The 53694-nt window shown below is 69.1% G+C and carries 61 protein-coding genes, 1 tRNA gene and 2 pseudogenes (2 of these 64 only partly in view); 36 read left to right on the top strand and 28 right to left on the bottom strand.

From position 1 onward, the window contains the following. From NKJ07_RS16475 to NKJ07_RS16440, 8 genes are all read left to right on the top strand, one after another. Positions 1-438 carry the 3' portion of an LOG family protein gene (locus tag NKJ07_RS16475; protein ID WP_318567876.1) on the top strand. It extends 144 nt beyond the left edge of the window, so the window shows 438 of its 582 coding nt (coding positions 145-582); its start codon lies off the left edge, out of view; its stop codon occupies positions 436-438. Positions 439-1308: 870 nt separating this feature from the next. Continuing rightward, positions 1309-1461, top strand: a complete 153-nt coding sequence (locus tag NKJ07_RS16470) for a 50S ribosomal protein L39e (protein ID WP_103427295.1) — start codon at positions 1309-1311, stop codon at positions 1459-1461. A 7-nt stretch (positions 1462-1468) separates the two neighbouring features. Then, positions 1469-1747, top strand: coding sequence for a 50S ribosomal protein L31e (locus NKJ07_RS16465; RefSeq protein ID WP_318567875.1), 279 nt, complete (start codon positions 1469-1471; stop codon positions 1745-1747). A gap of 3 nt (positions 1748-1750) precedes the next feature. Further along, positions 1751-2416, top strand: a complete 666-nt coding sequence (locus NKJ07_RS16460; protein WP_318567874.1) for a translation initiation factor IF-6 — start codon at positions 1751-1753, stop codon at positions 2414-2416. A gap of 112 nt (positions 2417-2528) precedes the next feature. Next, positions 2529-2705 (top strand): 50S ribosomal protein L18Ae, encoded by a 177-nt coding sequence (rpl18a, locus tag NKJ07_RS16455; protein WP_318567873.1) that lies wholly within the window; start codon positions 2529-2531, stop codon positions 2703-2705. Beyond that, entirely contained in the window at positions 2705-3175 is a 471-nt protein-coding gene (gene pfdA / locus NKJ07_RS16450) for a prefoldin subunit alpha (RefSeq protein WP_318570479.1), read from the top strand. Before rpl18a ends, pfdA begins: the two co-directional genes overlap by 1 nt. Before the next feature lie 6 nt (positions 3176-3181). Beyond that, a complete protein-coding gene (ftsY, locus tag NKJ07_RS16445) occupies positions 3182-4570 on the top strand; it encodes a signal recognition particle-docking protein FtsY (protein WP_318567872.1) in 1389 nt (462 codons plus the stop codon). A 42-nt stretch (positions 4571-4612) separates the two neighbouring features. Then, on the top strand, positions 4613-5194 hold the full coding sequence (locus NKJ07_RS16440) for a hypothetical protein (RefSeq protein ID WP_318567871.1): 582 nt from the start codon (positions 4613-4615) through the stop codon (positions 5192-5194). 9 nt (positions 5195-5203) lie between these two features. Here NKJ07_RS16440 and NKJ07_RS16435 read toward each other — a convergent pair whose 3' ends face one another. Further along, entirely contained in the window at positions 5204-5626 is a 423-nt protein-coding gene (locus tag NKJ07_RS16435; protein WP_318567870.1) for a DoxX family protein, read from the bottom strand. Between the two features lie 193 nt (positions 5627-5819). Here NKJ07_RS16435 and NKJ07_RS16430 point away from each other — a divergent pair, with 193 nt between their 5' ends. The 9 genes from NKJ07_RS16430 to NKJ07_RS16390 all read left to right on the top strand — a co-directional run bounded on the left by NKJ07_RS16430 (position 5820) and on the right by NKJ07_RS16390 (position 12261). After that, on the top strand, positions 5820-7217 hold the full coding sequence (locus NKJ07_RS16430) for a signal recognition particle protein Srp54 (RefSeq protein ID WP_318567869.1): 1398 nt from the start codon (positions 5820-5822) through the stop codon (positions 7215-7217). 101 nt (positions 7218-7318) lie between these two features. Beyond that, entirely contained in the window at positions 7319-7696 is a 378-nt protein-coding gene (locus NKJ07_RS16425; RefSeq protein WP_318567868.1) for a thermonuclease family protein, read from the top strand. 87 nt (positions 7697-7783) lie between these two features. After that, complete coding sequence (locus NKJ07_RS16420) at positions 7784-8290, top strand: hypothetical protein (RefSeq protein WP_318567867.1); 507 nt, start codon at positions 7784-7786, stop codon at positions 8288-8290. A gap of 64 nt (positions 8291-8354) precedes the next feature. Continuing rightward, positions 8355-8936, top strand: a complete 582-nt coding sequence (locus NKJ07_RS16415) for a magnesium transporter (RefSeq protein WP_318567866.1) — start codon at positions 8355-8357, stop codon at positions 8934-8936. Beyond that, on the top strand, positions 8936-9496 hold the full coding sequence (locus NKJ07_RS16410; protein WP_318567865.1) for a magnesium transporter: 561 nt from the start codon (positions 8936-8938) through the stop codon (positions 9494-9496). The genes NKJ07_RS16415 and NKJ07_RS16410 overlap by 1 nt, the downstream gene beginning before the upstream one ends. A gap of 197 nt (positions 9497-9693) precedes the next feature. Beyond that, positions 9694-9963 carry a hypothetical protein gene (locus tag NKJ07_RS16405; protein WP_318567864.1) on the top strand — a complete coding sequence of 90 codons (270 nt, stop codon included), beginning with the start codon at positions 9694-9696 and terminating at the stop codon, positions 9961-9963. Positions 9964-10047: 84 nt separating this feature from the next. Beyond that, positions 10048-11040, top strand: coding sequence for a nucleoside recognition protein (locus NKJ07_RS16400; RefSeq protein WP_318567863.1), 993 nt, complete (start codon positions 10048-10050; stop codon positions 11038-11040). Positions 11041-11419: 379 nt separating this feature from the next. Beyond that, positions 11420-11626 carry a hypothetical protein gene (locus tag NKJ07_RS16395; RefSeq protein WP_318567862.1) on the top strand — a complete coding sequence of 69 codons (207 nt, stop codon included), beginning with the start codon at positions 11420-11422 and terminating at the stop codon, positions 11624-11626. Between the two features lie 119 nt (positions 11627-11745). Then, positions 11746-12261, top strand: a complete 516-nt coding sequence (locus tag NKJ07_RS16390; protein ID WP_318567861.1) for a gamma carbonic anhydrase family protein — start codon at positions 11746-11748, stop codon at positions 12259-12261. Between the two features lie 57 nt (positions 12262-12318). Here NKJ07_RS16390 and NKJ07_RS16385 read toward each other — a convergent pair whose 3' ends face one another. Both NKJ07_RS16385 and NKJ07_RS16380 read right to left on the bottom strand, forming a co-directional pair. After that, positions 12319-12741 carry an RNA-binding domain-containing protein gene (locus NKJ07_RS16385; protein ID WP_318567860.1) on the bottom strand — a complete coding sequence of 141 codons (423 nt, stop codon included), beginning with the start codon at positions 12739-12741 and terminating at the stop codon, positions 12319-12321. Continuing rightward, the gene (locus NKJ07_RS16380; RefSeq protein ID WP_318567859.1) at positions 12738-13331 is read right to left on the bottom strand and encodes an AAA family ATPase; all 594 of its coding nucleotides are present in this window, start codon (positions 13329-13331) and stop codon (positions 12738-12740) included. Before NKJ07_RS16380 ends, NKJ07_RS16385 begins: the two co-directional genes overlap by 4 nt. 200 nt (positions 13332-13531) lie before the next feature. On the opposite strand from NKJ07_RS16380, the gene NKJ07_RS16375 reads away from it, so the two are divergent. Together NKJ07_RS16375 and NKJ07_RS16370 are read left to right on the top strand one after the other, a co-directional pair. Next, the gene (locus tag NKJ07_RS16375) at positions 13532-13912 is read left to right on the top strand and encodes a YccF domain-containing protein (protein ID WP_318567858.1); all 381 of its coding nucleotides are present in this window, start codon (positions 13532-13534) and stop codon (positions 13910-13912) included. Between the two features lie 242 nt (positions 13913-14154). Beyond that, positions 14155-14229: transfer RNA gene (locus tag NKJ07_RS16370), tRNA-Arg, on the top strand. A gap of 154 nt (positions 14230-14383) precedes the next feature. Here the strand turns inward: NKJ07_RS16370 and NKJ07_RS16365 are convergent. The 7 genes from NKJ07_RS16365 to NKJ07_RS16335 form a co-directional block, all read right to left on the bottom strand. Continuing rightward, positions 14384-16288, bottom strand: a complete 1905-nt coding sequence (locus tag NKJ07_RS16365; RefSeq protein ID WP_318567857.1) for a PAS domain S-box protein — start codon at positions 16286-16288, stop codon at positions 14384-14386. A gap of 366 nt (positions 16289-16654) precedes the next feature. Next, entirely contained in the window at positions 16655-18310 is a 1656-nt protein-coding gene (gene thsA, locus NKJ07_RS16360) for a thermosome subunit alpha (protein WP_318570478.1), read from the bottom strand. Positions 18311-18640: 330 nt separating this feature from the next. Further along, positions 18641-19177, bottom strand: a complete 537-nt coding sequence (locus NKJ07_RS16355) for a KH domain-containing protein (RefSeq protein WP_318567856.1) — start codon at positions 19175-19177, stop codon at positions 18641-18643. A gap of 92 nt (positions 19178-19269) precedes the next feature. Then, entirely contained in the window at positions 19270-21225 is a 1956-nt protein-coding gene (locus NKJ07_RS16350) for an ester cyclase (RefSeq protein WP_318567855.1), read from the bottom strand. A gap of 121 nt (positions 21226-21346) precedes the next feature. Continuing rightward, the gene (gene rio1 / locus NKJ07_RS16345; RefSeq protein WP_318567854.1) at positions 21347-22201 is read right to left on the bottom strand and encodes a serine/threonine-protein kinase Rio1; all 855 of its coding nucleotides are present in this window, start codon (positions 22199-22201) and stop codon (positions 21347-21349) included. Positions 22202-22598: 397 nt separating this feature from the next. Continuing rightward, positions 22599-22889, bottom strand: a complete 291-nt coding sequence (gene eif1A / locus NKJ07_RS16340) for a translation initiation factor eIF-1A (RefSeq protein WP_318567853.1) — start codon at positions 22887-22889, stop codon at positions 22599-22601. A 158-nt stretch (positions 22890-23047) separates the two neighbouring features. Further along, positions 23048-24028 carry a tyrosine--tRNA ligase gene (locus NKJ07_RS16335; protein ID WP_318567852.1) on the bottom strand — a complete coding sequence of 327 codons (981 nt, stop codon included), beginning with the start codon at positions 24026-24028 and terminating at the stop codon, positions 23048-23050. 125 nt (positions 24029-24153) lie between these two features. Here NKJ07_RS16335 and NKJ07_RS16330 point away from each other — a divergent pair, with 125 nt between their 5' ends. Next, positions 24154-24456 (top strand): PLDc N-terminal domain-containing protein, encoded by a 303-nt coding sequence (locus NKJ07_RS16330; protein WP_318567851.1) that lies wholly within the window; start codon positions 24154-24156, stop codon positions 24454-24456. Positions 24457-24515: 59 nt separating this feature from the next. On the opposite strand, the gene NKJ07_RS16325 is transcribed toward NKJ07_RS16330, so the two are convergent. Then, on the bottom strand, positions 24516-26495 hold the full coding sequence (locus NKJ07_RS16325) for a DUF460 domain-containing protein (protein ID WP_318567850.1): 1980 nt from the start codon (positions 26493-26495) through the stop codon (positions 24516-24518). Between the two features lie 127 nt (positions 26496-26622). Here NKJ07_RS16325 and NKJ07_RS16320 point away from each other — a divergent pair, with 127 nt between their 5' ends. Continuing rightward, the gene (locus tag NKJ07_RS16320) at positions 26623-26943 is read left to right on the top strand and encodes a winged helix-turn-helix transcriptional regulator (protein ID WP_318567849.1); all 321 of its coding nucleotides are present in this window, start codon (positions 26623-26625) and stop codon (positions 26941-26943) included. A gap of 15 nt (positions 26944-26958) precedes the next feature. Here the strand turns inward: NKJ07_RS16320 and NKJ07_RS16315 are convergent, their stop codons facing one another. Both NKJ07_RS16315 and rnz read right to left on the bottom strand, forming a co-directional pair. After that, the gene (locus NKJ07_RS16315) at positions 26959-27846 is read right to left on the bottom strand and encodes a PhzF family phenazine biosynthesis protein (protein ID WP_318567848.1); all 888 of its coding nucleotides are present in this window, start codon (positions 27844-27846) and stop codon (positions 26959-26961) included. Positions 27847-27895: 49 nt separating this feature from the next. After that, positions 27896-28816, bottom strand: a complete 921-nt coding sequence (gene rnz / locus NKJ07_RS16310; RefSeq protein WP_318570477.1) for a ribonuclease Z — start codon at positions 28814-28816, stop codon at positions 27896-27898. A 156-nt stretch (positions 28817-28972) separates the two neighbouring features. On the opposite strand from rnz, the gene NKJ07_RS16305 reads away from it, so the two are divergent. The 3 genes from NKJ07_RS16305 to NKJ07_RS16295 are packed head-to-tail and all read left to right on the top strand — an operon-like array spanning position 28973 to position 31036. Further along, on the top strand, positions 28973-29374 hold the full coding sequence (locus NKJ07_RS16305; RefSeq protein WP_318567847.1) for an SHOCT domain-containing protein: 402 nt from the start codon (positions 28973-28975) through the stop codon (positions 29372-29374). Positions 29375-29426: 52 nt separating this feature from the next. Continuing rightward, a complete protein-coding gene (locus NKJ07_RS16300) occupies positions 29427-30434 on the top strand; it encodes an AAA family ATPase (protein ID WP_318567846.1) in 1008 nt (335 codons plus the stop codon). After that, complete coding sequence (locus NKJ07_RS16295) at positions 30431-31036, top strand: protein sorting system archaetidylserine decarboxylase (protein WP_318567845.1); 606 nt, start codon at positions 30431-30433, stop codon at positions 31034-31036. Before NKJ07_RS16300 ends, NKJ07_RS16295 begins: the two co-directional genes overlap by 4 nt. A gap of 53 nt (positions 31037-31089) precedes the next feature. On the opposite strand, the gene NKJ07_RS16290 is transcribed toward NKJ07_RS16295, so the two are convergent. Continuing rightward, positions 31090-31458, bottom strand: coding sequence for a DUF7473 family protein (locus NKJ07_RS16290; RefSeq protein WP_318567844.1), 369 nt, complete (start codon positions 31456-31458; stop codon positions 31090-31092). Between the two features lie 129 nt (positions 31459-31587). Further along, complete coding sequence (locus NKJ07_RS16285) at positions 31588-32151, bottom strand: TATA-box-binding protein (RefSeq protein ID WP_318567843.1); 564 nt, start codon at positions 32149-32151, stop codon at positions 31588-31590. A 109-nt stretch (positions 32152-32260) separates the two neighbouring features. Between NKJ07_RS16285 and NKJ07_RS16280 the strand changes: the two genes are divergently transcribed. Together NKJ07_RS16280 and NKJ07_RS16275 are read left to right on the top strand one after the other, a co-directional pair. Continuing rightward, complete coding sequence (locus NKJ07_RS16280) at positions 32261-33301, top strand: methyltransferase domain-containing protein (protein ID WP_425504676.1); 1041 nt, start codon at positions 32261-32263, stop codon at positions 33299-33301. Between the two features lie 93 nt (positions 33302-33394). Further along, positions 33395-34369, top strand: coding sequence for a CPBP family intramembrane glutamic endopeptidase (locus tag NKJ07_RS16275; protein ID WP_318567842.1), 975 nt, complete (start codon positions 33395-33397; stop codon positions 34367-34369). 11 nt (positions 34370-34380) lie between these two features. Here NKJ07_RS16275 and hisG read toward each other — a convergent pair whose 3' ends face one another. Beyond that, on the bottom strand, positions 34381-35226 hold the full coding sequence (gene hisG, locus NKJ07_RS16270; protein ID WP_318567841.1) for an ATP phosphoribosyltransferase: 846 nt from the start codon (positions 35224-35226) through the stop codon (positions 34381-34383). A gap of 301 nt (positions 35227-35527) precedes the next feature. Here hisG and NKJ07_RS16265 point away from each other — a divergent pair, with 301 nt between their 5' ends. After that, positions 35528-36826 carry an amidohydrolase gene (locus NKJ07_RS16265; protein ID WP_318567840.1) on the top strand — a complete coding sequence of 433 codons (1299 nt, stop codon included), beginning with the start codon at positions 35528-35530 and terminating at the stop codon, positions 36824-36826. A gap of 51 nt (positions 36827-36877) precedes the next feature. Here NKJ07_RS16265 and NKJ07_RS16260 read toward each other — a convergent pair whose 3' ends face one another. From NKJ07_RS16260 to NKJ07_RS16250, 3 genes are all read right to left on the bottom strand, one after another. Next, positions 36878-37291 carry a hypothetical protein gene (locus tag NKJ07_RS16260; RefSeq protein ID WP_318567839.1) on the bottom strand — a complete coding sequence of 138 codons (414 nt, stop codon included), beginning with the start codon at positions 37289-37291 and terminating at the stop codon, positions 36878-36880. Positions 37292-37500: 209 nt separating this feature from the next. Further along, positions 37501-38838, bottom strand: coding sequence for an ADP-dependent glucokinase/phosphofructokinase (locus NKJ07_RS16255; protein ID WP_318567838.1), 1338 nt, complete (start codon positions 38836-38838; stop codon positions 37501-37503). A 64-nt stretch (positions 38839-38902) separates the two neighbouring features. After that, positions 38903-39769, bottom strand: a complete 867-nt coding sequence (locus tag NKJ07_RS16250) for a type IV pilin domain-containing protein (protein ID WP_318567837.1) — start codon at positions 39767-39769, stop codon at positions 38903-38905. Between the two features lie 106 nt (positions 39770-39875). On the opposite strand from NKJ07_RS16250, the gene NKJ07_RS16245 reads away from it, so the two are divergent. Then, complete coding sequence (locus NKJ07_RS16245) at positions 39876-41156, top strand: adenosylhomocysteinase (RefSeq protein ID WP_318567836.1); 1281 nt, start codon at positions 39876-39878, stop codon at positions 41154-41156. Between the two features lie 426 nt (positions 41157-41582). Continuing rightward, positions 41583-42005 (top strand): Holliday junction resolvase Hjc, encoded by a 423-nt coding sequence (hjc, locus tag NKJ07_RS16240; protein WP_318567835.1) that lies wholly within the window; start codon positions 41583-41585, stop codon positions 42003-42005. Between the two features lie 7 nt (positions 42006-42012). On the opposite strand, the pseudogene NKJ07_RS24325 reads toward hjc, so the two are convergent. Then, positions 42013-42911 (bottom strand): annotated as a pseudogene (locus tag NKJ07_RS24325) (alpha/beta fold hydrolase). A 124-nt stretch (positions 42912-43035) separates the two neighbouring features. Beyond that, the gene (locus NKJ07_RS16225; RefSeq protein ID WP_318567832.1) at positions 43036-43725 is read right to left on the bottom strand and encodes an SWIM zinc finger family protein; all 690 of its coding nucleotides are present in this window, start codon (positions 43723-43725) and stop codon (positions 43036-43038) included. 167 nt (positions 43726-43892) lie between these two features. Here NKJ07_RS16225 and NKJ07_RS16220 point away from each other — a divergent pair, with 167 nt between their 5' ends. Then, positions 43893-44090 carry a DUF7472 family protein gene (locus tag NKJ07_RS16220; RefSeq protein ID WP_318567831.1) on the top strand — a complete coding sequence of 66 codons (198 nt, stop codon included), beginning with the start codon at positions 43893-43895 and terminating at the stop codon, positions 44088-44090. 104 nt (positions 44091-44194) lie between these two features. Here the strand turns inward: NKJ07_RS16220 and NKJ07_RS16215 are convergent, their stop codons facing one another. Beyond that, the gene (locus NKJ07_RS16215) at positions 44195-45253 is read right to left on the bottom strand and encodes a DNA primase large subunit PriL (protein ID WP_318567830.1); all 1059 of its coding nucleotides are present in this window, start codon (positions 45251-45253) and stop codon (positions 44195-44197) included. 364 nt (positions 45254-45617) lie between these two features. On the opposite strand from NKJ07_RS16215, the gene NKJ07_RS16210 reads away from it, so the two are divergent. From NKJ07_RS16210 to NKJ07_RS16195, 4 genes and pseudogenes are all read left to right on the top strand, one after another. Continuing rightward, complete coding sequence (locus NKJ07_RS16210; RefSeq protein WP_318567829.1) at positions 45618-46202, top strand: DUF7474 family protein; 585 nt, start codon at positions 45618-45620, stop codon at positions 46200-46202. Between the two features lie 52 nt (positions 46203-46254). Next, positions 46255-47589, top strand: a complete 1335-nt coding sequence (locus tag NKJ07_RS16205; RefSeq protein ID WP_318567828.1) for an MFS transporter — start codon at positions 46255-46257, stop codon at positions 47587-47589. A gap of 231 nt (positions 47590-47820) precedes the next feature. Continuing rightward, positions 47821-48342: pseudogene (locus NKJ07_RS16200) on the top strand (histidine kinase N-terminal 7TM domain-containing protein); the annotation flags it as partial. Positions 48343-48487: 145 nt separating this feature from the next. After that, complete coding sequence (locus NKJ07_RS16195; protein ID WP_318567827.1) at positions 48488-49252, top strand: sensor histidine kinase; 765 nt, start codon at positions 48488-48490, stop codon at positions 49250-49252. Positions 49253-49264: 12 nt separating this feature from the next. Here NKJ07_RS16195 and NKJ07_RS16190 read toward each other — a convergent pair whose 3' ends face one another. The 3 genes from NKJ07_RS16190 to NKJ07_RS16180 all read right to left on the bottom strand — a co-directional run bounded on the left by NKJ07_RS16190 (position 49265) and on the right by NKJ07_RS16180 (position 50917). Beyond that, the gene (locus NKJ07_RS16190; RefSeq protein WP_318567826.1) at positions 49265-49825 is read right to left on the bottom strand and encodes a PIN domain-containing protein; all 561 of its coding nucleotides are present in this window, start codon (positions 49823-49825) and stop codon (positions 49265-49267) included. Next, on the bottom strand, positions 49822-50043 hold the full coding sequence (locus tag NKJ07_RS16185; RefSeq protein WP_318567825.1) for a DUF7317 family protein: 222 nt from the start codon (positions 50041-50043) through the stop codon (positions 49822-49824). Before NKJ07_RS16185 ends, NKJ07_RS16190 begins: the two co-directional genes overlap by 4 nt. Positions 50044-50161: 118 nt before the next feature. After that, positions 50162-50917 carry a DNA polymerase sliding clamp gene (locus NKJ07_RS16180; RefSeq protein ID WP_318567824.1) on the bottom strand — a complete coding sequence of 252 codons (756 nt, stop codon included), beginning with the start codon at positions 50915-50917 and terminating at the stop codon, positions 50162-50164. A 148-nt stretch (positions 50918-51065) separates the two neighbouring features. Between NKJ07_RS16180 and NKJ07_RS16175 the strand changes: the two genes are divergently transcribed. Beyond that, positions 51066-51596, top strand: a complete 531-nt coding sequence (locus NKJ07_RS16175; RefSeq protein ID WP_318567823.1) for a DUF4188 domain-containing protein — start codon at positions 51066-51068, stop codon at positions 51594-51596. Between the two features lie 4 nt (positions 51597-51600). Here the strand turns inward: NKJ07_RS16175 and NKJ07_RS16170 are convergent, their stop codons facing one another. The 3 genes from NKJ07_RS16170 to NKJ07_RS16160 form a co-directional block, all read right to left on the bottom strand. After that, complete coding sequence (locus tag NKJ07_RS16170; protein WP_318567822.1) at positions 51601-51810, bottom strand: hypothetical protein; 210 nt, start codon at positions 51808-51810, stop codon at positions 51601-51603. 97 nt (positions 51811-51907) lie between these two features. Continuing rightward, on the bottom strand, positions 51908-52546 hold the full coding sequence (locus NKJ07_RS16165; protein WP_318567821.1) for a helix-turn-helix domain-containing protein: 639 nt from the start codon (positions 52544-52546) through the stop codon (positions 51908-51910). A 141-nt stretch (positions 52547-52687) separates the two neighbouring features. After that, a complete protein-coding gene (locus NKJ07_RS16160) occupies positions 52688-53146 on the bottom strand; it encodes a hypothetical protein (protein WP_318567820.1) in 459 nt (152 codons plus the stop codon). A 237-nt stretch (positions 53147-53383) separates the two neighbouring features. On the opposite strand from NKJ07_RS16160, the gene NKJ07_RS16155 reads away from it, so the two are divergent. Beyond that, positions 53384-53694, top strand: the start of a protein-coding gene (locus tag NKJ07_RS16155; RefSeq protein WP_318567819.1) for a 23S rRNA (uridine(2552)-2'-O)-methyltransferase. The gene runs 469 nt beyond the window's last position; the window shows 311 of its 780 coding nt (coding positions 1-311); its start codon is at positions 53384-53386; the stop codon falls past the right edge of the window.

The following is a 53694-nucleotide window of genomic DNA, read 5'->3' as shown; positions in this document are numbered from 1 at the left end:
GTTGCCGACAGCGCGCTCACTGCCGGCGGCGAGGTGTTCGGCGTCATCCCCGAGGCGCTCTTCGAGCGCGAGGTCGCCCACGAGGAACTGACCGAACTCGCGGTCGTCGACTCGATGCACACCCGCAAGCGTCGGATGGCCGAGCTCGCCGACGGCTTCGTCGCCCTCCCTGGTGGGTTCGGAACGCTCGAGGAACTCGTCGAGATGTTGACCTGGGCACAGCTGGGATTTCACACCGATCCCTGCGGGCTGTTGAACGTCGCCGGCTACTACGACGGTCTCGTCTCCTTCTTCGACGTGCAGGTCGAGGCCGGCTTCGTCGAACCCGCACACAGAGAGCTCCTCACGGTCACCGACGACCCGGCCGAGCTCCTCGCGCGCTTCGAGGCGTACGACTCCCCCGTGAGCGAACGGGTCGTCGACGAGTCGGAGATCTGATCAGGGGCGGTCGGGTCCCCACCGAGCGGTCAGGACGGGAACACCGCACGTGCTCCTCGCAGAGGCGGAGCGTCGACACTGGGACAGAAAGTGAGTCAGAGGGGAACAGAGGCCCCGGCCCAGATGGCGACGGTCCACACCGGCGTCGCGAGCGGCGCGTTCGCGACGCTCGCCCCTTCATCGCCGACCCGTCGCGGACTCTCCGCGTGGAACCGCCTCGACCGTCATTTCGTATCGCAGGATACGATTTATCGTCGCAGGTCGCCGCGGACGAGCCACACCGTCGAACGCCGCGGTTACGGCGGTTTGGAGGCTCGTATTCCCCGCTGTGACACGATCAGGCCGACAGTCGCGTTTTGACGGTCGCGGGTGGCGACAGGTCGTAACGACCGCAACCGGGCCGTGCTGAAGACGGTCGAACACTCCTTCCCGTGCTCGACGGCGAGCAACGCCTCGTTCGGTGGGAAACAGTCGACAGCGAACCGTCTCGCGGTGGTCCCGTCGGCCCCAGACTGGTGTGAGATCGGGTGTCGGACGAAAGCGCAGGTGGGCCGCGCGCGCCCAGCGTGGAGCGCCGCGGCCAGATGCCGGTTCGAAGACGCCCTCGATCGAGGGTCGCCGACCGTGCGGGCGGTCAGAGCTTCGCGTTCCGGAGGAGCGAGCGGCCGCCGTCGTGACCGTGGAAGGTCCGTCCAGTCGGTCGATTCGGTCTCCTGCCGTGGCCGGTCGTACACCGCATGCGACGATACGAAACGAGTCGGGTCGAGAGCGGTGCGTCGCTCGGGGAGCGCTCGAACCGAAGAGTGGGGCCGGTGGGGCGAGGTGCGAAAGAACAAGATTTTATGCGGCGCTGAAGAAGTACCCGTCACTATGGGTAAGAAGTCGAAGGCCAAGAAGAAGCGGCTGGCCAAACTCGAACGGCAGAACAGCCGGGTTCCCGCGTGGGTCATGATGAAGACGGACATGGAAGTCCAGCGCAACCCCAAGCGACGCAACTGGCGGCGCAGCGACACGGACGAGTGAGTAAGCGATGAGCACCAACGACTTCGAAGAACGTGTCGTCACCGTTCCGTTGCGCGCGGTCAAGGCCGCACCGGATCACGAACAGGCCGGCAAGGCAATGACGCTCATCCGCGAGCATCTCGCGAAGCACTTCAAGGTCGACGAAAGCGACGTCCGACTGGACCCGTCGCTCAACGAGACCGTGTGGGCACGTGGGCAGAAGAGCCCACCGAGCAAGCTCCGCGTTCGCGCCGCGCGGTTCGTCGAAGACGGCGAGCCGATCGTCGAGGCCGAACCGGCGCGATAACGCGTGCTCCGCGCTTCCTTCGCCGGCTCGTCGTACGTCGGTGTCTTCGCACGCGCGAGCGACGACTGTCTTCTCGTCCGACCGGACGCCGACGCGGATCTCGTTGCCACCATGGGCGAAGAGCTGGGCGTCCCGACCCTCGCGACGACCGTCGGGGGCTCCGGCACCGTCGGGGCGCTCGCCGTCGGCAACGAGAACGGGATCCTCGTCACGAGCCGATCGACGGAGCGCGAGCGCGAGGCGATCGCCGACACCGCCAACCGCCCGGTGTACGAACTCCCCGGCCGGATCAACGCCGCCGGCAACGTCGTGCTCACGAACGATTACGGCGCGTACGTCCACCCCGACCTCTCCGGCGAGGCCGTCGCGGTCGTCGAGGAGGCGCTGGCGGTCCCCGTCGAACGCGGCGATCTCGCCGACGTTCGGACCGTGGGGACGGCGGCCGTCGCCAACAACCGCGGCGTGCTCTGTCACCCGAAGTCGAGAGAGCCGGAGCTCGAAGCGCTCGAAGCACACCTCGACGTGCGTGCCGACATCGGCACCGTGAACTACGGCGCACCGCTCGTCGGCTCCGGACTCGTCGCCAACGACGCCGGCTACGTCGTCGGCGAGGACACGACCGGGCCCGAGCTCGGCCGGATCGAGGACGCCCTCGGCTACATCGACTGACCCGCGACCCGTCGCGTTCCCGGACGAGATCCGTCGCGCTCGTCGGTCGGTCTCGGTCCCCCGGCGGGGCCGAGTAGGAAGACTCTTCCCGCTCCTTCTCCCAGGCGTAGACATGAGCCAGTTTACGGTGAGCGGCCGCTTCCAGACGCGGCACGGCTTCCAGGAGTTCACGAAGGCCATCGCGGCTCCGAACGAGTCGGTCGCTCGCGAGCACGTCCTCTCACAGCTCGGCAGCGAGCACAATCTCAAACGCGCACGGATCGAGCTCGGGGAGGTGACCGCCGCATGATGGGTGGCGGCGGCAACCAGCAGCTCCAGCAGCTCTCGCAGGAACTCCAGGCGATCCAGGGCGAGATCGACGAGCTCGAAGCCGAAGTCGAGGCGTACCAGAACGAGCAGGAGGAGATCGACGAGGCCGTCGACGCCATCGAGACGCTCGAGACCGGGTCGACGGTGCAGGTGCCGCTCGGCGGCGGGGCGTACGTTCGCGCCGAGATTCAGGACATCGACGAGATCATCGTCGAGCTCGGCGGCAACTACGCCGCGGAGCAGGAACAGGACGCCGCCGCGGAGGCGCTCGAACACAAGCGGGACGCGATCGACGACCGCATCGCCGGGGTCCGCGAGGAAATCGACGAGCTCGAAGCGGAGAGTTCCGAACTCGAACAGCAGGCCCAGCAGATGCAACAGCAGATGCAGCAGCAACAGATGCAGCAGATGCAGCAGATGCAGGCGCAGTCAGAGGGCGACGACGAGTAACCGCCGATGTTCGACGGCCTGAAGGACAAGCTGAACAGCTTCAGAAAAGACGTCGAAGAGACGGCCGAGGAGAAAGCCGAGGAGAAGGCCGACTCCGAGTCCGAGAGTTCGGCCGATGCCGAGGCGGAAGCCGGAGTCGACACCGCGGCCGACACGCCGACCGGGACGACCGCCGGCGGCGAGACACCGGCGTCACAGCCCGAGACGGAGCCGGGGACCGACGCCGCCGCATCGACCGAGCCGACCGAGTCGGACGGGACGGGCGACGACGCGACCGTCGACGCGGAGGAGACGGAGTCGGGCACCGAACCCGGCGCCGAGAGCGACAGCGGCCGAGAGCCGGTGACGGCGGAGACGGAGGCGGAGTCCGACGACGGGGTCGACTCGTCGGACGTCGGTTCCGGGGCGACCGACGTCCCGGACGACGTCGACCTCTCCGACGAGACCCTCGCCGCCGAGGGTGTCGAGTCGGCCGTCGAGGCGGCCGCCGGGAGCGAGCAGCAGAGCGCCAGCACGTTCCAGCGGGCGAAGGCGTTCGCGACCGGGCGGATCATCATCGAGGAGGAGGACCTCGAAGAGCCGCTCTGGCAGCTCGAGATGGCGCTTTTGGAGTCGGACGTGGAGATGAACGTCGCCGAGGCGATTTTGGAGACGATCCGCGAGAAGATGATCGGGGAGTCGCGAAAACAGGTCGACACCACCGCGGAACTCGTCTCCGAGGCGCTGTCGGACGCGCTGTTAGAGGTCATCTCCGTCGGCCAGTTCGACTTCGACGAGCGCGTTCAGGAAGCCGACAAGCCCGTCACCCTGATCTTCACCGGCGTCAACGGCGTCGGCAAGACGACGTCGATCGCGAAACTCGCGCGCTACTTCGAGGCGCGCGGGCTGTCGACGGTGTTGGCGAACGGCGACACCTACCGGGCGGGCGCGAACGAGCAGATCCAGCGCCACGCCGACAACCTCGGAAAGAAGCTCATCAGCCACGACCAGGGCGGCGACCCCGCCGCCGTGATCTACGACGCCGTCGAGTACGCCGAGGCCCACGGGATCGACGTGGTCCTCGGCGACACGGCCGGGCGGCTCCACACCTCGAACGACCTGATGGCCCAGCTGGAGAAGATCGACCGCGTCGTCGACCCGGACATGACGCTGTTCGTCGACGAGGCCGTCGCCGGCCAGGACGCCGTCCAGCGGGCGAAGAAGTTCGACGAGGCCGCCGAGATCGACGGGGCGATCCTCACGAAGGCCGACGCCGACTCCCAGGGCGGCGCGGCCATCTCCATCGCGTACGTCACCGGCAAGCCGATCCTCTTTCTCGGCGTCGGCCAGGGGTACGACGACCTCACCCGGTTCGACCCCGAGGAACTCGTCGCCAGCCTCCTCGGCGACGAGTAGGCAGGCCGGCTGTTTTTCCCGCTCCGACGCCTCGCTTCGGGCATGAGTACCATCGTCGGGCTTCGCTGTCGGGACGGCGTCGTCCTCGCGGGCGACCGTGTGCTCGTCCGCGGCGGCCGCGTCGAGAGCCGTAACCGCCGGCACGTCTTCGATTTCGGGTTCGACCCCGACGACGCCGGAACGGCCGCCGTCGGCTCCGACGTCGATCGCTTCGCCGACCGCTTGGAGAGCGAACTCCGGTCGTACCGGCTCGAACGCGGCCCGGTCTCCATCGCGGTCCTCGAACGGGTCGGGAGCGAGGTCGCGAGCGAGACCGGGATCGAAGCGATCGTCGCGGCCCGCGAGGACGAGGCGGAGAACGGGGACCGGGCGGCGGTTCGGGCGATCTACGCCGACGGGTCGACGCTCTCGGACCCCCCGATGGCCCTCGGGAGCGGGACGTCGCTCGCGCTGGGACAGCTGGAGGCCGCCGACCTCGACTCGCTGTCGGTGGCGGGGGCCGAGGTGTTCGTCCGCGAACTGTTCGGGAACGTGGCCGAGCGCGACCCCGGCACCGGCGACGAGGTCGACGTCTGGACCGCCGTCGATCCGGGGACGGCGAGCGGGGACGCGGTCGACGGCTGACCGGGCCAGTCAGTCCGTGTCGTCCGTCGGGCGGGTGTACCACCACGCCCAGCCGACGAGCACGACCTGCAACGGGAGCCGTGCCCACGTCGCGGCGTCCGACGGGCGGCTGGCCCACGCCGGGACCCCCTCGAGCACCACGTCGTGTGTCGCCATGTAGACGTTCGCCGGGAAGATCGCGACGAGGAGGAAAACGAGTCCCCACGCGGCGAGGCGGCGCGTTCGAGGGAGCAACACGGCGACGCCGAGGACGATCTCCGCGACGCCCGAGAGGTAGACGAGCGCGAGGGGGCGTGGGAGCACCGGCGGCACGATCTGCGCGTAGACGCCGGGAACGACGAAGTGCATCACGCCCGCGACGACGTAGAGTACACCCATCACGAAGAGAAGCGGCCGCTTGAGTCGGGCGAGCACGCTGTCGGTGTCGCGCATGTCGGTTCAGGCTCGGGCCGGGTTCGAGATGAGTGTTGGCCTCGGGGGGCGTGGATCCACCGGCCGCGGCAACTCGGCCCCGTTCACCTGCTCGTCGTTGCGAACCGAGTCCGCCCCCTTCGACTCGTGTCTTCGACCCGTCCACGACGAACAAAGCCTTTACCCGGTCCGTCACCTACTCGCACGCAATACAATGGTACTCGACAATCTCGGGAGTTCCCTCAGGGGCTCGTTGGACAAGCTCCAGGGGAAGTCCCGTCTCGACGAGGACGACGTCCAAGAGATCGTCAAGGAGATCCAGCGCTCGCTCCTCTCCGCCGACGTCGACGTGAGCCTCGTGATGGAGCTGTCGGACGCCATCAAGTCCCGCGCGCTCGACGAGGAGCCGCCGGCCGGAACGAGCGCCCGAGATCACGTCCTGAAGATCGTCTACGAGGAACTCGTCGACCTCATCGGCGAGTCGACGGAGATCCCGCTCGAACCGCAGACCATCATGCTCGCCGGCCTCCAGGGGTCGGGGAAAACCACCACTGCGGCCAAGATGGCGTGGTGGTTCTCGAAGAAGGGGCTTCGTCCCGCCGTGATCCAGACGGACACGTTCCGCCCCGGCGCGTACGACCAGGCCAAACAGATGTGCGAACGGGCCGAAGTCGACTTCTACGGGGATCCGGGCTGTGACGACCCCGTCCGGATCGCCGAGGAAGGGCTAGAGGCGACCGAGGACGCCGACGTCCACATCGTCGACACCGCCGGGCGGCACGCGCTCGAGGCCGACCTCATCGACGAGATCGAGGAGATCGAGTCCGTCGTCGATCCAGATCTGAACCTCCTCGTCCTCGACGCCGCGATCGGGCAGGGGGCGAAAGAGCAAGCGAAGGAGTTCGACGGCTCGATCGGCATCGGCGGTGTCGTCATCACGAAGCTCGACGGCACGGCCAAAGGCGGCGGCGCGCTCACCGCGGTGAACGAGACCGGTTCCTCGATCTCCTTCCTGGGAACGGGCGAGACCGTCCAGGACATCGAGCGGTTCGAGCCCAACGGCTTCATCTCCCGCCTCCTGGGCATGGGCGACCTCAAACAGCTCTCCGAGCGCGTCGAGCGAGCGATGGCCGAGACGGGGGGTGAGGACGACGACTGGGACCCCGAGGACATCATGAAGGGGTCGTTCACCCTGAAGGACATGCAAAAGCAGATGGAGGCGATGAACAAGATGGGCCCGCTCGACCAGGTGATGGATATGATCCCCGGGCTGGGCGGCGGTCTCAAGGACCAACTGCCCGACGACGCGATGGACGTCACCCAGGATAGAATGCGGAAGTTCGAGGTCATCATGGACTCGATGACCGACGCCGAGATGGAGAACCCCCGTTCCGTCGGCGCACAACAGGTCCGCCGCGTCGCCCGCGGCTCCGGCACCGACGAGGAGACCGTACAGGAATTGCTCCAGCAGCACAAGATGATGGAGCGGACCCTCAAGCAGTTCCAGGGGATGGGCGACGGCGACATGCAGCGGATGATGAAGAAGCTCCAGAAACAGGGCGGCGGTGGCGGGATGGGCGGCATGGGCGGAATGGGTCCGTTCGGCGACTGATCGACCCCGGCCGTCCGACTCGACGGCCGACTCGGCATCGACGATCGATCCGGTACCGGTCCGAGGCGCACGGTTATTATGTTGGCTGAGTAACCCTTCTCATGGATATCTGGCAGTATCGTGCCCGCGTGGAGCGCGTCGTCGACGGCGATACCCTCGACCTCGGAATCGATCTGGGGTTCGGCGTGAGCCTCACGGGTGACGAGGCACGGGTTCGGCTCCGTGGCGTCGACACGGCGGAGACGTTCGGGGTTCCGAAGGACAGCGAGGAGTACGCGGCCGGCCAGCGACAGAAAGCGTTCGTCGAGGAGTGGGTCGACGAGACGGACGAGCGGGAGTGGCCGGTGTTCGTCGAGACGGCGAAGGACGACCAGCGAGGGAAGTACGGCCGGTGGCTCGCTGTCGTCCAGCGGCGGACCGACGGAGCGGTTCTCAACGACGACCTCGTCGCGGCGTTCGGCGACGAGGTCCGCTCGTGAGCCGCGCCGTTCGGGGTGCTTCGTGCGGGTCGGAGCGGTTCGAGTCCCGCCGAGAAAGCTTATACTCGCTGGAGAGTACTCTATCGCATGCGATTCCCCGAGCTCCAGGCGCGGGACCTCGACGGTCGATCGGTGACGTTGCCGACCGACACCGGGGACGACCCGACGCTCCTGCTCGTCCGCTTTACCCCACGGCTCGCCGGCGACGCCGAGACGTGGGTCCCGCTCGCGGCCGACCTCGCCGACGCCGTCCCCAACTTCTGGTGTTACGACCTCCTCGTCCTTCCGGAACTGCCGGAGGCCGTCCAGTCGTTACTGGCCGACGAACTCCGGATCACCGGTGACCGTGGGACCGACGCTGGCGGGGACGACGGCGTCGACAGCCGGTCGCTCACCGCCCACACCGATCTCTCGACGTTCCGGCGGGCGCTGGTGCTCGACGGGCTCGACCGGGTGTACGCCCTGTTGCTCTCCGAGGGCCGGGTTCGGTGGCGGGCGTTCGGGCCGCTCACCACGTCGCTCGAACGGAGCCTCAGAGCGGCCGTCGACCGCCACGCCGGCGGGGAGCGGGCCGACGACCTCGTCGTCTCCTGACCCCGCCGTCGGTCGGCGGGGCGTTGCGCCCTACTTTTAATCCAGGGGGCCGTCCGTCGGCACGATGACCGTCCGTGAGGTCGCCGCGGAGGCGTACCGCGACGCGCTCCCTGCGCTCGTGGCCAGCCTCGCCGGCGGCCTCCTCGCCGGCGTCGTGCTCGGTGGGATGCGCCCGGAACTCCGCGCCGTCCCCGGCCTCCTCGTGTTGATCCCGGCGCTTTTGGCGACCCGCGGCAACGTCTACGGCTCGCTCGGCGCGCGGATCGCGACCGCGCTCCACCAGGGCCTCGTCGAACCGCGGCTCTCGGCGGCCGACCGGCGGCTGGGGGCGGCGGCCGCGGCCGCGATCTCGAACGGCCTCCTCGCATCGACGTTCGCCTCCGTCGTCGTCTTCGCGCTCCTCACGGGAATCGGTGAGCCGGTCGCGCCCCTCCCGACCCTCGTGGGCGTCGCGCTCGTCGCCGGCGTCCTCTCGGGCGTCGTCCTGACCGTCGTGGTGGTGACCGTCGTCTTCGCGGGCTACCGCCGCGGGCGCGACCCCGACACGCTCGTCGGTCCGATCGTCACCACGACCGGCGACGTGTTCGGCGTGCTCTTTCTCCTCCTGGCCGTGCGGCTCGTCCTCGCGCTCGGAGGGGGTGGCTGATGCCCACCGAGTGGACCGTCCGGGCGATCACCCGCGCGATGCTGCCCGTCCTCCTCGTGTTGACCCTGGTCGAGATCGGCTCGGGGCTCGTGCTCGGGAGCTTCGAGTCGTCGCTCCTGCGGTTTCCGACTCTCCTGGTCCTGGTGCCCGTCACTATCGGCACCGCGGGCAACCTCGGGAGCATCCTCGCCGCCCGGCTCTCGACCGCCTTCCACCTCGGGACGCTGTCGTTCGATCCGGGGGACGAAGCGCTGGTGGGCAACGCCGTCGCCACGCTGGCCCTGTCGATCACCGTCTTCCCCGTCATCGGCGCGGGGGCGTGGACGCTCTCGACGCTCCTCGGCACGGCCCGACTGCCGCTGTCGACGGTGCTCGCCGTAAGCGTCACGAGCGGGGTCGCGCTCGCGGTGCTCGCGGTCGTCGTGACGCTCGTGGCGACGTACGCCGCCTACCGCTTCAGCCTCGACCCCGACGACGTCGTCATCCCCGTGGTGACGAACGCCTCGGACGTGCTGGGCGTGCTGGTACTGTTCGGCGCGGTACAGCTGTACGTGGCGTGAAAGCCGAGTCGGGCGCGCTGTGATGGGGTTCAGTAGCGACACCCGGCCTCGAATCATCTCCGATCCGACACTGGACGATGAAGTCCGTCGGAGCCGCGGGAGGAACGAGAACGAGCCCGAGTCGCAGACGAACGCGATTCAGACGGTTCGCCCACGGGACGGATGACTTTTAGTCACCGATCCGCGTGGTACGGACGATGGGTTCTCTCGCGCTTCCGGGGCGAAGCCGGCCGTACGTCGCCGCCCCGTTTCTGGGCATCGTCGCGACGCTTTTCGTGCAGCTCGTCAGCCCGTTCCTGACCCTCGCGGCCGCACAGACGGCCGTCGTGGCGCTCATCGTCGCCGGGGTCTCGGGAGCCGTCTTCGGGACGCGGTACGCCGGCGAAACGGCCGCCGCGGCGTCGCTCACCGCGTCGCTCGCCGCCGGCGGCGCGGTCATCGTGCTCATCGTCGCCGGTTCACTCTGACCGGCGGTCGGGGCGCGGGCCGCCCGCCACGGTGACCGCCGTGCGACCGACGCCCATTTGATCGCTCGGCCCGGAGCATCGACCGTGTTCTCGGTCGCCGTCGGGCTCCAGTCGAACGCGCTCGTCCCGGTGCTTGCGGACGTCGCGCCGCGCGTCGCGCGCATCGCCGTCCTCATCGCGTGCGGGGTATTCCTCGCGAACCTGGCGGTGGGGTTCGGCGTCGTCGAGCGCGTCGCCGGGCTGTCGCGGTTTCTCACCGACCCGGCGAACCTCCCGGACGAGGTCGGGACCGCCATCCTCACCACCGCGGCGTCGACGACGGCGGGCTACGGCATGCTCGCGGAGTTCCGCGAGTCGGGGATGCTGGACGACCGCGCGACGCTCGTCGCCGTCACCATCAACACGTTCTTCGGCTTCGTCCAGCACATCTTCACGTTCTACGTGCCTGTGCTCATCCCGATCCTCGGGTTCGAGGTCGGCGTCCTGTACGTCGGCTCGCGCGCGCTCGTCGCGCTCGGGATCACGCTGACGGGCGTCGCCGCCGGCGCGCTCCTCCTCTCACCCGCGAACGTCGACCGCTCGGCGACCGTCGCGGCCGACGGCGGGGCGCGGGACGACGATCCGGACGGTCCGCGCGAGGTCGTCACGCACGCCTGGCACCGGACGCTCCCGAAGCTCCGGCGCATCGTCCCCCGGCTCGCAGTGGTCTACACGCTCGTCGTCGCCCTCACCCGGACGTACGACCTCACGGCGCTCACCGACGTCGCGGACCCCCTGGCGACCGTCGTGGGGCTCCCGGGGGCGTCGATCCCCGTCATCGCCGTCTTCGCGCTCGACACCACCGCCGGCGCGGCGACCATCGCCCCGCTCGTGGGCGTCGAGTTCACCCCCAGGCAGGCCGTGGCGACGATGCTCCTCGGCGGGATCGTCTCGTTCGCCGTCTCGACGTTCAAGCGGTCGATCCCGTTCCAGTACGGCATCTGGGGGCCCGCCTTCGGGTCGAAGGTCGTCGCCGTCAACACGGCGCTGAAGATCGTCTTCATCGGCGTCGCCGTCGCGGTACTGTTGGCCGTGTGATCCCCCGCCATCGAGAAGACTTTTGCCCGTCACTCGGGAACGAGCGGGCACGTGGACCGTCGCGCCCGCCTCGCCGCTCTCGGCACGAGCGCCCTCGCGGGCTGGGCCAGCTGTTCGTCTTCGCCCGCGGAACCGAACGCGGCGGCCGTGAGCGCCGTCTGGCCCGCTCCCCACGGCACGTCGACGAACGCCGGCCGCGCGCCCGCGTCTCACGGTCCCGGTGACGAACCGACCTCTCGCGAGTGGCGGCTCTGGGAACGGGTCGACGACGCCGACCGGCTGCTCCGGCGGAGTCGGTTCTCCAGCCCCGTCACCGATGCCGAGCGCGTCTTCGTCGCGACCGGACCGGGTTCGATCTCTCCCGTCGACGACGCTCCCCGTGGCGGCTTCCTGTTCGCCGTCGATCCGCGGACGGAGCGCCCGTCGTGGACGGCTCGACCCGTCGAGCGACGAGATCGTCTGGCGGCTCGGTGGCTTCGAGGGACGGCTCTCGGCGGGGTCCGCGGTCGTCGACGGCGCGCTGTTCGTCGGCGGCGTCACCGACGACGGCGTGGGGATCGCGGCGCTCACCCCGACCGCGGACTGATGGCGTGGAGTGGGTGTCAGGAGGAGTCGTCGCCGACCGGCACGTCCGCGCCCGAGCACGCACCGGATCCCGGTCAGATCGGGGCAAGATACTCAATCCCCGGCCACACACAGCACGGCATGACAGACAGGCGACGATACGAGTTCGAAGGGACGACACCGACGATCGCTGACTCGGCGAACGTCGCACAGGACGCCACGCTCGTCGGCGACGTCCGCGTGGGGCCGGATGCGAGCGTCTGGCCCGGCGTGGTGCTCCGGGGCGACATCGGCCCGGTCGTCGTCGGCGGCCAGTCGCACGTCGGCGACAACGCCGTCCTCCACGCGGCCCGCCTCGGCGAGCGCGTGATGGTGGGTCACGGGGCCGTGTTGAACGAGACAACCGTCGGCGACGGCTCGATGGTCGGGTTCAACTCGACGGTCTCCGACACGCACATCGGTCACGGAAGCATCGTCGCCGTCGGGACCGTCGTTCCCGAGGGGCTCGACATCCCCGCGGAATCGTTCGCGCGCGGGGTGCCGGCGAAGGTGACGCCCCTGTCGGAGACCACGTTCGATGCCGAGGAGGCGTTCGAGGCGTACTCGTCGGGCGACTACTCCGATCTCGCGAGCCGGCACACGGATCTGTTCGAGTAACTCGATTCGACTCGACTCGATTCGATTGGGCCGCGGTCGAGCGCCGACGACCGGCCGCTACCCGCCGTCCGGGTCGATCGGCCGTCCGTCTTCGGTCGGCGGCGCGACAGCGTCGACGTACGCCTCGACCGACGGCGACCGCACCGTGACGTGTACCTCGATGTCGCCGAGTTCGGCCGGGTTCCCGACGGAGAAGTTGACGACACCTTTGAACGCGGCCTGTTTCTTCAGCGCGAACGAGAAGCCCTCGTCGTCGGCGCGGCGAAAGAACTCCCGACGGGCGGTGTCGAGGATCTCCTGTTCGTGCAGGCGTTCGGAGAACCGATCCATCGAGTGCACGTCGGCGACGACCTGCCCCGCCTCGCGCTCGACGTCGGCCTCGGGGAAGAGGTTCGTCACCGCGTCGACGACGCGGTCGGCGACTTCGGTGTCGCGGACGGGCGCGACGATCCTGACGTCGACGCTGTACACCTTCGTCACTGGTCGGTCACCTCCCGGCCGTCGGCCGTCGTCTCCGTGGGTGCCGGGATGTCGAGGACCGACCGCACCCGCTCGCGGAACGACGCCAGCGAGTCGGTGTTCTCGATGACGGCGTCCGCGCGGCCCATCGCCTCGTCCATGCCGAAGTCGAGTTCGCGCTGTTCGCGGTCCAAGAGGGCATCGCGGTCCTCGTCGGTCAGGTCGCGCCCTCGCTCGGCGAGGCGCGCAGCACGCACCTCGAACGGGGCCTCGATGCTCACCAGCGTGAAGCCGTCGCCGAACGCCTCCTCGAAGCGGTCGACCTCGACGCCCGACCGGAGGCCGTCGACGACGACCTGGTCGGCCTCGGCGAGGTAGTCCTCGACCATCGGGATCGATCGCGCCGCGATGGCGTCGGGTCCGTTGGCCTCGCGGAGCGCCCGCGCCACCTGTCCGTGCTCTTCGGGCGGGAGGCCCCGCTCTTCAGTCTCCTTGCGGACGACGTCGCCCATCGTCACCACGGGGATGCCGGCCCGCTCCGCGACGGCCGCGGCCTCCCCCTTGCCACTTCCCGGGAGCCCCACCGTGCCGATCACGCGACCCTCGGTCATCCGAACGTGGCTCCCCGTCCGTCGGTGCGTTCACGTTCGCGTTCGCCCCCGTCCGGGGCCGTCCCTGCCCGTACGGGACTGGCCTCGGTTCCCCGCGACCGACCTTTGCTCATGCCCGGTGGTATTCGAGTCGGCGGGATAGATGTTCCGTTCGTCGCGCTCGGCGACGCGCTCTTTGCCGTCGGTGGTCTCTCTCCCTCATGACACAACGCTCCCTCCTCGTCCGCGCGCTGTGGTTCGTCCTCGTCGGCTGGTGGCTCACGCCGCTGGTCGTCAACGTCGCGTGGCTGCTCAACGCCACGATCATCCTCCTGCCGCTCGGGATCAAACTCATCAACCTCGTCCCGACGGTGCTCACGCTCAGGGAACCCCGGTCGGTCGTCGACCCCGATTCGACGGGGAGGGGCCAGTCCTCGCTCCTCGTTCGAGTGGTGTACTTCCTGTTCGTCGGCTGGTGGCTCTCGTGGCTCTGGGCGAACGTCGCGGCCTTTTTCGCCGTGACGATCGTCGGCCTGCCGGTCGCGCTGTGGATGTTCAACCGGCTGCCGTACGTGACGTCGCTGTACCGGTTCGACGGCTAAACAGGAGCGGGCTGTGAGGGTGACGGCTGGTGTGCTGCCGCCGTCTGTCAGGAGACGAATCGGAATCGCCAGGGCGGTGAGGCCCACCGGCCTCCCCAGTCGACTCCCTCGTTTCCTCGCTTCGCTCGGTCACTCGGTCGCCCCTCGCGCGGTGGCGCGACTGCTGTCGCGCCAGCCGCGCCACCGCAACGCCGGTCGAAACCAGTACCCCTTTTGTGCCGTCGTCGTCTTCTCGTGAGTGAGGGCACGTAGCTCAGCCTGGATAGAGCGTCGGACTTCTAATCCGATGGTCGTGGGTTCAAATCCCATCGTGCTCGTACGGACTCGTTTCACTCGGCTTCACTCGCACGATGTACTCCCGTTCCTTCTCTCACGGGAGCCCCATCGTGCTCGCTATCTGCGAACGGCAGTGAGCAGTAGCGACGCGCGTGGGATTTGAATCGGGGTGCGGGAGGTGAGCGACCCCGACGCTCAACGCTGGCGTTCGGTCTCGTCCGGCGCAGTCGCCTCGGGGAGGCGGACGATCAGGAGCGACTCCCCGTCCGCGTCGCTCAGTCGGAGGTCGCCGCCGAGCCGAGTGACGACCCACTCGGCGAGCCACATGTCGAGGCCCGACGCGTGCTCCAGCGGCGTCTCGATCCCCGTTCGGATCGGGTGCCACTCGGTGATCGCGGTCTCGTCGAGTCGGAGGCGGAGTTCCACCTCGGTACCGGCGTGTCGAACCGTCGTCGTCGTCGGGGATCGGCGGTCGCGTGTGGGCGACACCGCCGCGCGGAGGAGTTCCCGGACGGCGACGGTGAGCGTCGCGTCGGCCGTCACCCACGCACAGTCGGGTCCGTCGAGGAGGAGGTCGGTCCCGTGCTCCTCGTCGACGAACTGGCCCCACTGTCGCCGAAGGAGCGCGACGAGATCGATCGGCCGTCGGTCGCTCCCGCTCGATTCGAGCGCGAACTCCGCTTCGGTCGCCCGGTCGCTGAGTTCGTCCAGTTCGGCCGTAGCCCGCTGGATGGCCGTCGCCGAGGCCAGCCCCGTGTCGTCACCGGTGGCGGCGAGTCGCTCGGCCAACACCGCGGCGTGGCCGGCGATGACGTTCAGCTTGTTCCGGAGGTTGTGTCGGAGGACGCGGTGCAACACCTGGAGGACCTGCTGTCGGATGCGCTCTTCCGTGACGTCCTCTTGGATCGCGACGAACCCCTCAATGCGGTCGTTCTCGTGGATGGGCGCGATGGTCTGTCTGGCGTGGTAGAGTTCGCCGTTCGCCCGGCGGTCGACGATGGCCTCGCGCCACACGTCACCCCCGTTGATCGTCGCGTACATCTCGTCGTAGTAGTCGTCGTCCATCCGCTCCGAGTTGAGGAGCCGCGGGTTCTCGCCGACGACCCGCGAACTGTCGTAGCCGGTGATCCGCTCGAAAGCCGGGTTCACGTCGGTGATGAGCCCGTCGGCGTCGGTGACGTAGATCGCCGGGGCGGCGTGTTCGACCGCCCGCGAGAGCCGCCTGATCTCCCGTTCGTGTCGCTCGCGTTCCGTCACGTCGAGGAGCACGCCCACGATGGCGACGCCGTCGCCGATCGCGATCCGACCGCCGCTGGCCTCGACCTCGATCCGCGTGCCGTCGGCGCATATCCCGGTGAAGACGTAGTGGGCGCGCTCGCGACTGTCGGCCTCCCTATCCGCAAGATGCTGATCGACCCGACAGCGATCCTCCGGGGCGACGAACGACATGACCGGACGCCCCTCCATCGCGGTCGGCGTCGTCCCGAACACGTCGGCCATCCGGGAGTTGACGTAGCTGAACACCCGGTCCTCGATGACGTAGATCCCGACGATGTTCTGCTCGACGAGACGCCGGTACCAGTGATCGTGGAGACAGTCCCGTCCGCCGGGCGACCCCTCGCCCTCCCGACCCGACTCGCGAACGCCTCCGCCGGCGGGCTTCCGGGGCGCTCCGGTGGGGCGTTCGTTCGAACCCGGCTCAACCGCGACCTCGTCGATCAGTCCGGCGACGCTCCCCGCGAGCAGTCTGTCGGCGAGGCCGTCCGGGGTCCGCGGTCGAACGTCGGCCACGTCGTACGCACCGGCGGCCTCGTCCACCGCCACGAGGTCGACGTCGGTGAAGAGCACCACCGGCACCGACGGTCGGCGGTCTCTGAGCGCCGAGAGGAACGACTCCCCGTCGCCGTCGGCGCGGCCCCACGCCGTGACGACACACCGGATCGCCGGTTCGCTCGCCGCCGAGACGGCGTCCGAACCGGGTTCGGCGACCGAGACGTCGACGGGAGGGGCCGTCCGTTCGATCGCGCGGCCCGCTCGCCTCGCCCGTGCCGTGTCGTCGTCGACGAGCAGGACGACCGACGCGCCGTCAGCGTCGTTCACGCGTGGTCCCTCCGGGCCGAACGAAGCGCCCTGCCGACGCCCCGCGCCGGGCACCGACGAGGGCCGTGCCGCCGGGAGTCGGAGTCTGCATACACACGCGTACTCCCGGCGGCAGTCATATAGTTGCCCCTACGAAGATCAGTCGGGAGAATCGATCCACCGGACGTGTCACCCGTCGAGGGCGCTCGTTTTCAGTTCTGGATCTCTCGGCGTCTCGGGACCGTCAATAAAGAGGGGAGTGTCGGTTACGCGGCGGTACAGCAGGTCAGGGGGGCGGGTGGGTGTGGATTCCTAAACTGGAATGCACACCTCACGGGTCGCGCGGTGCGCTCCCCGCTCGGTAACGAGGTTCTTACAGAACCTCGCTTACATCGCGCCGCCCATACCGCCCATGCCGCCCATGCCGCCCATGCCGCCCATGCCACCGCCGCCCGGCGGCATCTCGTCGTCGCCGTCGTCGTCGCTGCCGCCGCCCTTGAGGTCGCCCGCGGCAATGACGTCGTCGATGCGGAGGATCATCACGGCCGCCTCGGTGGCGCTTTCGATGGCCTGCGTCTTGACGCGGAGCGGTTCGACGACGCCCTCGGCCTCCATGTCGATGACCTCGCCGCTGTACGCGTCGAGGCCGGCGGCGAACTCGCCACCGTCGTGCTTCGAGCGCAGATCGACGAGAGAGTCGATGGGGTCGAGACCGGCGTTCTCGGCGAGCGTCCGGGGGACGACGTCCAGCGCGTCGGCGAACGCCTCGATCGCGAGCTGCTCGCGACCGCCGACGGAGCCGGCGAAGTCGCGCAGTTCGAGCGACAGTTCCGTCTCGGGGGCCCCGCCGCCGGGCAGGACCTTGCCGTCTTCGAGCGTGGTGCGGACGACGCCCAGCGCGTCCTCGACCGCGCGCTCGACCTCGTCGACGACGTGTTCGGTGCCGCCACGGAGCACGAGTGTGACGCTCTTTGCGTCCTCGACGTCCTCGACGAACAGCCGCTCGTCGCCGCCGATGTCCTTCTGGCCGATCGAGCCGGCGAAGCCGATGTCGTCGGCGTCGAGGTCGTCGACGCTGCCGACGACCTTGCCGCCCGTCGACCGGGCGATGCGCTTGAGGTCGGAGTCCTTCACGCGGCGTGCGGCGATGATGCCCGCCTTCGCGAGGTAGTGCTGGGCCATGTCGTCGATGCCGTCACCGACGAAGACGGCGTCGACGTCGGCGTCGACGAGTTTGTCGACGAGCTCCTTCAGTTCCTTCTCCTCGCGGTCGAGGAACTGCTGGAGCTGGTCGGGGTCCGTGACGTTGACCTCGGCGTCGATCTCCGTCTCGCGCACTTCGAGCGCGCCGTCGATGACGGCGACGTTGGCGTCCTCGACCATGTAGGGCATGTTCTCGTCGACGCGCTCCTTGTCGACGACGACGCCCTCGATGAGCTCGGAGTTGTCGATCGAGCCGCCGACGACCTTCTCGACGCTGACGTTGTCCGTGTCGATGCTGTCCTCGTCGGCCACCGCCAGCACGGCGTCGACGACGAGCTCCGCGAGGAGGTCCTTCGCGCTCTCGGCACCCTTGCCCGTCATCGCCGTCGCGGCGATCTTCACCAGGGTCTCGCGGTCGTCCGCGGAGACGTCGATGGCGTTGTCTTCGAGGACCTCTTTGGCCTTCTCGGCGGCCTGTCGGAAGCCCTGCGCGATGGTGGTGGCGTGGACGTCCTGGTCGATGAGTTCCTCGGCCTGGTCGAGGAGTTCACCCGCGATGACGACCGCGGTCGTCGTGCCGTCGCCGACCTCGTCCTCTTGGGTCTCCGACACCTCGACGATCATGTTCGCCGCGGGGTGGTCGATGTCCATCTCCTTGAGGATGGTGACGCCGTCGTTCGTGACGACGACCCCACCCGAGGAGTCGACCAGCATCTTGTCCATCCCTTTCGGGCCGAGCGTCGTGCGTACGGACTCCGCGACGGCCTTGCCGGCCGTGATGTTCATCGACTGTGCGTCCTTCCCCTGTGTGCGCTGGGAGTCTTCGCCGAGAATGATCATCGGCTGTCCCTGCTGCATGCGCTGAGACATAAGTCACCCATGCGTTGTTTGCGATTCTATAAAAAAGTTCCGCTACGCGCATCGACGAATCGCCACACGAGGACGAGGTGTGACACGAGAATTGCTAACACGATACGGGGGTATTTATATTCGAGCGGCGGCGTGTTCGTCGCCGTCCCACCGCTCGAACCGCCCGCGGACGAGTCCGGGCACGTCCGGCGGACGGCCGGGTGTCAGCGACCCCGACGCGGTGGCGCGCCTCGTCGTGTGTGTGACGACCGTGTTCGGGCGTCGGCGTCGGACTCCCGCCGCAGAACCGCCCGGCGGCGGTTACGACCGAACGTCGAAGCCGCGGGTGAGTTCGTTGTGCTTGCGTTCGAGGAAGGAGTAGACCGCGCCGTGGGGTGCGCCGTCAAGGATCATCTTCGTCGCCCGGCGGACGGCCTCGACCTCCTCGGGTTGACCGATGATGCCGAGTGTCGAACCGTAGATGACGACCTCCGCACCGGTGAGTTCTTCCATGAGTTCGCGGGTGCGACCGTTCTCGCCGATGAGCCGCCCCTTCTGCCGCTGGAGGTCGTTCTTGTTCCGGGTCTGGTCCGCGAGGTCGATGAGTTCGAACATGCGCAGGTCGTCGTCGAGGAGCGACAGCGCCGCCTCGGGCTTGAACCCGCGACCGACGGCACGGACGATATCGGGTGCCACCATCCCCGCGACGGGGTCGCCGACGGTGTCGACGGCGACGCTCCCGCTCTCGGAGTCGATGTCGAGGCGGACCTCCGCGCGACGCTCGATCTCGCGCATGGTCTCACCGCCTTCACCGATGAGAACTCCGATGCGGTCCTGCGGCACCTTCACGTGCTGCATACCTGCGAGTATCCGACGGAGTGGTTTAAGCGTTCCTTCGTGCGACCGGTGCCGCCGGCGACGGTGTCGCGGACGCCGGCGGCGTCGTGAGTTCACTCCGGCGGACCGGTGGACGTGGACTGTTCGATCGTCCGACCTGTCCGGATCGGCCGCGCGGACAGTTGGTCGAGCAGCCACCGGTGGTCGTCGATCATCCCCGTCGAGACGACCCGGCCGTCGGCCACCTCGTGGACGAACGTCCAGTGCGCCTCCACGCGTCGTCCGGTCGGGTCGATGCCGTCGAACGGCTCCTCGTGCGTGCCGGTCATCGCCGCACGGACGACGACGCGGTCACCCTCGGCGACGACATCGCGGACCGTGACCCGGAGGTCGGGAAACGCCGTCCGGTACGACTCGACGAGCGCCAGGTACGCCCCGCGCCCCTCAACGTCGCGGCGCGCCCGCCGGAAGACGTGATCGGGGGCGACGAGCCGGCGTGCCAGGTCGGTCAGTCCCTCGCCCCAGAGCAGTTCCGCGTGGTCGACGCCGATCGAACGCCCCTCGTCGGCGCTTCGCAGGTCGGTCACGACCGGCGTCGCCGGCGTCCGCGGCACCGGGACGTCGTCGGTCCCCTCGACCGTCTCGAGCGCCATCTCGAAGCCGGCGTCGTCGACGTCCATCCAGGCCTCGGCGATAGCGGGCGAACCCCCCTCATCCGTCGTCACGCGGGCGATCTGGACCCCCAGAACCGAGACCACCTCGTCCGTCGGGTCGACGCCGAACAGTCGCCCGACGTGCCGGCCGTGGCCCTTCCATACGAGCGCGACCCGGTCGCGCTCGGCGACGTCCGCGAGGATCTGCACCGAGAGACCGTCGAGCGCCGCGCGGAACCGCGCGACGTACGCCTCGTACGCCCGCGGCCCCTGGCCACCGTCGGGGCCGGCCGCGTGCAACTCGAAGTCGTCGGCGAGGTAGACGCCGGCCACGGGACTGTCGGTGTTCCAGACCGCGTCGACGGTGCCGCGGACGAGTCGACGGTTCCGTTCCACGTCGAGGAACCGGTCGGCGGCGTCCCGTCCCGCCCGTTCCAGTTCGGCGACGAACCCGGGTCGACAGTCGAGCTTCGAGGCCGTGCTCAGCGCCCGCGGCGGGTCCAGACGCGCTTCGTCGAGCCCGACCGTCCGCACCGCCACCCGGCGGTACCGCCTCGACAGGGAGCCGTCCGCGACCCACTCGTTCACCTGCCGGATGAACGAGAGCTCCTGGTTGACCGAGAGGTTGCCGCCGAGTTCGTTCCGCCGGTTGTCGATCGACTCGAGCGTGGTCGGGACATCGTCGCGCCGCTGTGGGTTGATCCGGACGAGCCAGATCTCCTCGGGCTTTCGCTCCGTCGGAACGCCCGCCAGCAGGTCGTGCACGGGCGGGTTCTGCGAGAACAGTCCGTCCCAGTACTGCCTGGGCTCGCCCTCCTGGTCGACCGTTACGGCCCTGAACAGCGTCGGGATCGCCGCCGACGCGAGCACCGCGTCGATCGTCACGTCGCGCTCGGTGAACGTCCGGAACGTCCCCCGGGTGACGTCGACGGCACCGATGTGGAGCGCCGGACCCGTCCACGACTCCCGCTGTGCGTCGACGACCCGTTCGAGCGCCTCCGGCGGCACCGCCCGTTCGAGCGCCTCCCGGAGGTACCGCTCGGTCCACGTCGACACGCCGGAGGCGTACGGGCTGTGTTGGGGGACCGGCGCGCCGTTGTCCTGGGCGCGCGTCAGCCAGACGCCCATCCGGTTCGCCGCGGCGACCGCCGGATCGCTCGCCTCGATGTCCCGCCACACCTGGTCGATGAGCTCCCGTGCCCGTTCACGTCCCGCCGCCTCGCCGGCGGCGCCTGCGAGCCCGTACCACGCGAGAAACGCACAGATGCCGCCGCCGGACGTGCCGGTCAGCGCGACGATCTCGTGGGACGGGTCCGGGTCGGCGAGCAGACGGTCGAGGACGCCCGCGGTAAAGGCCGTGTGGCTCCCGCCGCCCTGACAGGCGATCGCGACGCGTCTGCGTGTGTCCTCGCTCATGTCGATCGTCTAAGACGGTCAGCGAAATAGCCCTAGTTGCGCGTCGGTCCGACAGTCAGCGGTGCTGGACTGTCGGGGTCGTCGCTGACTGCGACCGGTCCAAGACGGAGCCGGCGACAGGTTACGTCTCGGTGCTCGTCACGTAGTCGTAGAGGTCGTCGGGGTCGGTGTCGAGCCCTTGCCGGGTGAAGAAACTCGCCACGTTCCGGCAGTCGCGCCTGAGGAACTCGTCGGCGTTGCGGTGGTGGACCGTCACCGCCTGGCCGAGGTCGATCACCACGAGTTCGCCGTCGTGGACGATGAGGTTGTACTCCGAGAGGTCGCCGTGGACGAGCCCCGCGCCGTGTAGTCGTCGCATGTACTCGCGGACCACCTCGTACGCCGTCTCGGGGTTCTCGACCGTGACCTCCGCGAGCCGCCGGGCCCGCTCTTCGACGAGCCCGACGAGCTCCATCACGAGGACGTTCCGCTCGACGGCGATCGGCTCTGGCACGCGGACGCCCGCCGCGCGTGCGCGTTCGAGGTTCGCGAACTCCTTGCGCGTCCACGCCAGCACGATCTTGCCCTTGTCGTTTCCGATCCCCTCGAAGCGCGGGTCCCCGTCGAGGTACTCGCGCATGTGCTGGAAGTCCGAGGCGTTGATCCGGTAGATCTTCACGGCGATGTCGCCGTCTGCTCCCAGTGCTTCGTAGACGTTCGCTTCCTTTCCTGTAGAGATGGGCCCGCCGAACGCCTCGACGTGTCCGTCCTGGACGAGCTTGTAGATGGCCGCGAAGGTCGCGTCGTCGAACACCGACTGTTCGACCTTGAACTGGTCGGCGTCCTTCAGCCGTTTGCGGAACTCGTCGAACTTCCGATCCCGTTTGCGGGCGATGCGGTCGGCGTCCGTGTCGGAGACGTCGATCTCCTCCCACTCGTCGCCGAATCCCTCTCCCTCGCCCTCCTCGGGTTCGATCAGGCCGAACTCCTCTGTCATCTAGCCTTGGGGTACGTAGTGGTGGGTCAAAAGGGTGGGTATCCGTGTCAGGGAGCGATGAGTCGGTCGGGCTGCCGAACTGGTTCCGTGGCAGCCGGAGAGGGTGGCGAGAGACGATGGGTGCGAGGACGTGACGAACGGGACGACGAGCAGTGCCCGGTTCGCGGTCTGTCACCCGCTCCTTAGCCGATTCGGACATGTACTCGGTGGACCGGAACCGAGACGACCGTGCGGTCACCGGTGCACGGCCTGACGACCCCGGACAGCGAACACGAACGCGACCGCCACCATCGTCACAACCGCGAACACAGACGTGAGCGTCACGACTGGAGGGGCCTCGGAACGAGTCCAGCCGCGGCTCGGCACTCCGTGTGGACGCCGTCGAAAATTCCGTCGTTCAGGCGATGTGGCCTTCTTCGCGCAACTGGTCGGCCTCGCTCTTCTCGTAGCGCCAGGTGATGTCCCCCTTCTCGTCCTGCCAGTCCCACGGCTCGACGAGCACGACGTCGTCCTCGCGGATCCAGATGCGCTTTTGCATCCGTCCCGGGATCCGGGCCGTGCGCTCGACGCCGTCCGCACAGCGGACCGTCACCCGGTTAGCACCGAGCATGTCGGTCACGACGGCGAACACCTCGTCGTCGTCGGGCATGCGGAGATCGCGTCGCGTCTCCTCTCCGTCTTTCGCCATATTCGAGCGTTAGTCAGCATCCGGTTTAAAACCGCCGTTCGTCCGGAAAGAGCCGCCTCCGCTGCGCACACGGCCGCTCGACCGCGCTCGAGGGCTCTTTTTTGCGCGCCACGATCGCCGACCCGTTCGGTACGCCGGGTCCGTGTCGTCGCGGCTCGTCAGAGCAGCTCGCGCCCGGGCGCGATCAGCTCGTCGAGGTACGTCGCCAACGCGCCCTTCGCGTCCGCCGGGTGGAGTTCGCCCGATTCGAGGTCCGCCTCCAGGTCGGCGTAACTCGCGTACTCGAGGTCGCCGCCGTACTTCTCGGGCCGCTCGACGACCACCTCGTCGAATCGGGGGAAGACGTGGTACTGGAAGATCTGCAGGACGGGGTTCTCGCGCTCGTTGCCGTCGGAATCGGGGTCTGGGTCGGCATTCGGCGGGCAGAACGCGCTGTTGACTTTTTCGACCAGTTCCTCGGCGGCGTCCTCCATCGAGATGGTCACTCCTTCCGAGGAGGACATCTTGCCGACGCCCGTCGTGAGGTCGGCGAGGATCGGCGTGTGGAGCGCCGGCCGGGCCTCGTACCCCACGGAGGGGAGCTCCTCGCGGGCGAGCATGTGCACCTTCCGCTGATCGAGGCCGCCGACGGCGAGGTCCAAGTCGAGGTACTCGATGTCGAGCGCCTGCATCAGCGGGTAGACCATCTGCGACACCTTCGCGTGCTCGCCGCGCTGGATCTCGGCCATCGCCCGCTGGGCGCGCGCGACCGTGGTTTCGAGTTCCAGCGCGTGCAGATCGAGGACGTACTCCTCGTCGAGCTGGTACTCCGAGCCGAGGACGAACTCCGTCCGCGACTCGTCGAGGCCGTAGGCGACGAACTGCGCTTTCATCCGCTCGGCGGTCTCGCGGATCTCGTCGAACGTGCCCTTGTCGTTGAGGTACGCGTGGACGTCGGCGAGCAGGATCACGACCTCGAACCCGGCCTCCTGGAGGTCGATCAGCTTGTTCGCCGTGAGCATGTGCCCGATGTGAAGGACGCCGGACGGCTCGTACCCGACGTACGCCCGCCTGCCCTCGGGATCCTCGCTCAGCGCGCGTACCTCCTCCTCGGTGACCACCTCGGACGTGTTCCGGGTGATCCGCTCGTAGGCGTCCATACGCGTGGGGAATCGACGATGCGGCATATGACTTCTGGAAGCCGTTTCGGCCGACGCCGAACCGGCGAGCCCCGGCTCCGACCGACAGCCTGATTCGCACTGGCTCGATACCTCCGGACGAGACGATGGCTTCCCTCCGCTCCCCGGTCGTCCTGTTCGTCGGCTTCCTCGTCTTCGTCACGGTGCCGCTCGTCGCGATGTGGGTGGCGGTCGGCGACCTCGCGCTCCTCGCACGGCTCGCCGGCTTCGTGCTGTACTTCCTCGTCGCGCACGTCGTCCTCCCCGCCTGGGTCTACCTCGACGCCCGGTCGGCCGGCGACGACTACGCGGTCGCCTGGACCGTCGTCAGCTTCCTCGTCCCGCTCGTCGGCGCGCTGGTGTATCTGCTCTTGGTCCGTGGGCGGCGCGACGCGACCTCGAGCGGATGACTCCCGCGCTCGCCGGTGCCACGGCGAGGTCGCTGCGGGCGACGCCCCCGGCGATCACATCACTCCCGGCTGTCGGCGCGTGACTCCGCTCTGTGCTCGGAGATGATCTGGTCGACCATGCTCTCTTTCTGCTGTTTACGCCGTTGTTCCGCCCGCCGTTCCCAGTCCTCGATGGCCGCCTGCACCTCCGACTCGCGGGCGACGGCGAGTTCGTCCACCTCCTGGACGGTGACGCCGTCGACGGGCGCGACGGGGATCCCGTGGTCGAACAGCACCCGGTCGGCCACGTCCGAGAGCCCGCCGCGGCGGAGGACGACGCGCGGGTCGAGTTCGGCGAGTCGCTCGGCCGTCGACCGCCCCGCACCGGAGGCGTCTCTCAGGTAGACCACGTCGCCCGCGGCGATGCCGTACGCCTCGACGGTGCGGTCGATGGCGTCGCGGGTGAACTGTTCGACCACCTTCACCGGGACGAGGTTCTTCTCGGTGTTGACGTCCGCGAAGTTCGAGTGGTCGAGCTTCCACAGCGCCTTCAGCCGTTCGAGCTTGCTGTCGAGTTCCTCGCTCCGCTCGCGCTCCTTCGACAGTTCGCGTTCGAGCCGGCTCTTCTCGCGCTCCAGCCGGGAGACCTCCTGGCGCTCCCGCGCCTTCCGTCGCTCTTCCCGCCGCGCCTCGGACAGTTCCTCGCGGTACTCCTCGATCGTCTCCTCCTTCTCGGCGACCGTCGATTCGAGGTCGTCGACGACCGACGCTAACCGCTGGGCCCGGTCGCGCAGTCGGCGGATCTCTTTTTCCTCCTCCGTGAGTTCGCGCTCCTCGTGTTGGTGCTGTTCTTCCTCCTCACCCTCGTCGTCGGAGAGGTCCCGCAGGACGCTCTCGACCGACTCCTCGTTCGTCAACACCCGCGAGATGACCGTCCCGCGGTCGACGTTCGGCGGCACCTTCCGGGAGATCCGCTCGAACTGCTCCGTGTGGGCGTCGAACGCGAACAGCGCCGCCGCCAGCGCGTCGCGCTCGTGGTCGTTGTCGTACTCGACCGCTCTCGTGCGGTGGAGTTTCTCGTCGACCGGCAGGTCCTTCGCGGGGGTCCACCCCGCGGCGTCGAAGCTCCGCCTGAACTTTTCTACCGTTTCGGGCATCGGCGTCACGTCCGCGGCCACCACGAGGGGCCGGCCGCGTTCGATCAGCCACTCGATGACGCCCGCGGTGTCTTCGGTCCGAGTGGAGAAGACGTCGAAGACGGAGCCGTCAAGCCCCACGACCGCCGCCGCCGTGGTCGTCCCGGGGTCGATGCCGACGATGACGTGGTCGCGGCGTTTGACCAGGGGCTCGAACTCGATGCCGTCGCGACGCTGTCGCTCGATCTCGACCCGCGTGTCGCCCGACCGTCGCGCGGAGACGGGGATCGACTCGGGCGGGGCCTCGACGGTGAAGACGGCGTTGGCGTAGCCGCCGTACTTCTCCGTGACGTCGCGTTCGTACGCCAGTCCGGCCTCCTTCAGCTTGGACTCGACCTGCCTGGCCGTCCGTTTCACCGAGCCGTGGATGCGCCGCGTGTAGCGGTCGGCGCTCCAGCCACCCTTGCCCGTCGACCGACCCCGCGACACCTTCACCGTCGTGGTGTTCTCGAACGCCGATACCTCGTAGCCGACGTTCGCGGCGGCGAGCCTGGCGGCGGCTTCGGCCTCCTTCATCGGCTTCTTGCCGTAGGGGACGCCGTGTCGCGACGCCACCCGCGACAGGGGTTCGGGCCGTTCGTCGCCCGTCACCTGCACCAGCGTGGTCTCGGCGGGGAGCGATCGCAGAAACCCCACCAGTTCGTCCTTGTCGGCCGCGAGCTCGTACATGTTGTCGGTGGCGACGATTGCCGGGTTCTCCCGGTCGATGAGCCGCCGGAGCTTGCGGTGCGACACGACATCGCGGTCGACCCGTTCGCCGTCGAAGGCGACGACAGCGTACGACGGCGCGTCCCCGCGGACGTCGCCGCTCTGGATGTCGACGCCGAACACGAGCGAGTCGAGCGCGCTCGTCCGGTCGTTCACACGCTCGGTAAGAGCGGTGCGGATATATACTCCACGCCGAGAGCGTCCGTCGGACCGTGACCGTCCCCGGACCAAAGTTATTCACGTGTGGAATTCGAAGCTTTGGGCAACCACGGTGACCGTTCGTATGAAAACCTGTTCCCGCGCGCGGTGTGTCTGTCCCGACACCGACCTGATGGACACCCTAGCGAGCAAGTACACGATGCAGTTGCTCTGTATCGTCGACGCCCACGGCACGGCCCGGTTTTCGGAGTTCGAGGCACACCTCCCCGAGGCGAGCACGTCGACGCTGTCGACCCGGCTGGGAGCGCTCGTCGACGCGGGCATGCTCGAACGGACGCAGTACGACGAGGTTCCACCCCGTGTGGAGTACGAACTCACCCGCGACGGCCGCGGCCTCGCACGCCGCGCCCGCTCGTTGCTCTCGTGGGTCGACCGCAACGGCTGAGTGCAGTTCGTCCGCTCAGCGGAGCGTCCCCGACCCGACGGGGACGACGCGGCCGCCGACCTCGACGTCGATCCCGTCGTCCGCGTCGGTGGTGGTGTGCGCGTCGAGAAACAGCAGCGACGGCCGCCCCAGTTCGTACCCCTGTTCGACGCGAGCCGAGACGGTCGCGTCGGCGTGGTGTCGCGCGAGGTAAGCCGCCAGACAACCGTTCGAGCTCCCCGTGGCGGGATCCTCGGGCACCCCGTAGTACGGCGCGAACACCCGAACAGCGAGGTCGTTTCGCGTCTCGCGCGGGTCGAAACAGAACGCGAGGACGTTCTTCGCCTCGCGATCGGCGACGAACGCGTCGTACGCCGCGGGGTCGACCTCGATCCCGGTCAGCGCCTCGCGGTCGCGGACGGGGACGACGACCGTCGGCAGGCCCGTCGAGACGGCCTGCACCGGAAGAGCGCGGTCCAGTGCGTCGACCGGGAGTCCGAGCACCGCGGCCGCGCGCTCGTGACTCCGTCGCTCGCCGAACGTCGGAGTCGGCTGTCGCATCCAGAGCGTCTCCGTCCCGTCGGTCGTCCGGACGTCGACTGGGACCTCGCCGACGGGAAGCTCGAGTACCACCTCGTCGACGGCCCCGTTGAGGTCGTCCCCAGCGCGCTCGCGGACGACCCACGCCGTCCCGAGTGTCGGATGGCCCGCGAACGGGATCTCCTCCCGCGGCGTGAAGATCCGCGTGTGGTACGGCTCCCCGTCCAGGGAGACGAACGTCGTCTCGGAGAAGTCGAACTCGGCGGCGAGCGCTCCCATCCGGTCGTCGGTCAGGGAGTGAGGGGTTTCGACGACGGCGAGCTGATTGCCGGCGTATCGTTCGGTGGCGAACACGTCGACCAGGTGGAATCGGTTGGAGGGCACGACTCCGACGGAGGGTCGACCGGGACAAAAACGTTGCTGAGCCGTGGGCTCACTCCTCGGGGAACGGCACATCGAGTTCGAGGCCGTCGTGGGCGACGACCGACTCGCCGTCGAACGCTGCGGCGGCCTCGCTCGCGATGGCGGAGGCGTCGCCCGCGTAGCGCGAGGAGACGTGCGTCAGCGCGAGCCGTTTTACCCCTGCTCGCCTGGCGAGGTTCCCCGCCTCCCGTGCGGTCGTGTGTCCGGTCGACTGCGCGCGGTCGGCCTCGTCGCTCGCGAACGTCGCCTCGTGGATCAGCAGGTCCGCGTCCCGGGCGATCTCCTCGGTTGCCCACACCGGCCGCGTGTCGCCCGTGTACACCAGACGCCGGCCCGGTCGTGGCTCGCCGACGACCTGCTCGGGGTGGACGACCCGGCCGTCGTCGAGTTCCACCGGTTCGCCGTCGTGCAGTCGGCCGAACTTCGGCCCGACGGGCACGCCGAGTTCCTCGGCGCGGGCGCGGTCGAACCGGCCCCGGCGGTCGTCTTCCACCAGGGCCCACCCCACCGACCGCGTACGGTGTTCGGTCTCGAACGCGCGGACCTCGAACTCGTCGCCGTCAAGCGCGACGCTGCCGGGCGACACCTCGTTGACCCGGATGGGAAAGCCCGGCTGGTGGCCGCCCGCGTGGAGGAGCGACTCGATGTGCCGGCGTGAGCCGGGCGGGGCGTGGATCGCGAGCGGGTCGCTCCGGTCGTTGAAGTCCCACGTCTGGACCAGCCCGGGGATCCCGAGGACGTGGTCGCCGTGGAGGTGCGTGACGAACAGGTGCGAGACCGAGAACCCGGTGCCGAACCGCATCATCTGCCGCTGTGTGCCCTCGCCGCAGTCGAAGAGATACCGCTCGCCCTCGCGGTGACACATCAGCGCGGAGGGCGCGCGCTCGGCCGTCGGCATGGCCGCGCTGGTCCCGAGGAACGTCACGCTCATCGACATGCGTGGTCGTCGTCCGGGTGGCCGTAAACGGTTGTCGAATCGACGACGCCCCGTTTCTCGCTCGGCCTCATCCCGTCGCCCACCGTTCGACGCGTTCGGCCCGCCCACACCGAGCGCCAACGCTTTTCGCGCCGGCCACCACGGTCTCGTATGCGCCGACTCCCCGCCCGCAGCCGCGCGACTGGTGTCGCCTCGTTGCTCGTCCTCGGCGTGGCTCTCACCGCGCTGTTTCTCGGTATGGACTGGTTCTGGGTGGTGTTCGTCGTCGGCTTCGCCGTCGTCGTCCCGCTCGTGAGCGCGCTCGTCGGTGCGGACGAACGCCATGCGGAGCCGTCGGGCGAGTCCCGTTCGGCGTCGACGGCGGCCGATCCCGACGATCCGCTCGCGACGCTCAGGGGACGGTACGCCCGCGGTGAACTCACCGAGGAGCAGTTCGAGCGGAAGCTGGAGGCGCTGCTGGAGACCGAGACGCTGGAGGCCGCCGAGGACCGCGCCCGGCGTCGCGACGCCGACCGCGATCGTGAGTCCGACACGGAGTACGAGATCGAATAACGACGGGCTGGCGACCGACCCATTCTTACTCCCTGGCCGACACACACAGGCTATGGACGCGCCGCTCTGGACGGAGACGCACGCGCCGGCGCTGTCGGACCTCCCACAGCCGGAGGTCCGCGACCGACTCCGGCGGACGGTCGACGAACCGATGAACCTCGTCCTCCAGGGTCCCGTGGGGGTCGGCAAGACCGCCGCCGTCAGGGCCCTCGCGCGGGAAGCCCACGACGACCCCGACGCGGATCTCGTCGAGATCAACGTCGCGGACTTCTTCGGCCGGTCGAAGAAGCAGATCGCCGACGACCCACGATTCGCGCATCTGGTCGACCGGAGCATGTCGAAGCGGGAGATGGTCAAACACGTCTTCAGCGAGGCCGCGAGCTACGCGCCCATCGCAGGCGACTACAAGACGATCCTCTTCGACAACGCCGAGACCGTCCGCAAGGACTTCCAGCAGGCCCTCCGGCGGGTGATGGAACGGCACCACCGGACCACGCAGTTCGTCATCGCCACCCGCCAGCCCTCCCGGTTGATCCCGCCGATCCGGTCGCGGTGTTTCGTCGTGCCGGTCCGGAAGCCGACGACCGACGAACTCCGCGACGTCCTGGTGGAGATCGTCAAGCGCGAGGGCGTCGACTACGACGACGCCGGCGTCGAGTTCGTCGCCGGCTACGCCGACGGGAACGTCCGCCGCGCGATCCTGAGCGCGCAGGCGACGGCGACCGCGGAGGGCGAGGTCACGATGGACGCCGCCCACCGGACGATCAAGGACGTCGGCCACGACGACCAGCTCAAGTCGGTGCTCGCCGACGCGCGCGCCGGCGACTACCGCGACGCCCGGAAGACGCTGGGGACGCTTCTCGACGACGAGGGGTACGAGGGCGGCGACCTCCTGCGGGCCCTGTTGCGGGTGGCCCGCCGGAGCGACCTCGGGAACGACGACCTCGCGCGCCTCCACCGCGTCGCCGGCGCGGTCGACCTCGACATCGCCACCGGCACCGACGACCGACTCCACCTGACGCATCTCCTCACCGCGTGGGGAGAGGAGGCCCACGCGTGAACTTCGCACCCGGCGTCCGCAAGTGGGCGCTTCCCCTCCTGGTCGGGGCGGTCGTCGCCGTCTTCGTCGTCCCGCCGCTCGCGGTCGTCCTCCTGGGGCTGGGACTGTTCGCCCTCTGGAACTTCCGCGACCCCGAGCGGCACCCCCCGATGGAGGGGATCGTCGCCCCCGCAGACGGCGAGGTCTCCGTCGTCCGCGAGGAGGGCGACCAGTTCCGCGTCGGCGTCTACATGAACCCCCTCGACGTCCACGTCGTCCGCGCGCCGAAGAAGGGCTACGTCGACGGCGTCGAACACTCGCCGGGCGCGAACAGGCCGGCGTTCTCGAAGGAGTCGGAGAACAACGAACGGGTCGACGTCGACTTCGGCCTCTTCGAGATCTCGCTCATCGCGGGCTGGTTCGCCCGCCGGATCGTCCCGTACGTCCACGACGGCGACTCGGTCGCCAAGGGCGACCGCCTCGGCCACATCGCCTTCGGCTCCCGCGTGGACGTCCTCCTGCCCCCGTCGATCGACCGCGAGCACCTCCTCGCCAGGGAGGGCGACACCGTCCGTGCCGGCGAGACCGTGATCGCCGAGGTGCCGGACGACGACGACGTCTGACCGGCCGGCCGCGCCGAGCGTGGAACGGCCCCGGACGCGGATCCGCCGCGCTATCACGGCGCGCTCTGGATGAGAGCGAGCAGGCCGAAGACGACGACGCCGAGGATGATGCTCACGACGACGTGGATGAGCGTGAGGTACGCCGTGACCCGGGTCGACGCGCGGTAGAGGTAGCGGAAGACGCCGAAGTCGGCCGCGAGCGCGAGCGGGACCGCGAGCGCGGCGGGCCACTGGAGGGCGACGAAGACGAAGCTGATCGCCGGGACGACCGGTCCGACGGCGAGGGCTTTCTTCACCTCAACGTCGCCGAGGACGTTACGCGCGGCGATGTGCGCCGTCACGGTGAAGAAGAGTGCGAAGAGCGCGAAGGTGCCGGCCACCTGCGCCGCGCTCCCCGACGGCACGTTCTGGAGGACGACCATACCGGAGCGACGGACGTGGAGGCCTTATGTCCGACTATCTTCGGTCGTCGACCGGGGAGACGAGAGGAGAGACCGGAGAGGATGGGCCGCGGAGAGCGCTGAGGGGACGCGGCGGAGCGAGCGCCGAGGTCAGCCGTCGAGGAGCCCGAGTTCGTCGAGCCGCGAGACGATGTTGTCGACCGCCTCCTCGGCGTCGGAGGGGTGTTTCCCGCCGGTGATGACGAGTTTGCCGGAGCCGAACAGCAGCGCGACGACGCTCGGATCGGAGATGCGGTAGACGAGCCCGGGGAACTGTTCGGGTTCGTACTCGATGTTCTCCAACCCGAGGCCGATGGCGATGGCGTTGAGGTTGAGGTTCACGCCGAGGTCGGCGGAGGTGACGATGTTCTGGACGGTGATCTCGGGGTCCTCGTCGACCTTGATCTCGAGTTCGCGGAGCTTCTCGAAGACGATGTGGAGGCTCTCGTGGACGGCGTCGGTGCTCTTGGCCCCGGTGCAGACGATCTTGCCCGAGCGGAAGATGAGCGCGGCGGACTTCGGGTTCTGGGTCCGATAGACGAGGCCGGGAAACTGCTCGGGGTCGTAGTCGGCGCCTTCGAGGTCCATCGCGACGCTCTGGAGGTCGAGTTCCTGCCCGATCCCCGTCGACGCGACCACGTTCTCGATGTTTATCGTTTCCTTGGGGTCCGTCATATATCGAGTTGAGACTCGTATTTAAGATTTATAAAGGTTGGTGCAGGGGTTGACACGACGAAACGAAGGGATCGACACGCTCTTTCGCCGCCGGCGTCGAGTCGCGAGCGTGTACGGGCTGGCACTCGCCGGGAACGACGACGCCTACGCCGCCTGTGAGGCCCGCACGGCCGCGACCGACGTCACCGTGGTCGCGCCGGGGCTGGCGACAGCCCGCGGCATCGACGCCGGACGGCTCGAAGGCCTCGCGTACACCCATCGCGCGGCCGAACTCCTCGGCCGGACCGACGCGACCGTCGAGAACGCCCGCGCGCTCCTCGTCGCGGCGGGGATCGACCGCGCGGGAACCGTCGCGGTCCGGGCACGCGACGTCCGTTCGTCGGCCGGCGTCTCCACCCGGGCGGCCGAGATTGAACTCGGGAGCGTGCTCACGGCGCGTGACTTCGACGTCGACCTCGACGACCCCGACCACGTCCTCTGTGCGTGGTTCTCCGCCGACGTCTGCCTGCTCGGCTGGCTCGCCGCCGAGAGCCGCCGAGGGTTTTCGACCAGGCGACCGACCGACCGTCCCTTCTTCCAGCCGGGGAGCATGGACCCGCTCGACGCCCGCTGGGCGGTCAACGTCGCCGGGGCGGGTACGGACAGGACTATCGTCGATCCGATGTGCGGCACCGGCGGGTTCCTCATCGAGGCGGGGCTCGTGGGGAGCGACGTCGTCGGAATCGACGCGCAGTGGAAGATGACCCGTGGGACGAGAGAGAACCTCCGGGCGTATCTGGACGGTGGCTTCGACGTCCTCCGGGGGGACGCGACCGCCCTCCCGCTCCGCGACGGGGTCGCCGACGGCGTCGTCGTCGACGTCCCCTACGGGCGGCAGTCGAAGATCGAGACGCACTCGCTTTCGGAGCTGGTGTCGGGGGCGCTCGCGGAGGCGGCCCGGATCGCCCCGCGTGCCGTCGTGGTCGCCGACCGGTCGTGGGCGGCCGCGGCCGACGAGGCGGGCTGGACGGTCACGGAACGGTTCGAGCGCCGGGTTCACGGCTCGCTGACCAGACACGTCCACGTGTTGCGTCGGTCGGCCGTCGACGGCGGCGGGTCGTCGGTCGCACCGGGGACTGACCGACGGGCCACGCGACGCGACCCGTCCTGACCACACGAGCGGCGCGTTGATCACCCGCGGGCGGCCGGATCCGAGGCGGTGGGCTGAAGTACGCCTCGGACGCACTGCCGGTACCGTCACGCAATGGTCTCCGTCCTCGGCAGCCTCCGACGACTCGTCTGGAACGACGACGAACGACGCCCGCGAGCCCCCGTGCGACTCGTCGTCGGGATCGTCGTCATCGCGGTCGCCATCGCCGGCACGGGGCTCTTGGTCCAGTTGCTGTTGCTCCCCGCGTTCGTCCCCAACGTCGCCGTCGAGGGCGTCGCGCTCGTCGCCGGTCTGACCGTGGTCACCGGCGGCGTGAGCGTCGTCGCATGCGCGGTGGTCGGTCGGGTCGTCGACCGCCGTCACTTCGCCGACTTCGGCTTCGGCCTCGACCGCGACTGGTGGCTCGACCTCGGCTTCGGGTTCGCGCTCGGTGCCGCCCTCATGACGCTCGTCTTCGGCGTCGAACTCGCCCTCGGCTGGCTCGTCGTCACCGGGACGTTCGCCCCGCAGGGCTCGTTCGTCTCCGCCTTTCTCGCCGTCGTCACTCTCTTCGTCGTCGTCGGCGTCCAGGAAGAACTCCTCGCGCGCGGGTACCTGTTGACGAACCTCTGCGAGGGGCTGGACGGGACGCTGGGAAGCCGCGGCGCGACCGCCGTCGCCGTCGTCGTCTCCTCGGCCGTGTTCGGCGGCCTCCACCTCGGCAACCCGAACGCGACGCTCGTCTCGACGCTCTCTATCTCGCTGGCCGGCGTGATGCTCGCCGCGGGCTACGTCCTCACGGACGAACTGGCGATCCCGATCGGGCTCCACATCTCGTGGAACCTCTTTCAGGGCGGCGTCTACGGCTTCCCCGTCTCGGGACTGGGCATCGACGCCGCGGTGATCGCCGTCTCACAGGGCGGGCCCGAGCGCTGGACCGGCGGTTCGTTCGGTCCCGAGGCCGGCCTGCTGGGGGTCGCCGCGATCCTGCTCGGGACGCTCGCGACCGTCGGCTACGTCCGCGTCCGGTACCGGTTTCTCGCGATCCACCCCTCGCTCACCGTTCCCGACCTGCGGTGGCGTGACTGACTCGTACCGACTCACTCGACGAGCCGTTCGATCTCGGTAACGAGGATGTCGCTCGCGCCGACGTGCTTCAGCTCGGTGACGACCTCGTAGACGTCGCGCTCGTCGACCACGACGTGGACCGCCACGTGCTCGCCGCCGGCGACGTCCATGACCGTGGGACCGCCCATCCCGGGGATTACCTCGCGCACCTCGTCGAGGCGGTCTCTGGGCGCGTTCATCATGAGGTAGCGCTTACCCTCCGCCGAGAGCACGGAGCGAAGCGCCATCACCAGCTGCTGGACCCCCTCGTCGTCGGCGTGGTCGGGGTGGGCGAACAGCCGGGCCGAGGAGGCGAGCACCTCGTCGACGACCGCGAGGCGGTTCACCGCCAGCGTCGTCCCCGTCGAGGTGATGTCGATGATGGCGTCGGCCATCTCGACGTGCGGGGTGAGTTCGGTCGCCCCGGTCACCTCAACCACGTCGGCGTCGATCCCCTCCTCGGCGAAGTACCGGCGGGCGATCGTGGGGAACTCCGTGGCGACCGTCTTCCCGGAGACGTCTTCTGGCGCCGTGATCTCGCCGTCCTCGGGGGCGGCGAGGACGAGCCGGCACGTCCCGAACTCCAGATCGAGCAGTTCCGTGAGTTCGTGGCCCGACTCGCGCACCTGGTCGTAGCCAGTGATCCCCACCGCCGCGGCCCCGTCCCACACGTACTCCGGGATGTCCGCCGCGCGCGCGAAGAGGACGGTCACGTCGGGATCGACCGTCCCGGCGTACAGCTTCCGGTCGGCACCGTTGTCGAGGTGGAGCCCGGCGCGTTCGAGCAGTGTCAGCGTGGGGTCGTGGAGACGTCCCTTGTTGGGAACGGCGATTCGCATACCTCCTTCTCATCGCGTCGGGTGAACTGCCTTTCGACCGAGGGCTCGCACACCTCGGTTGCCGGATCCAGACGGGGAGCGACGGGTGGCGAGAGAGACGGGAGCCGTGTGAAGAGGACCGCAGGCGTGAAACGAGGGTCGAGCGGTCGGTTGGGCGACGCCGCACCGGGTACTGTCCTCGTTCCGTCCGTTCGTTCCGCTCACCGCAGAGAGCCAGACAACGACGTATCGACGATTCGATTACGAGCGGGAAATCGAGAGAATCGACGCCGTTTTCGCCTGCCACCCCACACCGGACCACATGACCACGCTCTGTGTCGCCGGCGGGTTCGTCCTCCGGGACGGCTCCGTCGTCGAACGTGACGTCCTCGTCGACCAGGACGCCGGAGAGATCGTCGACGTCGCCGCAGACCTCACCAGCGAGGCCGACGAGATCCTCGACGCGACCGGGTCGGTCGTGATCCCCGGCCTCGTCAACGCCCACACCCACGCGGCGATGACGCTCCTCCGCGGCTACGCCGACGACAAACCGCTCGACGCGTGGCTCCGCGAGGACATCTGGCCCGCCGAGGCGGCGCTCGAACCCGCCGACGTCCGCGTCGGCACCGACCTCGCGCTGCTGGAGATGATCCGCTCGGGGACGACCGCCTTCGGCGACATGTACTTCCACGTCGACGAGGTGGTCGACGCGGTGGCCGAGGCCGGACTCCGCGCCCGGGTCGGCCACGGCGTCGTCACGGTCGGCAAGGAGACCGAGACGGCCCACGACGACGTCCAGAAGAGCCTCGACGTGGCACTCGAGTACGACGGGGCCGCCGACGGGCGGGTCCGGACGGCCGTGATGCCGCACTCGCTGACGACCGTTTCCGCCCAGGCCTTCGAGGAGTGCGTCGCCCTGGCCACCGAGAACGACGTCCCGCTCCACCTCCACGCGAACGAGACGCGCGACGAGGTTGCGCCGATCGTCGACGAGCGCGGCGAGGAGCCGCTCGCGTACGCCGACGACCTCGGCATCCTCGGACCGGAGACGTTCCTCGCTCACGGCGTCCACGTCTCCGACGACGAGATCGACCTCCTCGCGGAGCGGGGAACGAGCGTCGTCCACTGCCCGGCGTCGAACATGAAGCTCGCGTCGGGGATAGCTCCGGTCCAGTCGTACCTCGACGCGGGTGTCACAGTCGCGCTGGGGACCGACGGAGCCGCCTCGAACAACGACCTCGACCTCTTCGACGAGATGCGCGACGCCGCGATGGTCGGGAAGATCGCCGCCGACCGCGCGGACGCCGTCGCCGCGCCGGACGTGATCGAGATCGCGACACAGGGAGGGGCCGACGCGCTCGGCCTGCCCGGAGGACAGGTCGCGCCGGGGGCGGCCGCGGACCTCGCGGTCGTCTCGCTCGACGCGCCGCACCTCACCCCCGTACACGACGTGGTGAGCCACCTCGTCTACGCCGCCCGCGGCTCGGACGTCCGCCACACCGTCTGCGACGGACGGGTGCTCATGCGCGACCGCGAGGTGCTGACGATGGACGCCGACGGCGTGATGGCCGCCGCCCGAGAGCGGGCCGCGGCGCTCCGCGACCGGGTCGAAGCGGAGTGACACCACCCGGGGTGCCGTGACGCCGCCGATCAAAAAAGTGGGACTCGTCCGTCAGGCGCAGCCGGGGGCGGTCGCCGTTCCGGTGAAGCCGCTTGAGGCCCAGTCGTCGTCCTGCGGGCGCTTGGTCAGCAGGCCCGTGACGACCTCGCCACACGCGACCGAGACGTACTTGCCTTCCGGCGGATCGAAGCTGGCCTGATTCGCCCCGACCGTGTACTCGTCGCCGTCGCTGGGTCCGTTCGTCACGAGCATGACCTTCGCCGCCGTGGCGTTGCGATTGTCGATCCTGAACGTCGGCTCCGGGGCGTCGGCCACGATGGTCCCGTCGACCAGTGCGGGGTCGAACTCGTCGGGTTTCTTTGCGGTTGTCGATCCGCTGACGGCCGCGAGACCGATCGACGCGACCGCCCCGGCTTTCAGCAGGTCGCGTCTCGATACGGTTCGGCCGAATCTATCTGTTTGCATACGTCCACCTTCTCCGAGAAACTCTTCTCGGAGCGAGGGGCCGTTCGAGGCCGAACGAGATATACGGTTCTGGCCGTTCGGCTGAAGTTCACCCGCGCGTGACGGTGGTTTCGTCGGTCGCCGGACGCGTCACCTCGAATCACGGCGTCGCCGTGGCTCCGACGAGCCCTCGCCGCGTCGGTACAGCACGGCTGCGCCCTCCCGCTCGGTCACGAACCGTCGCCCGGCCGCGGCTCGTCGTCCGCCGCGGCGTTCGCCAGCGCGAAGCTCGTGACGGAGACCGCGTCGCCGATGCCGACCGTGCTCGCGGGGACGTCGACGACGCGGTTCGGCACCGCCACGACGCCCGACGTCTCGACGCCGCCGTCGTCGACCGCGACGCCGAGGTGTCGGGCGAGCGTCTCGACGGCGCGGTCGCCCGCCGGCGCTCGTTCGTACGCCGTCGCCTCGCCGAGATCCGCGGGGCCCGTCACCAGTCCGTCCTCGGCTTTCGCGGCGGCGACGCACGCCGCGAAGTCGAACCCGCGCCGGACCGCCGCGGGCGGGAGGTACCGGTCGTCGAAGGTCGCGAGGAAGTACTCCTTCGCGTGGAACGAGACGGCCGGGATGCCGAGCGCCCCGCGGACGCGATCGAGCGTCTCGTACCGACGGACGACCGCCGCCCCCGCCGACGGATCCGGGGCGGAGAGGTCCGCACGGAGCTGGTTCAGTTCGTGGCTGTCGAGGCTCACGACGTCCGCCTCCGGGACGATTCGTTCGCGGACGGCCCGACGGACGTCGGGGTCGTGCGTCACGCCGAGTTCGACCTGCACGCGCGCGCTCTCCCCGACCTGCCGGAGGACCGACGCCGCGCTGTCGAGACACGTCTCGAACGTCTCGCCGTCATCGTAGCGCCGCTTGACGCTGTGAAACCCCGAGAGGACCGCACAGCCGACCCGCTCCCCGAGCGCCCCGGCCAAGGAGTCGACGGGGGTGTGCAGATCGAACTCGTCGGGGCGCGAGGCGGCGATGAACCGGGAAGCGTCGGTCGCCGTCGTGCCGAAGAACGCGTCGCCGGCGTCGAACTCGAAGATCCAGTTGAGCTTCGTCTTCTCGGCCGTGGGAGCCGCGTCGAGCGGTCGGAGCGCGATCCCGTCGGCCGTCGCCACCGGGAACCGGATCCGCTCGGGACGGGAGAACTGCGCGCGCTGGCGGTCCGAGAGGAGATACGTGTAGAGAACGGGCGCGGCACCGAGCACCGAGAGGACGTCGGCCATGATACCGGCCTGGCCGCCGAGCCGCTGTTCGTCCGTCGAGAGCGTCGTTTCGAGCGTCGCGGCGAACGCGTCGGTCAGCGCGCGCTCGTCGCCGCTCCCGCGGCGCATCGTCCCGGCGATGGCCGCCGCGAGTTCGCCGGGTGACTCCAGTCTCTCCTCGGGGGCGTCGGTCGGCGCCTCGAGCGCCGATTCGAGGCTCGAATCGACGCGGCGGATCGCGTCGACGTTCGCGTTGTACGCACAGAGGACCGGATACGCCGCGAGGGCGTCGAGGTCCGCGTCGAGGTCCATGCTCGCCGTCTCACGCGGCTGGACCGTAGTCGTTTTCGTGTCGGTCCGTCCCCCGTTCGAGCCGTCAGCGCTCGTACACGCGAACGTTCCTGAACTCGGAGACGACCCCGCCGCCACCGTCCTCGTCGTTGACGAACACGAGGTCGGAGACGTCGCCTTGGAACGCCTCGCCGACGGGGATCTCGTACCGCACCCAACCGTCACCGTCGGTGTACGTGTCGTACGTCCCGTTGAAGTTGAACGACCCCGTGTTCCCGACGCTCTGACTCCCGTACACCTTGTACAGTGGCTGCGAGCCGGTGTTGTCGGTCCCGAGCCCGATCGCGTGGAGTTCGCCCTCGTCGTCGCTCCGGAACTCGAAGACGAGCACGGTGTCGGCCGTGACCGTGTAGTCGAAGTCGAGTTCCTTCCACGCGTTCCCGTCGAGACGGTAGATCCCGCCGGTGGTCGTCAGGGAGCCGCTGCCGTCCTGCCCGCCGGTGGCGTAGCTGGTGGGCGAGGCGGACGGGTCGGGGACGTTGCCGACGAGCGGGACGTCGTACTCGTCGCGGGCGAGGACGGTCTCACTCGGTCGGTGGACGACACGGACAACGGCGGTCTCGTCGCTCAGCCCGTGGCCGACGGCGTACGTCTCGCCGGCATCGAGCGTGCCGTCGCCGTCGCCGCGCCGGGTGAACGCCTCCAGCGGAACGCGCGTCCCGCCGTCCGCGCCCTGCAGGACGAGGTCGACTTCGGCGGCGGCCAACGCGTCCCCGGACTCGTGCGTCACGGTGACGTTCTCGCCGTCGATATCGGTCGCGAGCGCCGCCGAGACGGGCTCCCGCCGTGTGTCCTCGAGCACGCCGCTCCCCGTGAACGCGACGCCCCCGGCCACGACGAGCACCACCCCGACCAGGAGCACGTTCGCGATCGTCGACTGTGCGCGCGCCATTGGGAACGCTGCCACGTGAAAAAAAATTAATCCGCCGCCTCGATGATCACAGCTGATAGCTGGACGCTTCGGTAGGGTTTTGCCACCCCTCTCACAATCGCTCGGTATGAGTCAGACGTCGATCACCGACCGTCTCGCGGACCCCGAGACGGCGCGCGAGGAGGGCCGCCGCAAGATGGACTGGGCGATGCAGCACATGCCGATCCTCCAGGCGCTCTCGGAGGAGTTCTCGACGGAAACCCCCCTCGAGGGTCACGTCGTGGGGATGGCGATGCACGTCGAAGCGAAGACCGCGAACCTCGTCGAACTCCTCGCCGAAGGGGGAGCCGAGGTCGCCATCACGGGCTGTAACCCGCTCTCGACGCACGACGACGTGAGCGCGGCGCTCGACGCTCACCCCCGAATCACGTCGTACGCCGAACGCGGCGTCGACGACGAGGCGTACTACGCCGACATCGAGGCCGTGATCGAACACGAGCCCACCATCACGGTCGACGACGGAATGGACATGGTCGCGGCGATCCACGAGTCGTACCCCGACCTGATCGACACCATCGTCGGCGGCTGCGAGGAGACCACGACGGGCGTCCACCGCCTGCGGGCGATGGACGCCGACGGCGAACTGAACTACCCGGTGTTCGCCGTCAACGACACGCCGATGAAGACGCTGTTCGACAACGTCCACGGCACGGGCGAGTCGTCGCTGGCGACCATCGCCATGACGACGAACCTCTCGTGGGCGTCGAAGACGGTCGTCGTCGCCGGCTACGGCTACTGCGGGAAGGGCGTCGCGAAGAAGGCCGCGGGACAGAACGCGAACGTCGTCGTCACCGAAGTCGAACCCCGGCGGGCGCTCGAGGCGCACATGGAAGGGTACGACGTAATGCCGATGACGGAGGCCGCCGAGGTCGGCGACGTGTTCATCACGACGACGGGCAACCGCGACGTGATCACCCGCGAGCATTTCGAGCGGATGAACGACGGCGTCCTCCTCGCCAACGCCGGCCACTTCGACGTGGAGGTCAACCTCGACCAGCTCTCGGAGATGGCGGTCGACCAGTACGAGGCGCGCGACGGCGTCGAGGCCTACGAACTCCAGGACGGGAGACGGCTGAACGTCCTCGCGGAGGGGCGGCTCGTGAACCTCGCCGCCCCCATTGCGCTGGGCCACCCGGTCGAGGTGATGGACCAGTCGTTCGGCGTCCAGGCCGTCTGCGTCCGGGAACTCGCCGAGCGGGGAGAGGAGTACGACGCCGGCGTCCACGACGTGCCCGACGACCTCGATCGGGAGGTCGCGGAGATCAAACTCGCCGCGGAGGGCGTGGAGTTCGACTCGCTCTCGGACGCACAGGAAGAGTACATGGGCTCCTGGGACCACGGGACGTAAACCGGTTAGATACGTCGTTCGGTCTCCGACGAAGTGGAACGAACGGAACGGAACCGTACGGAACCGTTGCCGGAGAGCGCGAGGACCGCGCGGTCACTCGAGCGATGTGGCCACGTCCTCCCCAGCCAATTCCTTCACTCGCTCCCGTTGGTCGCTCGCTCAGTCATCCCTCGCGCGCGGTCGCGAACCGGCATCCGCGACGCCACGCGCCACCGCACCGCGATTCGATCCGAACCGAACCGATCCGAAGGCGGGCGGCGCGCGAGGGGCGACCGAGCGAACGAGACGGCTGGGGAGCGACGAGGCGTTTCACCGTGAACCGGTGGCTGCGGGGATCGCGTCAGGAGTGGCCTCGAAGACGGCGAGAACGGACCGAGACCGCCACGGGTCGCCTCATTTAAGTCTGCCCGACGACGAACTCGGACGATGTCCTCGAACCGGAAAGGCGACCGCAGGGAGCGCGAACTCGTCAACGCGCTCGACGAGGCCGGCTTCGCCGTGATGCGCGCCCCCGCTTCCGGCAGCGCGACGACCCGCGAACTCCCCGACGTGCTTGCCGGCAACGGCGAGGTCTTCTACGCCATCGAGGCGAAAGCGAGCGCCGGCGACCCCATCTACCTCACCGGCGAGGAGGTCGAGGCGCTGGTCTACTTCGCACAGAACTTCGGTGCCAAGGCGCGGATCGCCGTCCGGTTCGACCGCGAGGACTGGTACTTCTTCCACCCGGGCGACCTCTACACGACCGACGGCGGCAACTACCGGGTGAAGAAAGAGACGGCCCTCGCCGACGGCGAGGACTTCGACGAGTTCGTCGGTCGCTCACAGAAGACGACGCTCGACGACCTCTGAGCGAGGATCAGAGCGTCGCGAGGAAGCCCTCGACCGCGGCGGCGAGTGCGCGGCCACGCTCCTCGGCCACGTAGTGCCCGCAGTCGGCGAACGTGACCGTTCGGGCGCGGGGGAACGTCCGCCGCCACCGGTCCAGTTCGTCACCGAACGCGGGGTCGTCGGGACCCCAGACCAGGAGCATCGGCGTGTCGGCGAGCGCATCCCGTCGTTCCCACAGGTCGCCGAGCCACGCGCTCGACCCGACGAGTTCGCGGGGGAACACCCACGACGCCTTGCGTTCGTCGGGCGTCGAGAGCGGCGCGACGTAGTGCCGGTGGACCGGGCGAGAGAGCCGCGAGCGGTCGGCGAATGCGAGCGGGACGACCGCGCGGGCGAACGCGTTGAACCGGAGGACGGCTTCGCGGCCGGCCGCCCCCCCGAGGAGTCGGCTGAACCGGCGGATCCGTGCCGAGTCGTTCGGCCACAGCCACGAGTTCGTCACGACGACGACCCGAACCTGGTCGGGGTGGCGCGTCGCCCAGTCGATCCCGATCGGGCCCCCCAGTCGTGGACGAGAAAAACGACGTCGTCGAGTCCGAGTTCGTCGACGAGTCGGTCGAGGACGCGCGCGTGATCGCGCGGCAGATACGAGAATGCGGCCGGTTTCTCCGAGAGCCCGAAGCCGATGAAGTCGGGCGCGACGACCCGCACCTGCTCCGAGAGCGACGCGATCACCTCGCGGTAGAGGAACGACCACGTCGGGTTGCCGTGCAGACAGAGGAGCGTCGGCCCCGTGGGACCCTCGTCGACGTAGTGGACGCGTCCCTCGGGGAGCGCGAGGAACCGCGAGTCGAACGGGAACTGCGTGCGGTCGAGCCACGGCGGGTCGGCGACCGGGGCGGTCGATTGCGCGGCGGTGGGGCTCATCGGGAAGAGAGAGAGGCTCCGAAGCGGATTAAACCGGGATGGCCAGTCGCGCGAGCGACGAAGCCGCGGGCTACCGCTGATGGGCCCGCGAGCGCGGTGGGCCACACCCGGATCGTGGTCGGACTCAGGCGACCGACTCGGATCGGGCGAGGGCGGTGTCCGTGCCCGTACCGGCGCTGTCCTCGCCCGGGAGGTCGGCCATCGGCAGGCGGGGCGCACCCGGAATCGGCCGCAGGCGCGAGGCGGGGAAGCGGTACCGACGCCGCGGCGGACGGTCGTCGAGGTAGACGGCGTCGACGACCGGTTCGTGTCGGCCGTACCGTCGGTTGGTCTCGTAATCGGCGACGAGTCGACCCTCGCGGGTCTCGACCGCGTCCGCGCGGCGGCCGGTGGTGGCGACGACGACGAGCGTGGAACCGGTTTCACGGTCGGTGACCACGTCACCGGGGATGAACGCGTGCCGGTCGCACAGCTGTGGGCCGGCCGCGTCGAGCGGGACAAACGTCTCGCGCCCACAGACGGCACAGACGGCCGGCCGTTCGTGCGGTGCGGGGACGCAGCCCTCGGTGATCTCGATGGCGACGCGACGGAGGTGTTTGCAGCGAACGCCGCGGATGGCGTGGTCCGGGCAGGTACAGGTGCGCCGCTCGACGTCGACGACGTACGTCCCGCCGTCGGTCTCGACGACGTACCGGCGGTCGCGCAGCGGGCGAACGGTCATCGGCTCGGTACGGGCCCGGAGGGCGCGTCCCGTGGCCGCGTCGGGTGGAAGTCGCTGGTGCTGTGACGCGGGTGTGTGTGCAGGGTGCGTCATGATTGGTAGGGGCGGTCGGTCGACCGCGTCTTCGTTCGCTAGAAGGTGCCGAACGGACCTAAAGCTTCGTCTCGGGGTGGCGAAGCGGCGGATCCGGACGGCGATATCGGGCGTTCGCACCCGCTTCGAAGCACTTTTCAGACCGTCGGGGGAAGCGACAGCAGACAATGGCCATCGAAGCGGAGATGCGTCGGAAAATCCTGGTCTCCATCGCCGCCGTCGCCGTCTTCATCGGCGTCATCGTCGGCATCGGCGTGACGTTCGACGACGGCGGCCTCGGGAGCACCGGCGGTCTCGCGCTCGTCGGAAGCATCGTGCTGTTCGTCCTCCTGATGGCCGGTATCGGCGTCTTCCTCTCCCAGTAGGCGTCGACCGTCTCGATCGTCCTACCGCGTCGTCCTCGCGGTTCCGTTTTCCAGCACCGTTCAGGTGACGAAGACCCGTTCGAGTGGTCGGACCGATCGACCGATCACTCGGTCCCGACCGATTCGACCGCGTCGCTGTAGTACGACAGCGGGTGTGTGATGCGTTCGCAGCGCTCGTCGCGGTTCACGCAGTCGCCGTACGCCTGCATCGTCGCACACGACGGCGACGGGTACTGCGTTCCCTCGCGGTCGCGGAGGTACTCCACCTGCGCCGTCGTCGTCTCGACGTCGAGCCCCGCGATCGACGCGATCGTCTCGACGTCGAGGTCGAGCGCAACCAGGAAGGCCGTGAGCGCGAAACGCGACTCCGGCGAGAGCTCTTCGCCGTTTCGAGCACGGTCGAGGAGAGCAGTCACACACGGCGGGAACAGCGACGGCTCGACGACGTCGGGTCCCGACGCGGGGGCGTGTCCCGCAGAGAGGAGCTGCCGGACGGACGCGACCGCCGGTTCGAGCGCCTCGGCCAGCGCGGGGTTGCGCTCGCGGACGTCGAACGGGAGGCCGTCGGCGACCCGCCTGTGGACCGCCTCCTCGACGAGGCGGTCGAGTTCGGACTGGCGGACGCGGACGCGGCCGTCGATCAGTTCGCGGTTGACGAGCCGCCACTCGTCGCCCCAGTCGGGGTCGGCGAGGGAGAGATACGTCACGACCGGGAGCCGGTACCAGTCGTTGCCGCGCCGTCCCGCGCCGCGCTCGGGATCGGCGTCGACCTCGAACTCGTCGAACACCTCCCGCCGTGACACCTGGACGCGCTCGACGCTCCGCAGGCCGTCGTCGTCGGCCTCGTAGTCCGTCTCGAACCGCTCGGCCGCCGTCGACGCCTCCGCCGCCGCGTACTTCTCGACGGCCGCGCCGTCGTCCAGAAGCGACACCAGGATGCGGGCGATCGGGTACGAGAGCAGGTCGTCGTGGGGATCCCACTGCTCGGGGTCTTCGGGTGCGGTCGTCCCGCTCGTGAGCGCGCGCTCGACCCGTTCGCGCGCCCTGTCGACCGCCGGCGCGTCGCGGGCGACGAGCGCCGGGAGCGACAGGTCCGCCTCTCGGACGGCCTCTCTGGCCGCGGTGAAGAACGGATACCGGGCGTGACGGACCTCCGTTGCCATCGGCTACGGGTTGCGTGGCGTGCCGAATAAACACGGCGGTCCGGCGGTCCCTGCGTCGTCTCGGCGGGGTAAACGGACCCCACCGGCGTCCTCCCGGGATGCCGTCACGAACGTTCAAGTACGGTGCCGCGCCCAGCCCGTGGCGTGCTGTGAACGTCGCCGGCGGGTGGGTCGCAGTCGTGCGGTACGCCGCCCGCCGGAACCGAGCCGCCGGGTACCGCCTGTTCGCCATCGGGACGGTCCTCACGTGCCACCGACACTATCGACCAGCTGTCACGGGCTGCCGACACCGTCGACCAGCTGTCACGGGCTGCCGACACCGCCGACCACGGGACATATTACGGCGCGACGCCAACCGGCGTCCGTGCCGCGTTTCAGCTACCCGTGTCCGGGCTGTCGAAGCACGAACAGCCTCCACGGGACCGACTGCCGGTTCGAGGGGAGGTCGTGGGCCGAGGTGGAACGCGCCTACATCGACGTCCTCTCGCGGCTGTCGGCGTCGCCGGTCAGAGAGGACGACCTCCGTGCAGCGATCGACTGGTCGGCGCTTCACGAGGCCGGCCTCCGACAGCTCAAACACGAAGAGCGCGTGACGCAACGCAACGGCGTGCTCCGCCTCCGGACGGCCACCGAGTACCGCGAAGAGGTCTCCGAGCCGACGGTCGAACCCTTGCGGACGATCTACCAGTACGGGTCGGTCCCGGGCTGTCACGACAACGCGGTGTTCGCGATGATCGCCTGGTACGAGATGGTCGGGCTCTCGTGGCCGGAGACGAAAGAGAGCGTCGTGACCTGGCTCCGCGAGAGCGGAACGTGGGACCGCGGCGGCTTCGAGGAGGCCTCGCCCGCGGCCCTCGTCGAGGAGAAACGCCACGTTTATGAGGCCGGCTACGGCTGGAAGGAGAAGGCGCAGTCGGCGAAACGCGTCATCGACCGCCACCGGGGCTGACTACTGATCACGGACCGACAGGCCGAAGCGGCCACCGCTGCTCCGAACCGATATGGCATCCCCCGAGTCGGCGACGGCGAGGCTCACGACGCCGCGCCGCGCGCTCGCCACCGTCGTCTTCGTCGTCTTCTTAGACCTCGTGGGGTTCGGCGTCGTCATTCCGATCCTCCCGTTTTACGTCCGGAGCTTCGGCGTCAGCGACGTGTTCATCGGGTTGCTCGCGGCGTCGTACTCGCTCATGCAGTTCGTCTTCGCCCCGCTTCTCGGCCGACTCTCCGACTCTCGGGGACGCCGTCCCGTCCTGATGCTGTCGCTCGCGGGGAGCGTCGTCGCCTGGACCGTCTTCGGGCTCGCCGGCGAGGTGCTCGCCGGCTTCGGACTCGTCGCGGGCGTCGCGACGCTGTTCGCCTCGCGGATGCTCGCCGGAGCGATGGGCGGCAACATCGCGACGGCACAAGCGTACGTCGCGGACGTGACGCCGGTCGACAGACGTGCCGCCTCGCTGGGGCTCATCGGTGCCGCCTTCAGCCTCGGCTTCATCTTCGGCCCCGCGATCGGGGGGCTCCTCGCGAGCGACGCCGTCGTTTCCGGTGTGCGCGGCCTGGTTCCCGCGGCGATCCCGGCCACCCGGTTCTCGTTGCCGTCGTTCGGTGCCGCGGTGCTCAGCCTTCTCGCCCTCCTCTCGGCGGCGTTCTTTCTCCCCGAGCCGGCGCGCACCCGCGGGACCGCACAGCGCGTGACGCTCGTCGGCGGGTTCGTCGAGGCGCTCGCCGATCTCCGGCTCCGCGGCTTCGTCGTGGCCTTCTTTTTGCTCTCGCTCGCGTTCTCCGGCGTGCAGGTGATGTTCATCCCCTTCGCGGCCGACGTCTACGGCTACGATGCGACCCAGACGGCCTTCTTCCTCACGTACATCGGGTTCCTCGGGGCGATCAATCAGGGCGTCCTCGTCGGTCGGCTCTCGACGCGCTACGCCGAGTCCCGACTCGCCGTCGTCGGTGCGCTCGCGCTCCTCGTCGCACTGGCACTGTTGCCGTTCTCGCCCGACGTGGGGCGACTGCTCCCGCCGCTCGGGGGACCCACGTGGTTCACGCGGGAACTGCTCGTCCTCCTCGTCGACGGCGCGCTCCTCTCGTTCGGCAACAGTCTGCTGAACGTCTCGCTCTCGACGCTGGTCTCAACGGCGGCGAGCGCCGACCGGCAGGGCAACGCGTTCGGCGTCACACAGGGTGCCGGGAGCCTGGGCCGTACGGTCGGCCCGCCCGCGATGGCCGCGCTCTACGTCGTCGGGTTCTGGTGGCCGTTCGTGATCGGCGCGGTCATCCTCGTCCCCATCGTCCTCATCCTCGCGCGAGCGGCCGCCGACACGACACCCGCGGTGTCCGTCTGAGACGACCGCGCGCCTCGCTCGCCTGCGGCGGCCGGGCCGGGAGACAGTAATTTGAAACGGACTGTCACTTCAACGTGTATTTTTGCGTATGGAGGACGACCGCCGGCGTATGTTTCCGGGCGCGTCGCCGCTGGTCTTCGGCTCCCTGCTGGCCGCGGCACGTCGCTCGCGCTCGCTACGTAGGCCTGGTACGGGCGAGATGAACCCGGAGCGGTAGCGTTCGCGGTGTTGATGATCGGGGCGACCGTTTGGTCGCTCTCGTACGCGGTCGCGGTCGGGGTATTCGATCCGGGGTGGCGGCTCGCGTTCGAGGTGCCGATCGAAGTCGGGAAGGCGCTCATCGCCCCGGCGTGGCTGGCGTTCGCGCTCGGCTACACCGGCCGGTCGGGGTATCTCTCCCGCCGAAACGTCGCCGTCATCATGCTGTTCCCGACCGCCACGCTTCTCGTGGTCGCGCTACCGACGCTTCGGCCGCTCATGTGGACAACCTACCGGGTCGTTCCGACGCTCGGTGCGGCCACCGTGATGTACGACCCCGGACCCTAGCACTTCGTACACGCCGCCTACGGCTACGTGCTCGTCGGTGCCGGGATGGCACTGTTGATCGGGACGCTCGTCTCCCAGGGGTCGCTGTACCGCGATCAGACGGTCGCGCTCGTCGTGGGTTCGACGGTGCCGACCGTCGCCCACGTCAAGCGAACGTTCGCCCTCGGCCCGCTAGCCCCCGTCGACTTCACCCCGATGGCGCTCGCAGTGACGGGGCTGACGTTCGGCTACGCCCTGTTCCGATTCGACCTGTTCGACCTCGTCCCGGCGACGAGCTACCGGGGGGCGACGGACGGCCATCAAGGACCTCGGCGTCGGCGTCGCCATCGTCACCACCGACGACCGTCGGCGGATGCTGGAGGTCGTCTCGTCCGGCGCCGACGACCCGCGCGGCCGCGCCGTCGGGCGGACCGTCGCGTTCCACGACGTGACCGACCGCGAGGCCCGCCGGCAGCGCCTCGAAGTGCTCAACCGCGTCCTCCGGCACAACCTCCGCAACGAGATGACGGTCGTCATGGGTTATGCCGACGTGCTCGCGGAGTCGTTGCCGGACGAGGAGGCCCGGCTGGCACGGAAGATCGAATCGCGCTCCGAGGCGCTCGCCGACCTCGGCGAGAAGGCGCGCGCGCTCGAATCAATGATGCAGTCGGCGTCCGACGCGGCGACGACGGTCTCGCTCGGCGACGTCGTCGACGAGATAGTCGCAGACGTCGTGTCCCCTGACGTCGACAGCGAGGTCGAAGTCGAGATCGACATCCCCCCGCACCTGACGCTCGAAACGAACGTGCGGGTGCTCAAAACGGTGCTCGGGACGGTCGTCGAGAACGCCGTCGAGCACAACGACGATCCCTCGCCGTGGGTCCGCGTGTCGGCGCGTGCCGCGACCGCCGACGGCGGCGACGTGGCGAGTGAGGGGGTCGTCGTCGAGGTGCGCGACGACGGCCCCGGGATCCCGGACCACGAACTCGCCGTCGTCGACGACGGGGAGGAGACGCCGCTGAGCCACGGCAGCGGGCTCGGCCTGTGGATCGTTCAGTGGGGGAGCCGGTGGCTCGGTGCGGATGTCAGCTTCGAGACGGAAAGAGACAGTGGGACGACCGTTCGGTTCCGATTCTGAGGCCGTGCGCGCTCAGCCGTCGGCCGGGAGGAGGTCGGCGACGCTGTCGACGGGGACGGTCTGCCCATCGGTGCGCCACGTCGCCAGTGCGTCGTCGGCCGCCTCCGCCGACAGCTCTCCTCGTTCGACCGCGTGTGCCACGATCCCGAGCGATCCGGTGACGGGGACGCCGTAGCTGGCGGCGACCGCGCGGACGTCGCGGTCGTCGGTCGCAAGCGGCGTGTCGGCGGCCCACGCCTGATACAGGACCGAGGCGTCGCTCGTCGCGAGCCGGTCGAGCAGTTCGGGCTTTCGCTGGCGGACGAGCGACCCCGCGACGGCGATCCCGGGCTCGCCCCCGACGTCAAGCGGATCCCGCAACCGCGCGAGCGCCCGCGTGAGCGAGTCGTCGCCGGCGGCGACGCCCGCGTCGAGTTCACCCCTGACCGCGTACGAGGTCCGCGGGTTGGCGATCGTCGCCGGGACGATCCCGACGAGGTCGACGCTCGCGAGGCTGGCGAGCACGGTCGTATCGAGGTAGAGTCGGTCGTACGTCGCCGCCGACCCGTTCGTCGGCTCGGGCTCGGGGCTCATCCGACTGCCCGAACGACGTCGAGTTCGCCGACCGCGGTTTCGTGGTCGTCGCTTCCCACACGGAGTTCGACACTCGACGCGCGGAGCGTCGACCGCAGCTCGAACCGCGACAGCCCCGCGCGCTCGGCCGCCTGCCCCATCGTCAGCTCGCCGAGCGCGTACTGACCGACGGCCGCGGCGAGTCGCTCGTCCGTCTCCGTCGACACCGAGTCTGACATTCTCCGGGGGGTACTCACCCCCCGGGCATGAAAGTACGGTTCGGATCGGAGGCGTCCGCCCGACGGGGGCGCTGGCGACGGCGACGCTCGGGAGAAGACCAGTTCGGCCCGGTTCGGTTCAGTCGCTCTGGATGCGCGGGGCGAGCATGTAGGTGATCTGGCCCTGCCCCTCGGCGATCCCGTAGTGGAGTTTGACCGGGAACTCCTCACCGAGTTCGACCGTCACCTCGGCGTCCTTCGGGATGGCCTTGTTCATGTCCTTGAGGTAGTCCAGCGAGAACAGCGAACTGGCGGGGCCCGGGGAGAGGGAGATGAGGTCGGCCTTCGTGAGCGTGAGGTCGACGTCGTCGGTGTCGCCTTCGGCCTCGATGTGGAACGTCTCGTCGTCCTCGTCGACCCGGAGGGAGATGTGGTCCGACACCATGTCCGCGGCCTTGATCCCGCGGTCGAGCTGTGCGCCTTCGAGGACGATGCCGGCGGGCAGGTCGAGGTCGGGGATGTCCGGCTCCTTCCGGATGGAGTCGGGATCGATGAGCGCCAGGGTGTACGAGAGCTGCGAGTCGGCGGTGTCGATCTGGATGTGGAGCTTCCGCGTCTCCTCGTTGAGTTCGAGATGAACGAGGTCGTCGGCGTTCGCCATCTTCGCGATCTCTTCGAGCCGTTTGAGGTTGACGCCGATGACGCCGCCGTCGGCCTCGTACGACTCGAACGCGGCGGCCTCCAGGTGGAGATCGACCATCCCGACGTTAGCCGGATCGACCGCGCGGATAGCGAGCCCGTCGTCGTTCAAGCGGATCTTGCACTCCTCGACGAGAACGCTCACGGCGTCGAGCGCGTCCCGGAGCGTCGCGGCGCTCACGATGGCGTTGAACATATACGCTGAGGTACGACAGCGGTCTTAAAAATACTCCTGATTCCGTGTTTCCGGAGCGCCAGGGTTGGCCGTCCGTCGGCGGGACGTCCGTCAAAGTTGCACGCGTGCAAAGAGGTATTGCGCTGGAGACACGGATTGGCAGTGACGTATGATGTCAGAGGTGATTCCCGAACGGGTCACTGCCGATGTCGACGGCGATTTCGTGGTCTTTCGGATCGGGATGCGGGCCAACGCGCTCTGGAAGGTCCACAGGTGGCTTCCGGTGTTCCTCGCGATGCCCCGCATGCTGTCCGAGTTGGAAGCCGACCCCGAAAGCGGCTTGCTCGGGTATCAGACGGACTTCGGCGTTCGTCACGTGACGATGACGCAGTACTGGCGGTCGTTCGAGGACCTGCGCGAGTACGCCCGCGATCCGGACGGCGAACATCTCCCGGCGTGGCAGCGGTACAACCAGGAGTTCGGGAGCACCGACGACGTCGGCATCTGGCACGAGACGTTTCTCGTCCGCGAGGACGAGTACGAGGCGGTCTACAACAACATGCCGCCGTACGGCCTCGGGGACGTCGCGGAGTTGATTCCGGCGTCCGGTCGCGAGGAGACGGCCGCGGGACGACTCGGGCGGAGCAGCGGGGAGGATGCGGCCGTCACCGAGTCGGGGACGGTCGTGACCGACGAGTGACGGCTCAGCGAGCGCGACGCCACCGCCGGAGCCGTGCGCCCCGCCACATGAGGAGGCCGGACACGACCAGGAGGGGAAACACCAGTACCTGGACGACGAGGACCGCCTCGGGCACCGTCCGCAGCGGGGAGTAGACGAAGGCCCCGATCGCGACTGCGAGGGCGAGATGGGCGAACCGCTGCGTCCCCCGTCGCCACAGGGGGCTCGAGTTCACGCGGCGTCACCTCCCGACGCGACTGGACAGCCGGTAGCCGAGCGGCGAGGGCCGTGACGGGCAGGGCCTCGCGGCGAACCTGCCGTTCGGCCGGCACTCAGCCCCGGTTCAGCAGGTACTGACCGACGATGCGGGCGGTTGCGCGGCGGATCGTCTCGCTCGCCGTCGACGTGTCGACAGCGAGTTCGTCGGCCAGTTCGGCGAGCGTACACTCCCGCGGGACCTCGAAGTAGCCGTGTCGCTGAGCCGCGGCCACGCCCTCGCGTTGGCGCTCGGTGAGCAGCCGGTCGGTGTCGTCGGTGTCGTCGGTGTGGACGAGCGTCAGGAGTTCGTACTGGCGGCCGCTGTCGTCGAGGGCCGTCCCGAACGCGTCGAACTGTTCCCGGGTGGCCGTCAGACCGAACTCCATCGTTCCGTTCCGGACGACGACGGGAAACTCCGGCGGGAGCGTCGACTCCCAGAGGAACTCGTACAGCCCCTGCTCGGCGGCTTCGTAGTGAGCGATGAGTCGCCGGTCGTCGACGTAGACCGTCTCGTGGTTCGAGACGTCCGGGTGACGCCGAACCGCGGCGGCGACCCGCTCGGGGTCGTCGGCTCTGATCTCTCCCAGTTCCAGCGCGCGGTCGCCCCGGGGAACCCCGGTCAACAGCCGCAGCGTCGCCTCCGGAAAGGACGTCGAGACCGCAGTGACCCAGACGTCGTCGTCGATCTCCATGCGGAAGCGGGCGCGGATCACGGCCGGGGGTCCCGTGACGAAGGGTGGTGTCGCTGCATCGCCATCGTACCCCAGCGTTAGAGCCGAGCGGCCAAAAGCATCGAGCCAGTCGAACGGTGTCATGCGGGGTGGCGTGTGGCCATGCTGGGCGGGGGTCCGGGTTCACGAGTCGCTCCGGTACCACAGGGCGACCCCGTACGCCGATCCGACGACGACCGAGCCGATGAGCGCGAGGACGATCGCAAAGGCGAGATAGCCGACGAGCGGGTTCTCGTACGGGACCATCACGTCCCGTGGCGGTTCGACGGCCCACGGGCTGATGTGGAAGTACGCGAGCATCGCGGCGCTGAACGCGAAGAAACCAGCCCAGTACCGGGCGTCGACGCGCTTCGTCAGCGACAGGAGGAGGCTGAGCGCGAGCAGCGGATAGATCGCGAGGCTGTACGTAAACGGGTTGACCTCGGGGGTGATCGGCCACCCGACGTGGTTGCCGCGGATGATGTGATCGACGTGGTGGGCCGCACCGAGAACAGTCGGAACGGCGACGAACAGGTAGAACGCGGGTGTCAGGTTCGTATCGGTCGTCGACAATTCGACCGGCAGGTGGTCTCCGAGTTCCATACGTGGCGGTCGGTGGCCGTGTCCGTCAGCGTTTGCCCAACATGTTGGGTTTACGCGTCGCCGTCCGCGCGTCGGAAGCGAGGACGACGGTGTGAGACGGTGCCAGGGCGACGCACGTGACGGGTCGACCGGCGCTATCCGATGTGCCTTTCCGGGTCGACGGCGTCCGATGGGATATGAACGCAGATTCGTCCGCAGTTTCCCCGCGGGAGACGTCGAAAAGTCGAGGGAGTCCGTATGACGAGTAAAGACAAGTACTACAACAAGGCGAAACAGGAGGGCTACCGCGCCCGGTCGGCGTACAAGCTCAAACAGCTCGACGCCGACGCGGGGCTGTTCGGCCCCGGCAACACGGTCGTCGACCTCGGGGCCGCCCCGGGTGGGTGGCTGCAGGTCGCCGCCGAGGCCGTCGGCCCCCAGGGCCGGGTCGTCGGCGTCGACCTCCAGCGGATCGAGCCGCTGGACGTCGACCACGACCACGTCGTCGAGACGATCCGCGGCGACATGACCGACGAAGAGACGCGCACGCGGATCACCGAACTCGTCGG

The sequence above is a fragment of the Salinigranum marinum genome (assembly GCF_024228675.1).
Taxonomy (GTDB): domain Archaea; phylum Halobacteriota; class Halobacteria; order Halobacteriales; family Haloferacaceae; genus Salinigranum; species Salinigranum marinum.
Note: the sequence above shows the minus strand (reverse complement) of the source record. Positions and strands in the feature narration are given on the sequence as shown.

What these genes read in the sequence shown, in the direction of transcription:
- NKJ07_RS16470 (WP_103427295.1), top strand. Translation starts at nt 1,309, where the DNA reads ATGGGTAAGAAGTCGAAGGCCAAGAAGAAGCGGCTGGCCAAACTCGAA.
- NKJ07_RS16465 (WP_318567875.1), top strand. Translation starts at nt 1,469, where the DNA reads ATGAGCACCAACGACTTCGAAGAACGTGTCGTCACCGTTCCGTTGCGC.
- rpl18a (WP_318567873.1), top strand. Translation starts at nt 2,529, where the DNA reads ATGAGCCAGTTTACGGTGAGCGGCCGCTTCCAGACGCGGCACGGCTTC.
- pfdA (WP_318570479.1), top strand. Translation starts at nt 2,705, where the DNA reads ATGGGTGGCGGCGGCAACCAGCAGCTCCAGCAGCTCTCGCAGGAACTC.
- ftsY (WP_318567872.1), top strand. Translation starts at nt 3,182, where the DNA reads ATGTTCGACGGCCTGAAGGACAAGCTGAACAGCTTCAGAAAAGACGTC.
- NKJ07_RS16440 (WP_318567871.1), top strand. Translation starts at nt 4,613, where the DNA reads ATGAGTACCATCGTCGGGCTTCGCTGTCGGGACGGCGTCGTCCTCGCG.
- NKJ07_RS16435 (WP_318567870.1), bottom strand. Translation starts at nt 5,626, where the DNA reads ATGCGCGACACCGACAGCGTGCTCGCCCGACTCAAGCGGCCGCTTCTC.
- NKJ07_RS16430 (WP_318567869.1), top strand. Translation starts at nt 5,820, where the DNA reads ATGGTACTCGACAATCTCGGGAGTTCCCTCAGGGGCTCGTTGGACAAG.
- NKJ07_RS16425 (WP_318567868.1), top strand. Translation starts at nt 7,319, where the DNA reads ATGGATATCTGGCAGTATCGTGCCCGCGTGGAGCGCGTCGTCGACGGC.
- NKJ07_RS16420 (WP_318567867.1), top strand. Translation starts at nt 7,784, where the DNA reads ATGCGATTCCCCGAGCTCCAGGCGCGGGACCTCGACGGTCGATCGGTG.
- NKJ07_RS16415 (WP_318567866.1), top strand. Translation starts at nt 8,355, where the DNA reads ATGACCGTCCGTGAGGTCGCCGCGGAGGCGTACCGCGACGCGCTCCCT.
- NKJ07_RS16410 (WP_318567865.1), top strand. Translation starts at nt 8,936, where the DNA reads ATGCCCACCGAGTGGACCGTCCGGGCGATCACCCGCGCGATGCTGCCC.
- NKJ07_RS16405 (WP_318567864.1), top strand. Translation starts at nt 9,694, where the DNA reads ATGGGTTCTCTCGCGCTTCCGGGGCGAAGCCGGCCGTACGTCGCCGCC.
- NKJ07_RS16390 (WP_318567861.1), top strand. Translation starts at nt 11,746, where the DNA reads ATGACAGACAGGCGACGATACGAGTTCGAAGGGACGACACCGACGATC.
- NKJ07_RS16380 (WP_318567859.1), bottom strand. Translation starts at nt 13,331, where the DNA reads ATGACCGAGGGTCGCGTGATCGGCACGGTGGGGCTCCCGGGAAGTGGC.
- NKJ07_RS16375 (WP_318567858.1), top strand. Translation starts at nt 13,532, where the DNA reads ATGACACAACGCTCCCTCCTCGTCCGCGCGCTGTGGTTCGTCCTCGTC.
- thsA (WP_318570478.1), bottom strand. Translation starts at nt 18,310, where the DNA reads ATGATCATTCTCGGCGAAGACTCCCAGCGCACACAGGGGAAGGACGCA.
- NKJ07_RS16355 (WP_318567856.1), bottom strand. Translation starts at nt 19,177, where the DNA reads ATGCAGCACGTGAAGGTGCCGCAGGACCGCATCGGAGTTCTCATCGGT.
- NKJ07_RS16350 (WP_318567855.1), bottom strand. Translation starts at nt 21,225, where the DNA reads ATGAGCGAGGACACACGCAGACGCGTCGCGATCGCCTGTCAGGGCGGC.
- rio1 (WP_318567854.1), bottom strand. Translation starts at nt 22,201, where the DNA reads ATGACAGAGGAGTTCGGCCTGATCGAACCCGAGGAGGGCGAGGGAGAG.
- eif1A (WP_318567853.1), bottom strand. Translation starts at nt 22,889, where the DNA reads ATGGCGAAAGACGGAGAGGAGACGCGACGCGATCTCCGCATGCCCGAC.
- NKJ07_RS16335 (WP_318567852.1), bottom strand. Translation starts at nt 24,028, where the DNA reads ATGGACGCCTACGAGCGGATCACCCGGAACACGTCCGAGGTGGTCACC.
- NKJ07_RS16330 (WP_318567851.1), top strand. Translation starts at nt 24,154, where the DNA reads ATGGCTTCCCTCCGCTCCCCGGTCGTCCTGTTCGTCGGCTTCCTCGTC.
- NKJ07_RS16320 (WP_318567849.1), top strand. Translation starts at nt 26,623, where the DNA reads ATGAAAACCTGTTCCCGCGCGCGGTGTGTCTGTCCCGACACCGACCTG.
- rnz (WP_318570477.1), bottom strand. Translation starts at nt 28,816, where the DNA reads ATGAGCGTGACGTTCCTCGGGACCAGCGCGGCCATGCCGACGGCCGAG.
- NKJ07_RS16305 (WP_318567847.1), top strand. Translation starts at nt 28,973, where the DNA reads ATGCGCCGACTCCCCGCCCGCAGCCGCGCGACTGGTGTCGCCTCGTTG.
- NKJ07_RS16300 (WP_318567846.1), top strand. Translation starts at nt 29,427, where the DNA reads ATGGACGCGCCGCTCTGGACGGAGACGCACGCGCCGGCGCTGTCGGAC.
- NKJ07_RS16290 (WP_318567844.1), bottom strand. Translation starts at nt 31,458, where the DNA reads ATGGTCGTCCTCCAGAACGTGCCGTCGGGGAGCGCGGCGCAGGTGGCC.
- NKJ07_RS16285 (WP_318567843.1), bottom strand. Translation starts at nt 32,151, where the DNA reads ATGACGGACCCCAAGGAAACGATAAACATCGAGAACGTGGTCGCGTCG.
- NKJ07_RS16275 (WP_318567842.1), top strand. Translation starts at nt 33,395, where the DNA reads ATGGTCTCCGTCCTCGGCAGCCTCCGACGACTCGTCTGGAACGACGAC.
- hisG (WP_318567841.1), bottom strand. Translation starts at nt 35,226, where the DNA reads ATGCGAATCGCCGTTCCCAACAAGGGACGTCTCCACGACCCCACGCTG.
- NKJ07_RS16265 (WP_318567840.1), top strand. Translation starts at nt 35,528, where the DNA reads ATGACCACGCTCTGTGTCGCCGGCGGGTTCGTCCTCCGGGACGGCTCC.
- NKJ07_RS16260 (WP_318567839.1), bottom strand. Translation starts at nt 37,291, where the DNA reads ATGCAAACAGATAGATTCGGCCGAACCGTATCGAGACGCGACCTGCTG.
- NKJ07_RS16255 (WP_318567838.1), bottom strand. Translation starts at nt 38,838, where the DNA reads ATGGACCTCGACGCGGACCTCGACGCCCTCGCGGCGTATCCGGTCCTC.
- NKJ07_RS16250 (WP_318567837.1), bottom strand. Translation starts at nt 39,769, where the DNA reads ATGGCGCGCGCACAGTCGACGATCGCGAACGTGCTCCTGGTCGGGGTG.
- NKJ07_RS16245 (WP_318567836.1), top strand. Translation starts at nt 39,876, where the DNA reads ATGAGTCAGACGTCGATCACCGACCGTCTCGCGGACCCCGAGACGGCG.
- hjc (WP_318567835.1), top strand. Translation starts at nt 41,583, where the DNA reads ATGTCCTCGAACCGGAAAGGCGACCGCAGGGAGCGCGAACTCGTCAAC.
- NKJ07_RS16225 (WP_318567832.1), bottom strand. Translation starts at nt 43,725, where the DNA reads ATGACGCACCCTGCACACACACCCGCGTCACAGCACCAGCGACTTCCA.
- NKJ07_RS16220 (WP_318567831.1), top strand. Translation starts at nt 43,893, where the DNA reads ATGGCCATCGAAGCGGAGATGCGTCGGAAAATCCTGGTCTCCATCGCC.
- NKJ07_RS16215 (WP_318567830.1), bottom strand. Translation starts at nt 45,253, where the DNA reads ATGGCAACGGAGGTCCGTCACGCCCGGTATCCGTTCTTCACCGCGGCC.
- NKJ07_RS16205 (WP_318567828.1), top strand. Translation starts at nt 46,255, where the DNA reads ATGGCATCCCCCGAGTCGGCGACGGCGAGGCTCACGACGCCGCGCCGC.
- NKJ07_RS16195 (WP_318567827.1), top strand. Translation starts at nt 48,488, where the DNA reads ATGCTGGAGGTCGTCTCGTCCGGCGCCGACGACCCGCGCGGCCGCGCC.
- NKJ07_RS16190 (WP_318567826.1), bottom strand. Translation starts at nt 49,825, where the DNA reads ATGAGCCCCGAGCCCGAGCCGACGAACGGGTCGGCGGCGACGTACGAC.
- NKJ07_RS16185 (WP_318567825.1), bottom strand. Translation starts at nt 50,043, where the DNA reads ATGTCAGACTCGGTGTCGACGGAGACGGACGAGCGACTCGCCGCGGCC.
- NKJ07_RS16180 (WP_318567824.1), bottom strand. Translation starts at nt 50,917, where the DNA reads ATGTTCAACGCCATCGTGAGCGCCGCGACGCTCCGGGACGCGCTCGAC.
- NKJ07_RS16175 (WP_318567823.1), top strand. Translation starts at nt 51,066, where the DNA reads ATGATGTCAGAGGTGATTCCCGAACGGGTCACTGCCGATGTCGACGGC.
- NKJ07_RS16160 (WP_318567820.1), bottom strand. Translation starts at nt 53,146, where the DNA reads ATGGAACTCGGAGACCACCTGCCGGTCGAATTGTCGACGACCGATACG.